The sequence below is a fragment of the Bradyrhizobium frederickii genome, assembly GCF_004570865.1.
Classification (GTDB): Bacteria; Pseudomonadota; Alphaproteobacteria; order Rhizobiales; family Xanthobacteraceae; genus Bradyrhizobium; species Bradyrhizobium frederickii.
This window is the reverse complement of sequence record NZ_SPQS01000036.1, coordinates 1-53,777: the sequence shown is the minus strand read 5'-3', so window position 1 is coordinate 53,777 and position 53,777 is coordinate 1. Positions and strand designations below refer to the sequence as shown.

General features: G+C 58.1%; 51 protein-coding genes and 3 pseudogenes. 40 read left to right on the top strand and 14 right to left on the bottom strand.

What is annotated here, in order from left to right; translation table 11 throughout:
* The 14 genes from sufB to E4K64_RS35770 form a co-directional block, all read left to right on the top strand.
* Window positions 1-815: Fe-S cluster assembly protein SufB (gene sufB, locus E4K64_RS35835; protein WP_135167444.1), on the top strand; the 815-nt coding region annotated here is incomplete at its 5' end.
* A 133-nt stretch (window positions 816-948) separates the two neighbouring features.
* On the top strand, window positions 949-1,701 hold the full coding sequence (gene sufC, locus E4K64_RS35830) for a Fe-S cluster assembly ATPase SufC (RefSeq protein WP_135167443.1): 753 nt from the start codon (window positions 949-951) through the stop codon (window positions 1,699-1,701).
* Window positions 1,702-1,718: 17 nt separating this feature from the next.
* Complete coding sequence (gene sufD, locus E4K64_RS35825) at window positions 1,719-3,041, top strand: Fe-S cluster assembly protein SufD (RefSeq protein ID WP_126261643.1); 1,323 nt, start codon at window positions 1,719-1,721, stop codon at window positions 3,039-3,041.
* Window positions 3,038-4,285, top strand: a complete 1,248-nt coding sequence (locus E4K64_RS35820; RefSeq protein ID WP_126261644.1) for a cysteine desulfurase — start codon at window positions 3,038-3,040, stop codon at window positions 4,283-4,285. Before sufD ends, E4K64_RS35820 begins: the two co-directional genes overlap by 4 nt.
* Before the next feature lie 465 nt (window positions 4,286-4,750).
* Window positions 4,751-6,253 carry a nitrogenase molybdenum-iron protein alpha chain gene (gene nifD, locus E4K64_RS35815; protein ID WP_126261677.1) on the top strand — a complete coding sequence of 501 codons (1,503 nt, stop codon included), beginning with the start codon at window positions 4,751-4,753 and terminating at the stop codon, window positions 6,251-6,253.
* A gap of 66 nt (window positions 6,254-6,319) precedes the next feature.
* On the top strand, window positions 6,320-7,876 hold the full coding sequence (gene nifK, locus E4K64_RS35810) for a nitrogenase molybdenum-iron protein subunit beta (protein ID WP_126261645.1): 1,557 nt from the start codon (window positions 6,320-6,322) through the stop codon (window positions 7,874-7,876).
* A gap of 96 nt (window positions 7,877-7,972) precedes the next feature.
* Window positions 7,973-9,619, top strand: a complete 1,647-nt coding sequence (gene nifE, locus E4K64_RS35805) for a nitrogenase iron-molybdenum cofactor biosynthesis protein NifE (RefSeq protein ID WP_126261646.1) — start codon at window positions 7,973-7,975, stop codon at window positions 9,617-9,619.
* 9 nt (window positions 9,620-9,628) lie between these two features.
* Window positions 9,629-11,038 carry a nitrogenase iron-molybdenum cofactor biosynthesis protein NifN gene (nifN, locus tag E4K64_RS35800; protein ID WP_126261647.1) on the top strand — a complete coding sequence of 470 codons (1,410 nt, stop codon included), beginning with the start codon at window positions 9,629-9,631 and terminating at the stop codon, window positions 11,036-11,038.
* Window positions 11,035-11,430 (top strand): nitrogen fixation protein NifX, encoded by a 396-nt coding sequence (gene nifX, locus E4K64_RS35795; protein WP_126261648.1) that lies wholly within the window; start codon window positions 11,035-11,037, stop codon window positions 11,428-11,430. Before nifN ends, nifX begins: the two co-directional genes overlap by 4 nt.
* 6 nt (window positions 11,431-11,436) lie before the next feature.
* On the top strand, window positions 11,437-11,913 hold the full coding sequence (locus E4K64_RS35790) for a NifX-associated nitrogen fixation protein (protein WP_126261649.1): 477 nt from the start codon (window positions 11,437-11,439) through the stop codon (window positions 11,911-11,913).
* Entirely contained in the window at window positions 11,910-12,110 is a 201-nt protein-coding gene (locus E4K64_RS35785) for a CCE_0567 family metalloprotein (protein ID WP_092218307.1), read from the top strand. Before E4K64_RS35790 ends, E4K64_RS35785 begins: the two co-directional genes overlap by 4 nt.
* A 12-nt stretch (window positions 12,111-12,122) precedes the next feature.
* Window positions 12,123-12,419: a ferredoxin III, nif-specific gene (fdxB, locus tag E4K64_RS35780; RefSeq protein ID WP_126261650.1), complete on the top strand. Its 297-nt coding sequence runs from the start codon at window positions 12,123-12,125 to the stop codon at window positions 12,417-12,419.
* A gap of 953 nt (window positions 12,420-13,372) precedes the next feature.
* Window positions 13,373-14,107 carry a host specificity protein gene (locus E4K64_RS35775; RefSeq protein ID WP_126261678.1) on the top strand — a complete coding sequence of 245 codons (735 nt, stop codon included), beginning with the start codon at window positions 13,373-13,375 and terminating at the stop codon, window positions 14,105-14,107.
* A gap of 490 nt (window positions 14,108-14,597) precedes the next feature.
* A complete protein-coding gene (locus E4K64_RS35770) occupies window positions 14,598-14,993 on the top strand; it encodes a Rieske (2Fe-2S) protein (protein ID WP_126261651.1) in 396 nt (131 codons plus the stop codon).
* 9 nt (window positions 14,994-15,002) lie between these two features.
* Here the strand turns inward: E4K64_RS35770 and E4K64_RS35765 are convergent, their stop codons facing one another.
* Window positions 15,003-15,593, bottom strand: coding sequence for a hypothetical protein (locus E4K64_RS35765; protein WP_126261652.1), 591 nt, complete (start codon window positions 15,591-15,593; stop codon window positions 15,003-15,005).
* 271 nt (window positions 15,594-15,864) lie between these two features.
* Here E4K64_RS35765 and E4K64_RS35760 point away from each other — a divergent pair, with 271 nt between their 5' ends.
* The 15 genes and pseudogenes from E4K64_RS35760 to E4K64_RS35690 all read left to right on the top strand — a co-directional run bounded on the left by E4K64_RS35760 (window position 15,865) and on the right by E4K64_RS35690 (window position 26,443).
* The gene (locus E4K64_RS35760) at window positions 15,865-16,185 is read left to right on the top strand and encodes an iron-sulfur cluster assembly accessory protein (protein WP_126261653.1); all 321 of its coding nucleotides are present in this window, start codon (window positions 15,865-15,867) and stop codon (window positions 16,183-16,185) included.
* Between the two features lie 39 nt (window positions 16,186-16,224).
* Window positions 16,225-16,509, top strand: coding sequence for a NifU family protein (locus tag E4K64_RS35755; protein ID WP_235884898.1), 285 nt, complete (start codon window positions 16,225-16,227; stop codon window positions 16,507-16,509).
* Between the two features lie 4 nt (window positions 16,510-16,513).
* On the top strand, window positions 16,514-17,686 hold the full coding sequence (gene nifS / locus E4K64_RS35750; protein ID WP_126261654.1) for a cysteine desulfurase NifS: 1,173 nt from the start codon (window positions 16,514-16,516) through the stop codon (window positions 17,684-17,686).
* 5 nt (window positions 17,687-17,691) lie between these two features.
* Window positions 17,692-17,916 (top strand): putative nitrogen fixation protein NifT, encoded by a 225-nt coding sequence (nifT, locus tag E4K64_RS35745; RefSeq protein WP_126261655.1) that lies wholly within the window; start codon window positions 17,692-17,694, stop codon window positions 17,914-17,916.
* Window positions 17,913-18,777, top strand: a pseudogene (locus E4K64_RS35740) (SIR2 family NAD-dependent protein deacylase). The gene nifT and the pseudogene E4K64_RS35740 overlap by 4 nt, the downstream one beginning before the upstream one ends.
* 400 nt (window positions 18,778-19,177) lie before the next feature.
* Complete coding sequence (gene nifB, locus E4K64_RS35735; RefSeq protein WP_126261679.1) at window positions 19,178-20,677, top strand: nitrogenase cofactor biosynthesis protein NifB; 1,500 nt, start codon at window positions 19,178-19,180, stop codon at window positions 20,675-20,677.
* Window positions 20,678-20,688: 11 nt separating this feature from the next.
* Entirely contained in the window at window positions 20,689-20,913 is a 225-nt protein-coding gene (locus E4K64_RS35730; RefSeq protein WP_126261656.1) for a 4Fe-4S binding protein, read from the top strand.
* Window positions 20,914-21,270: 357 nt separating this feature from the next.
* Window positions 21,271-21,585 carry a nitrogen fixation protein NifZ gene (locus E4K64_RS35725; RefSeq protein ID WP_126261657.1) on the top strand — a complete coding sequence of 105 codons (315 nt, stop codon included), beginning with the start codon at window positions 21,271-21,273 and terminating at the stop codon, window positions 21,583-21,585.
* Window positions 21,582-21,821, top strand: a complete 240-nt coding sequence (locus E4K64_RS35720) for a nitrogen fixation protein NifZ (protein WP_126261658.1) — start codon at window positions 21,582-21,584, stop codon at window positions 21,819-21,821. Before E4K64_RS35725 ends, E4K64_RS35720 begins: the two co-directional genes overlap by 4 nt.
* Before the next feature lie 15 nt (window positions 21,822-21,836).
* A complete protein-coding gene (locus tag E4K64_RS35715) occupies window positions 21,837-22,196 on the top strand; it encodes a DUF3024 domain-containing protein (protein WP_126261659.1) in 360 nt (119 codons plus the stop codon).
* Window positions 22,197-22,230: 34 nt separating this feature from the next.
* Complete coding sequence (locus E4K64_RS35710; protein WP_126261660.1) at window positions 22,231-22,500, top strand: DUF6129 family protein; 270 nt, start codon at window positions 22,231-22,233, stop codon at window positions 22,498-22,500.
* A gap of 41 nt (window positions 22,501-22,541) precedes the next feature.
* Window positions 22,542-23,696 carry a DegT/DnrJ/EryC1/StrS family aminotransferase gene (locus tag E4K64_RS35705; RefSeq protein WP_126261680.1) on the top strand — a complete coding sequence of 385 codons (1,155 nt, stop codon included), beginning with the start codon at window positions 22,542-22,544 and terminating at the stop codon, window positions 23,694-23,696.
* A 267-nt stretch (window positions 23,697-23,963) separates the two neighbouring features.
* Window positions 23,964-24,266 carry a hypothetical protein gene (locus E4K64_RS35700; protein WP_430642558.1) on the top strand — a complete coding sequence of 101 codons (303 nt, stop codon included), beginning with the start codon at window positions 23,964-23,966 and terminating at the stop codon, window positions 24,264-24,266.
* Window positions 24,263-24,736: a Rieske (2Fe-2S) protein gene (locus tag E4K64_RS35695; protein ID WP_126261661.1), complete on the top strand. Its 474-nt coding sequence runs from the start codon at window positions 24,263-24,265 to the stop codon at window positions 24,734-24,736. The genes E4K64_RS35700 and E4K64_RS35695 overlap by 4 nt, the downstream gene beginning before the upstream one ends.
* A 1,359-nt stretch (window positions 24,737-26,095) precedes the next feature.
* A complete protein-coding gene (locus E4K64_RS35690; RefSeq protein ID WP_126261662.1) occupies window positions 26,096-26,443 on the top strand; it encodes a (2Fe-2S) ferredoxin domain-containing protein in 348 nt (115 codons plus the stop codon).
* A 419-nt stretch (window positions 26,444-26,862) separates the two neighbouring features.
* Here E4K64_RS35690 and E4K64_RS35685 read toward each other — a convergent pair whose 3' ends face one another.
* The gene (locus E4K64_RS35685) at window positions 26,863-27,606 is read right to left on the bottom strand and encodes an OmpW/AlkL family protein (protein WP_164719082.1); all 744 of its coding nucleotides are present in this window, start codon (window positions 27,604-27,606) and stop codon (window positions 26,863-26,865) included.
* 447 nt (window positions 27,607-28,053) lie between these two features.
* A complete protein-coding gene (locus tag E4K64_RS35680) occupies window positions 28,054-28,467 on the bottom strand; it encodes an ArsC/Spx/MgsR family protein (protein WP_126261663.1) in 414 nt (137 codons plus the stop codon).
* 552 nt (window positions 28,468-29,019) lie between these two features.
* Between E4K64_RS35680 and nifH the strand changes: the two genes are divergently transcribed.
* The 7 genes from nifH to E4K64_RS35645 all read left to right on the top strand — a co-directional run bounded on the left by nifH (window position 29,020) and on the right by E4K64_RS35645 (window position 36,696).
* Complete coding sequence (gene nifH, locus E4K64_RS35675) at window positions 29,020-29,904, top strand: nitrogenase iron protein (RefSeq protein WP_126261664.1); 885 nt, start codon at window positions 29,020-29,022, stop codon at window positions 29,902-29,904.
* A gap of 148 nt (window positions 29,905-30,052) precedes the next feature.
* A complete protein-coding gene (locus E4K64_RS35670; protein ID WP_126261665.1) occupies window positions 30,053-30,856 on the top strand; it encodes a nitrogen fixation protein NifQ in 804 nt (267 codons plus the stop codon).
* 205 nt (window positions 30,857-31,061) lie between these two features.
* Window positions 31,062-32,252, top strand: a complete 1,191-nt coding sequence (gene nifV, locus E4K64_RS35665) for a homocitrate synthase (protein WP_430642557.1) — start codon at window positions 31,062-31,064, stop codon at window positions 32,250-32,252.
* Window positions 32,253-32,595: 343 nt separating this feature from the next.
* The gene (nifW, locus tag E4K64_RS35660; RefSeq protein WP_126261666.1) at window positions 32,596-32,937 is read left to right on the top strand and encodes a nitrogenase stabilizing/protective protein NifW; all 342 of its coding nucleotides are present in this window, start codon (window positions 32,596-32,598) and stop codon (window positions 32,935-32,937) included.
* A 993-nt stretch (window positions 32,938-33,930) separates the two neighbouring features.
* Entirely contained in the window at window positions 33,931-35,040 is a 1,110-nt protein-coding gene (locus tag E4K64_RS35655) for an electron transfer flavoprotein subunit alpha/FixB family protein (RefSeq protein ID WP_126261667.1), read from the top strand.
* A gap of 12 nt (window positions 35,041-35,052) precedes the next feature.
* Entirely contained in the window at window positions 35,053-36,360 is a 1,308-nt protein-coding gene (locus E4K64_RS35650) for an FAD-dependent oxidoreductase (protein WP_126261668.1), read from the top strand.
* Between the two features lie 39 nt (window positions 36,361-36,399).
* Window positions 36,400-36,696, top strand: coding sequence for a ferredoxin family protein (locus tag E4K64_RS35645; RefSeq protein ID WP_126261669.1), 297 nt, complete (start codon window positions 36,400-36,402; stop codon window positions 36,694-36,696).
* 230 nt (window positions 36,697-36,926) lie between these two features.
* Here E4K64_RS35645 and ahpD read toward each other — a convergent pair whose 3' ends face one another.
* Window positions 36,927-37,475 carry an alkylhydroperoxidase, AhpD family gene (gene ahpD, locus E4K64_RS35640; RefSeq protein WP_126261670.1) on the bottom strand — a complete coding sequence of 183 codons (549 nt, stop codon included), beginning with the start codon at window positions 37,473-37,475 and terminating at the stop codon, window positions 36,927-36,929.
* Between the two features lie 6 nt (window positions 37,476-37,481).
* The gene (locus E4K64_RS35635) at window positions 37,482-38,036 is read right to left on the bottom strand and encodes a peroxiredoxin (protein ID WP_126261684.1); all 555 of its coding nucleotides are present in this window, start codon (window positions 38,034-38,036) and stop codon (window positions 37,482-37,484) included.
* A 702-nt stretch (window positions 38,037-38,738) separates the two neighbouring features.
* Between E4K64_RS35635 and E4K64_RS41380 the strand changes: the two genes are divergently transcribed.
* The 3 genes from E4K64_RS41380 (at window position 38,739) to E4K64_RS41370 (ending at window position 40,879) form a co-directional block, all read left to right on the top strand.
* Window positions 38,739-39,026: a hypothetical protein gene (locus E4K64_RS41380; protein ID WP_235884897.1), complete on the top strand. Its 288-nt coding sequence runs from the start codon at window positions 38,739-38,741 to the stop codon at window positions 39,024-39,026.
* A 168-nt stretch (window positions 39,027-39,194) separates the two neighbouring features.
* The gene (locus tag E4K64_RS41375) at window positions 39,195-39,926 is read left to right on the top strand and encodes a hypothetical protein (protein ID WP_235884896.1); all 732 of its coding nucleotides are present in this window, start codon (window positions 39,195-39,197) and stop codon (window positions 39,924-39,926) included.
* A 509-nt stretch (window positions 39,927-40,435) separates the two neighbouring features.
* Complete coding sequence (locus E4K64_RS41370) at window positions 40,436-40,879, top strand: Ulp1 family isopeptidase (RefSeq protein WP_235884895.1); 444 nt, start codon at window positions 40,436-40,438, stop codon at window positions 40,877-40,879.
* Window positions 40,880-41,210: 331 nt separating this feature from the next.
* On the opposite strand, the gene E4K64_RS35625 is transcribed toward E4K64_RS41370, so the two are convergent.
* The 3 genes from E4K64_RS35625 to E4K64_RS35615 all read right to left on the bottom strand — a co-directional run bounded on the left by E4K64_RS35625 (window position 41,211) and on the right by E4K64_RS35615 (window position 44,984).
* Window positions 41,211-41,657, bottom strand: coding sequence for a DUF2478 domain-containing protein (locus E4K64_RS35625; protein ID WP_347338648.1), 447 nt, complete (start codon window positions 41,655-41,657; stop codon window positions 41,211-41,213).
* Window positions 41,658-41,711: 54 nt separating this feature from the next.
* The gene (gene modC / locus E4K64_RS35620; RefSeq protein ID WP_126261671.1) at window positions 41,712-42,836 is read right to left on the bottom strand and encodes a molybdenum ABC transporter ATP-binding protein; all 1,125 of its coding nucleotides are present in this window, start codon (window positions 42,834-42,836) and stop codon (window positions 41,712-41,714) included.
* Between the two features lie 1,140 nt (window positions 42,837-43,976).
* Window positions 43,977-44,984 (bottom strand): cytochrome-c peroxidase, encoded by a 1,008-nt coding sequence (locus tag E4K64_RS35615; protein WP_430642559.1) that lies wholly within the window; start codon window positions 44,982-44,984, stop codon window positions 43,977-43,979.
* A gap of 1,437 nt (window positions 44,985-46,421) precedes the next feature.
* Here E4K64_RS35615 and E4K64_RS35605 point away from each other — a divergent pair.
* Complete coding sequence (locus tag E4K64_RS35605; protein ID WP_126261672.1) at window positions 46,422-46,727, top strand: hypothetical protein; 306 nt, start codon at window positions 46,422-46,424, stop codon at window positions 46,725-46,727.
* Window positions 46,728-46,781: 54 nt separating this feature from the next.
* Here E4K64_RS35605 and E4K64_RS35600 read toward each other — a convergent pair whose 3' ends face one another.
* The 6 genes and pseudogenes from E4K64_RS35600 to E4K64_RS35575 form a co-directional block, all read right to left on the bottom strand.
* Window positions 46,782-47,081: a hypothetical protein gene (locus E4K64_RS35600; RefSeq protein ID WP_235884893.1), complete on the bottom strand. Its 300-nt coding sequence runs from the start codon at window positions 47,079-47,081 to the stop codon at window positions 46,782-46,784.
* Window positions 47,082-47,326: 245 nt separating this feature from the next.
* Entirely contained in the window at window positions 47,327-48,046 is a 720-nt protein-coding gene (locus E4K64_RS35595; protein ID WP_126261674.1) for a hypothetical protein, read from the bottom strand.
* A 58-nt stretch (window positions 48,047-48,104) separates the two neighbouring features.
* Entirely contained in the window at window positions 48,105-48,854 is a 750-nt protein-coding gene (locus tag E4K64_RS35590; RefSeq protein ID WP_126261675.1) for a P-loop NTPase family protein, read from the bottom strand.
* A gap of 1,442 nt (window positions 48,855-50,296) precedes the next feature.
* A complete protein-coding gene (locus E4K64_RS35585) occupies window positions 50,297-51,730 on the bottom strand; it encodes a M16 family metallopeptidase (protein ID WP_126261676.1) in 1,434 nt (477 codons plus the stop codon).
* Window positions 51,730-53,082: pseudogene (locus tag E4K64_RS35580) on the bottom strand (M16 family metallopeptidase). The gene E4K64_RS35585 and the pseudogene E4K64_RS35580 overlap by 1 nt, the downstream one beginning before the upstream one ends.
* 182 nt (window positions 53,083-53,264) lie before the next feature.
* A pseudogene (locus tag E4K64_RS35575) lies at window positions 53,265-53,777 on the bottom strand (transposase); the annotation flags it as partial.

The window sequence follows — 53,777 nt, the reverse complement described above, 5'->3', positions numbered from 1 at the left end:
GTATCAACGAGCGCAATACCGGCCAGTTCGAGCGCACGCTGATCATCGCCGACAAGGGCTCCTACGTCTCCTATCTCGAGGGCTGCACCGCGCCGCAGCGCGACGAGAACCAGCTGCACGCCGCCGTGGTCGAGCTCATCGCTCATGACGATGCCGAGATCAAATATTCGACGGTGCAGAACTGGTATCCCGGCAATTCGGAAGGCAAGGGCGGCATCTACAATTTCGTCACCAAGCGTGGCGATTGCCGCGGCAACAATTCCAAGATCTCCTGGACCCAGGTCGAGACGGGTTCGGCGATCACCTGGAAATATCCGAGCTGCATCCTGCGCGGCGACAATTCCCGCGGCGAGTTCTACTCGATCGCGATCTCGAACGGCTTCCAGCAGGTCGATTCCGGTACCAAGATGATTCACCTCGGCAAGAACACGTCGAGCCGGATCATCTCCAAGGGCATCGCCGCCGGCAGGTCGCAGAACACCTATCGCGGCCTCGTCACCGCGCATCGGAAAGCGACGGGCGCGCGCAACTTCACCGCCTGCGATTCGCTCTTGATCGGCGACAAATGCGGCGCGCACACCGTGCCGTACATCGAGGCCAAGAACTCCTCGGCGACGTTCGAGCACGAAGCGACCACCTCGAAGATTTCCGAGGACGTGCTGTTCTACTGCGTCCAGCGCGGCCTCAGCCAGGAAGAGGCGGTCGGCCTCGTCGTCAACGGCTTCGTCAAGGACGTGCTGCAGCAGCTGCCGATGGAGTTCGCGGTGGAAGCGCAGAAGCTGATCTCGATCTCGCTCGAAGGGTCGGTCGGCTAGCTCGGACCTCGTCCTGAGAGGCCGCGCAAGCGGCCGTCTCGAAGGATGGATACCGGAAAGATTGATGGCCTCAATCCTTCGAGACGCGCCTTTCGGCGCTCCTCAGGATGAGGAGATAGATGGAAGGAAAATGATGGCTTTGCTTGAAGTGAAAGACCTCAAGGTTCGTGTCGAGGAGCGTGAGATCCTCCACGGGCTGACGCTGACCGTGAACGAAGGCGAGGTGCATGCGATCATGGGGCCGAACGGCTCCGGCAAGTCGACGCTCTCGCACGTCATCGCCGGCAAGCCCGGCTACGAGGTCACCGACGGCCAGATCCTGTTTAGGGGCGAGGACCTCTTGGAGATGGAGCCGAACGAGCGCGCCGCCAAGGGCGTGTTCCTGGCGTTCCAGTACCCGGTCGAAATTCCCGGCGTCGCCACCATGAACTTCCTGCGCACGGCACTGAACGCCCAGCGCAAGGCGCGCGGCGAGGATGAATACTCGACGCCGGACTTCCTCAAGAAGGTCCGCGAGGTCTCGAAGTCGCTGAACATCCCGCAGGACATGCTCAAGCGCGGCGTCAATGTCGGCTTCTCCGGCGGCGAGAAGAAGCGCAACGAGGTGCTGCAGATGGCGCTGTTCGAGCCGAGCCTGTGCATCCTTGACGAGATGGATTCGGGCCTCGACATCGACGCGCTGCGCATCGCGGCGGACGGCGTCAACGCGCTGCGGTCGCCCAAGCGCGCGATGGTCGTCATCACCCATTATCAGCGGCTGCTCAACTACATCGTGCCTGACGTCGTGCACGTGATGTCGAAGGGCCGAGTCGTGAAGAGCGGCGGCAAGGAACTGGCGCTGGAGCTCGAGGCTTGTGGCTACGGCCAATTCGAAGACGCGGCCTGACGGCTCTAGGGACTCCGATGAAGCAGGTTTTGCCCAAAGCCGACCCCGAACGCGCAAGTGGCAATGTTTTCGCTGCGGCGCGTGGACGGCTGCCTGGTGCAGGCCTTGTTCCCCAAATCCGGGCGAGCGCATTTGAGGTCTACGAGCGTACCGGTCTTCCGCATCGGGGCATGGAGGACTGGAAATACACAGATCTGCGCGCACTGATCGGCGAGGTGCTGCCACTCGCTCCGCGACCGGATGCGGAGGCGCTAGTGCGCGCAAAGGTGTCGGCCGAGCAAGTGTCTGCCGATCAGGCGGTCAAACTGGTTTTGGTGGATGGCATATTCGTGCCGGAGCTATCCGATCTCGGCAGGCTGGAAAATGAACTTGTTGTGCGGTCGCTGCGAGAGGTTCTGGAGAATTCGGCCCCTGGCGACATGGCAGGTCTGGTGCTGTCGACGACGACCGATTCCATTATCTCGCTCAACGCCGCATTGGCAACAGATGGCCTGGTGATTACGGTCGCCGACGGCAACGCGGTGAAGCGTCCAATTCAAATCGTTCACGTCGCAACCGGCGCGTCCGTGTCCACCTTTACACGCTCGTATCTACAGCTTGGTAAAGGCGCGCATGCGGCCATCGTGGAAAGTTTCGTCTCGGCTGAACGCGCGAGCGGCTATCAAGCCAACGATGCGATAATCGCCCTAGTCGGTAACGAGGCGAGCCTTTCGTATATCCGCGTCGCAGCCGCTGCCTCTGACGCCGTGAATATCTCGTCGGCGATCATCGCAGTCGGCGCCAGGGCTAAGCTCGACCTCTTCAGCATGACCTGCAGCGGCTCCATCAGCCGCTATCAGGGATTCATCTCGCTGGCTGGCGAGGGAACCAAGGTCTCGGCGAATGGAGTTAATCTCATCAGGGGCGAGCTTCACGCCGACACAACGATGGTGGTCGACCATGCCGTGCCACATTGCACCAGTCGGGAGAAGTTCCGCGCGGTCATCGACGATCGAGGCCGCTCGGTATTTCAGGGCCGAATTGTCGTTCGTCCTGCCGCCCGGAAGACGGACGCCACCCTGACGACGCGAGCGTTGCTCTTGTCCGACCAGGCCGAGGCTGACAGTAAGCCGGAACTTGAAATCTTGGCTGACGACGTGACCTGCGGCCACGGAGCGACATCGGGTGCGCTGGACAACAGTCTCGTATTCTATCTGCGCGCTCGAGGGCTACCCGAGAAGGATGCGAAGTCGTTGCTGATTAAAGCGTTCCTTGGCGAGTCGATTGAGGAGATCACTTCCGAGAATCTGCGCGATTTTGTGACAGCTCAAGCTGAACACTGGCTGCAGGCGGGGCGATGAGCGCACATCCCGCCGTGAGCAATGGCAGTTACGACGTCAACCGTATACGTATGGACTTTCCCGCGCTCGCCATGACGGTGTACGGCAAGCCGCTTGTTTACCTCGATAACGCTGCATCCTCGCAAAAGCCAAACGCGGTGCTTGACCGTATGATGCAGGTGTACTCCAGCGAATACGCCAACGTTCATCGCGGCTTGCACTACCTCGCAAACGCGGCGACCGAGGCGTATGAAGGCGCCCGTACCAAGGTGGCGCGGTTTGTGAACGCGCGTACAAACGAAGAGATCATCTTCACTCGGAGCGCCACGGAGGCAATCAATCTGGTCGCGCAGACTTTTGGCCGTGAACGCGTTAACCCGGGTGATGAGATCGTGCTCTCCATGATGGAACACCATTCGAACATTGTGCCATGGCACCTTCTCAGGGAACGACTCGGTGCAGTGATCAAATGGGCGCCAGTGGATGATGACGGAAACTTCTTGCTCGATGAGTTTGAGCGACTGCTGACCCCGCGCACCAAGATGGTTGCAATCACACAAATGTCGAACGTGCTCGGCACAGTATTGCCGGTGAAAGACGTGGTGAGGATCGCGCATGCTCGTGGTATCCCGGTGCTGGTTGACGGCTCGCAAGCTTGCGTCCATCTGAGCGCCGACGTTTGCGACATTGATTGCGATTTCTACGTCATGACGGGCCACAAACTCTATGGTCCGACCGGGATCGGTGTGCTTTACGGCAAGTCTGAGCATCTGGCATCGATGCCGCCCTTCAATGGCGGCGGAGAGATGATCCGCGAGGTCTCGCGTTCCGGCGTCATTTATGGTGATCCGCCACACCGGTTCGAAGCAGGTACGCCGCCGATCGTCGAAGCCATTGGTTTAGGGGCAGCTATCGATTACATCAATTCAATAGGCAAGGTGCAGATCCGCAGGCACGAGAGCGTGCTGCTCGCTTACGCGCAGGAGAGGCTGGCGGAGATCAATTTCATGCGCTTGATCGGGAACCCGGCCGACAAGGGACCGATCATTTCTTTTGATATGAAGAGTGCGCATGCGCATGATATTGCCACCGTCATCGACCGCGCCGGTGTAGCGGTGCGGGCGGGGACCCATTGTGCGATGCCGCTGCTCAAGCGCTTCGGCGTGCTGGCAACGTGCCGTGCGTCCCTCGGACTTTACAATACACATCAGGAGATCGATGTGCTCGTGCGTGCGCTTATCAAGGCGCGGCAGCTGTTCTCGTGATTAGGCCAGCCTGCGATCTCCAGGTGGCAAGGCAGCTCGCATTGAGGCCTGGAGGATGAGGTCATGCACCTGACCACATAGCAGCAGGTAAGCACCTGTAGGTCGCAACAAGCATAGATAGGATTGATGGGCCTGTGTCGGCCAGCCGCCCTTGCGGCCGGTCTTCCAGTGCGGCGCCTTAGGCGAGGTCGATCGCAGCGTACTGCGATCGCGAACACGTTCGAGAATTGGGCGGGCAATTTCACGCATAGCCAGCCCTTGTTCAATTTCGAACAGGGCGGAGCCAAGAGTTCTCTGCCCCAAGCGTAATGTCGGGTTCGCAACACCAACCACCGTAACCGCAGGAGGCGCGCTAAGCGACTTTGATTGCTATGTTTTTGGCGCACATGATGCGCTGGCATGCTGGTTGCAAAAGTCTTGCCCAAGAAGCCGCCCTCGCAACAGCTAACTTTTGAAGGACATCAGATGAGTCTCGCCACGACCCAGAGCATCGCAGAAATCAGGGCTCGCAACAAAGAGCTGATCGAGGAGGTGCTGAAGGTCTATCCGGAGAAAACCGCGAAACGGCGTGCCAAGCACCTCAACGTTCACCAAGCCGGCAAGTCAGATTGCGGGGTGAAGTCCAACATCAAATCCATACCTGGCGTGATGACGATCAGGGGCTGCGCCTATGCAGGGTCAAAGGGAGTGGTCTGGGGACCGATCAAGGACATGGTCCATATCAGCCATGGCCCGGTAGGCTGCGGTCAATATTCGTGGGGCTCCCGACGCAATTATTACGTTGGCACGACGGGGATCGATAGCTTCGTGACCCTGCAGTTCACCTCCGACTTCCAGGAAAAGGATATCGTATTCGGTGGCGACAAAAAGCTGGTCAAAATTCTTGACGAAATCCAGGAGCTGTTTCCGCTCAACAACGGCATCACGATCCAATCGGAATGCCCGATCGGATTGATCGGTGACGACATCGAGGCCGTGTCGAGAGCGAAATCCAAGGAATACGGCGGCAAGACCATCGTGCCGGTCCGTTGTGAGGGCTTTCGGGGTGTGTCGCAATCACTAGGCCATCACATCGCCAACGATGCGGTGCGCGATTGGATTTTCGACCAGCTCGAGTCCGATGGCAAATCAAAGTTTGAGCCGACGCCGTACGATGTTGCGATCATCGGAGACTACAATATCGGCGGCGACGCCTGGTCATCGCGAATTCTGCTAGAGGAGATGGGCCTGCGGGTGATCGCGCAGTGGTCCGGCGACGGTTCACTAGCTGAGCTCGAGGCAACGCCGAAGGCAAAGCTCAACATTCTGCATTGCTACCGTTCTATGAACTACATCTCGCGTCACATGGAAGAGAAGTTCGGTATCCCCTGGTGCGAGTACAACTTCTTCGGACCTTCAAAGATCGCAGAGTCGCTGCGGAAGATTGCTGGCTATTTCGACGACAAGATCAAGGAAGGCGCCGAGCGGGTGATTGAAAAGTACCAACCGCTGGTGAGCGCTGTGATTGCAAAATATCGCCCGCGCCTGGAGGGCAAGACGGTGATGCTGTACGTCGGAGGGCTCCGTCCGCGTCATGTGATCGGCGCATACGAGGACCTCGGGATGGAAGTCATTGGTACGGGATACGAGTTCGGTCACAACGACGACTATCAGCGCACAGCTCAGCACTACGTAAAGGACAGCACGCTCATCTACGATGACGTTAATGGCTATGAGTTCGAGCGCTTCGTCGAAAAGCTCCAGCCTGACCTCGTCGGCTCGGGCATCAAGGAAAAATACGTTTTTCAAAAGATGGGTGTGCCGTTCCGGCAGATGCATTCCTGGGACTACTCGGGCCCATATCACGGCTACGACGGCTTTGCCATCTTTGCCCGCGACATGGACATGGCCATCAACTCGCCCGTCTGGAAGAAAACGAAGGCCCCCTGGAAGGAAGCTTCGAGGGCCAAGCTCCTGGCAGCAGAATAAACCAACTCATCTCGCTCTGCCGGAAAGCCAGGGCGACACCAATCTCGATAGTGAAGGATTTCAACAATGGCGCAGAGTGCCGAACACGTGCTCGATCATCTCGAACTGTTCCGAGGTCCAGAATACCAGGAGATGCTGGCCAAAAAGAAGATATTCGAGAATCCGCGCGATCCCGCCGAGGTTGAACGCATCAAGGAATGGACGAAGACGGCCGAATATCGCGAAAAGAACTTTGCGCGGGAGGCGCTAGCGGTAAATCCGGCCAAGGCATGCCAGCCACTTGGCGCCGTATTCGCCTCTGTTGGCTTTGAGGGCACGCTGCCCTTCGTCCACGGCTCGCAAGGCTGCGTTGCCTATTACCGCAGCCATCTGTCGCGGCACTTTAAGGAGCCTTCTTCCTGCGTCTCCTCGTCGATGACGGAAGATGCTGCCGTATTCGGCGGTCTGAACAACATGACCGACGGGCTCGCGAACAGCTACAACATGTACAAACCCAAGATGATTGCGGTCTCGACCACCTGCATGGCCGAGGTGATCGGCGATGACCTCAATGCCTTCATCAAAACGTCGAAAGAAAAAGGCTCGGTCCCGGCGGACTTCGACGTGCCATTCGCCCATACGCCGGCGTTCGTCGGGAGCCACGTCACCGGATATGACAATGCGCTCAAGGGCATTCTGGAGCATTTTTGGGACGGTAAGGCCGGAACAGCGCCGAAGCTGGAGCGCAAGCAGAACGGGGCGATCAACATCATTGGTGGGTTCGATGGCTATACCGTCGGGAACCTTCGCGAAATCAAGCGCATCTTGGCGTTGATGGGCATCCAGCACACGATTCTCGCTGATAATTCTGAAGTCTTCGATACTCCGACAGACGGCGAATTCCGGATGTATGACGGAGGCACGACGCTGGAAGATGCGGCCAACGCGGTTCACGCCAAGGCGACAATCTCCATGCAGCAGTGGTGCACCGAAAAAACGCTGCCATTCGTTGCTGATCATGGGCAGGACATCGTATCCTTCAACTACCCGGTGGGCTTATCCGCAACGGATGACTTTATCGTGGCGCTGTCACGCATCAGCGGCAAGGAGATTCCCGAGCAGCTCGCGCGAGAACGTGGCCGCTTGGTCGACGCCATCGCTGACTCCAGCGCGCATATCCATGGCAAGAAGTTCGCGATCTATGGTGATCCGGATCTTTGCTATGGGCTGGCTGCGTTTCTGCTCGAACTCGGCGCCGAACCGACCCATGTGCTGTCCACGAACGGCAGCAAGGCATGGCACGAAAAAATGCAGATGCTGCTTGCAAGCTCGCCATTCGGGCAGGGCTGCCAAGCCTATCCGGGCCGGGACCTCTGGCACATGCGCTCACTCCTGTTCACCGAGCCAGTCGATTTTCTGATTGGCAACACCTATGGCAAGTATCTGGAGCGCGATACTGGAACGCCACTGATCCGCATCGGCTTTCCAATTTTTGATCGGCATCACCATCACCGGTCCCCCCTATGGGGCTATCAGGGCGGCCTGAATGTGCTCGTGAAGATCCTGGACAAGGTCTTCGATGAGATGGACAAGAAGACAAACGTTCTTGGCGAAACTGACTACAGCTTCGACATCATTCGTTGATGAGCGACCGTGTCGCATGCCATCGCAATAACTCTGCGATGGCACAAGCACATGACCGTTGACCATGCAATTAGTTTGCGCTGAGAGGAAAAAGGGATGAGATCACTAGCGGCCACGGTCCAGAATATTTTTGACGAGCCGGGCTGCGCCAAGAACGGCATTAAGTCGGAGGCAGAACGCAAGAACGGCTGCACCAAACAACTGCAGCCGGGGAGCGCTGCGGGCGGCTGTGCTTTCGATGGCGCCAAGGTTGCGCTACAGCCGTTCACCGATGTCGCTCACTTGGTGCATGGTCCGATCGCGTGCGAAGGTAATTCCTGGGACAATCGCGGCGCGGCGTCGTCAGGCTCGAATCTGTGGCGCACCTCGTTCACAACCGATTTGAGCGAAACCGATATTGTATTCGGAGGCGAGAAGCGGCTCTGCAAAGCGATCAAGGAGATCATCGACAAGTGCGACCCGCCCGCGATCTTCGTTTATCAAACCTGCATCCCGGCGATGATTGGCGACGATATCAACGCAGTCTGTAAGGCCGCATCTCAAAGGTTCGCAAAGCCGGTGATCCCGATCAATTCCCCGGGCTTCGTCGGCTCGAAGAACCTCGGTAACAAGCTCGCCGGCGAGGCGTTGCTCGACTATGTGATCGGGACGCAAGAGCCAGACTACACCACCCCGTACGATATCAACCTGATCGGAGAATACAACCTTTCGGGAGAGCTCTGGCAAGTGAAGCCACTGCTAGACGAGCTTGGAATACGGATTCTCTCCTGCATCTCCGGCGATGGCAAGTATCGCGAAGTCGCTTCATCCCATCGCGCGCGGGCGGCGATGTTGGTGTGCTCAAAGTCCATGATCAACGTCGCACGCAAGATGGAGCAACGCTACGGGATTCCGTTCTTCGAGGGGGCGTTCTACGGTATTCAAGATTCGAGCGAATCGCTGCGTCAGCTTGCCCGCTTATTGGTTGAGCGCGGCGCGCCTGCAGATCTGCTCGGGCGCACTGAAGCGGTGATCGCGCGCGAGGAAGCGTGGGCCCGGGCTGCGATAGGGCCGTACAGGCCACGATTCGAAGGCAAGAAGGCTTTATTGATTACCGGCGGCGTCAAGTCATGGTCGATCGTTGCGGCACTCCAGGAAGCAGGGCTTGAGTTAGTCGGAACCAGCGTCAAAAAATCAACCAGGAAAGACAAGGAGCGCATCAAGGAGCTCATGGGGCAGGATGCCCACGTGATCGAGGACATTACGCCGCGCGAGATGTTTAAGATGTTAAAGGACGCAAAAGCGGACATCATGCTATCGGGCGGCAAGTCGCAGTTCGTCGCGCTGAAGGCGGCGATGCCATGGCTCGATATCAATCAGGAGCGTTGCCACGCCTATATGGGCTATGTCGGAATGGTCAAGCTGGTGGAGGAGATCGATAAGTCACTCTCGAGTCCGATGTGGGAGCAGCTACGTCGACCGGCACCATGGCAGGCATTGGCCAAGGCGATGGAGCAGATGCAATCGCCGGCGGCAGCGATCGCCTGCGATCCGGCGCTCGCCGAGACCGCGCGCCGCGCGAGGAAGATCTGCGTGTGTAACACGGTCGATCTGGGCACGATTGAGGATGCAATCTACGCGCACGGCCTGAGGAGCGTCGCAGCGGTGAGAGAGCATACCAATGCGGCCGGTGGCTGCTGCCGGAGGCGCATCGAAGGTATCTTGGTGTCCGATCCATCTGCCATGGTACAGGCGGCAGAATAAGGAGGCGTCATGGCCATCGTCACGGCGCCGACGAAAGCCTGCGCTGTCAACCCGCTGAAGATGAGTCAGCCGATCGGCGGCGCATTCGCCTTCATGGGGCTGCGCGGGGCGATGCCGCTTCTGCACGGCTCCCAGGGATGCACATCCTTCGGGCTCACGCTTTTCGTCCGGCATTTCAAAGAGGCAGTACCGCTGCAGACCACCGCGATGAGCGAGGTCGCGACCGTACTCGGCGGTTATGAGAATCTCGAGCAGGCTATACTGAACATCTACAACCGTACCAAGCCAAAAATCATCGGAATCTGCTCGACCGGTGTCACCGAGACCAACGGCGACGATGTGGATGCCTACCTCAAGCTAATCCGGAGCAAGCATCCCCAACTCGCAAAGTTGCCACTGGTGTATGTCTCGACGCCTGATTTCAAGGGCGCGTTCCAGGACGGCTGGGGGAAGGCTGTGGCACGCATTGTAGAGGTGCTGGTGGAAAGGCCCGGCGCCAATGGCCTGCGGGACCCATTGAAAGTGAATGTTCTGCCGGGTTGTCACCTCACGCCCGGCGACATTGATGAACTCCGTGTCATACTGGAAGATTTCGGGTTGTGCCCGTCCTTCCTCCCTGACGTAGCAGGATCGCTCGATGGACATATCCCCGATGAGTTTACGCCAACGACCATCGGCGGCATCGGCGTCGACGAAATTGCGGGCATGGGCCGCGCCGGATGGACGATTGCAATCGGGGCGCAGATGCAGCGTGCGGCAGAGGTCATGCAGGTCAAGACCGGCGTGCCTTTTCGTGTCTTCGAGCGGCTGTGTGGTCTCTGTCCAAACGACGAATTCATGACCTTCCTGAGCGAGATCAGCGGCCGCCCCATACCCTTGAAATATCGGCGCCAGCGCGGTCAGCTCGCCGATGCAATGCTGGACGCGCACTTCCATATTGGCGGTCGCAAAGTTGCTATCGGCGCTGAGCCAGACCTTCTGTTCGATATGTCCGGCATGCTGCACGACATGGGCGCTCAGGTGACAGCGGCCGTGACGACCACTCAGTCGGAGGTGATCGAGCGGATCAAGACCAAGGAAGTACTCATTGGCGATCTCGAGGATCTGGAAGGGCTTGCCAAAACACACCATTGCGACCTGCTGATCACGCATTCGCATGGCAGGCAAGCGGCGGCTCGCCTGAAATTGCCGTTCTATCGTACGGGTTTTCCTATGTTCGATCGACTTGGTGCGGGACACCAACTATCCGTGGGCTATCGTGGTACCCGCAATCTGATCTTCGAAATCGCCAACCTCGTGATCGCGCACCGCGAGGAGAACGATCAGCCTACGCCCGATAGATGGCGGACTGCGGCCGGTCTGCCACGATGCTCCGGGTATCGCAGCTCCGCCGGCGCGGCTGGGAGGTCGATTGCATGAAGGTCGCGTTTGCCACTCAGGACATGAGACGGGTGGATGCCCATTTTGGTTGGGCAAAGAATATCGCAATCTACGATGTCGCGCCTGGCGGGCACGTGTTTCTCAAAGCGATTGAGTTTGAGGGCGACCTTAAGGAAGACGGCAACGACGATAAATTGGCGCCGAAGATCGAGGCGATCAAGGATTGCGCGATTCTTTACGTCGCCGCCATCGGCGGTGCCGGGGCTGCGCGAGTGGTGGCCAACAAGATTCATCCTATCAAGGTGAACAAGCCAGAAAGCATTCTGGTGTTGCTCGAAAAACTCGAGCGCGTACTGAAGGGCACGCCACCTCCCTGGCTACGCAAGGCCATGGCAAAGGACCGACGGCGTACGTTCGAGTTCGACGAATGAGGTGATATGACCGCTAAAATAGAGCAGCAGGGCAGCGCCGTCGACGCGCCATTCCTCAAGGAGTTGATCAAGATTTGGCGTGCGCACGATACCAACGGAGCCTGGGACGGGAAAAGCGATCTTGACCTGCTCGAACCCTATATCCTGGACAAGCAGAAAAGGCGCGCATTGCCGATTATCGGTGATCCCGATCCCGATACACTGTGGCGGCTTAAGCTGTTCTTCGATGCGGTCGCGCTCTCGATCGAGAAGGAGACCGGCGGGATGATCCAGCCGATTCTGGATCTGCATCATGAAGGCTTCGGCCGCATGGTGCTCATCTCAGGTCGGCTGATCGCCGTGAACAAGCAGCTGCGCGACGTCCATCGCTTCGGATTTGATAATTTCGTAAAGCTCGCGCAGGAGGGCGACAAGTACGTCAGCGACGGAATCGACTTGACTCGGAAATTTCCGGACGTGGCAAACTATTGGGGATACTCATGAGCGATCGTGAAACATTGAAGGCGGAACTAAGGAAGGTGTCCGCCAAGGCGATACAGGCGAAGATGGATCTGCACGACCTTTCCGAAGAATTACCCATCAACTGGACCTCGATCATGCTGGTGGCGCAGAAGGCGTACGATGCCTATGCCGAACTTGAGCGCAAGGGCCTCGACTTGAAGGCGCTTGAAAAGACTTAAAAGGGGCAATGCATGTCGTTTCAAACACGAGACGGACGCGACTGGACGCCACAATACTTGATCTCGATCGATCCCAAGAAGTGCATCGGCTGTGGCCGCTGTTTCAAGGTTTGCGGCCGTGATGTCATGACGTTGAAAGGAATCAGCGAGGATGGCGAATTTGTCAACCTCGATGACGACGACGATGAGATCGAAAAGAAGGTCATGGTTCTGAATGATCAAGGCGCCTGCATTGGCTGCGGTGCATGCGCCAGGGTTTGCCCCGCGAACTGCCAGACTCACGCGTCAGCCGTACCTGAAGCGGCGTGAGCGAACACACTCGTCCTGTCGCGGCAGGCGAGATATAGGTGAGGAAAGGTGCAATTGCGATCAGGTGAACTCATGGTGAGAACGGCGCGCCAGAAGGATCTCGATTGGTTGGGGGCCGGCTATATTATGCCGATACAACAGCCGTTGCTCACAAACCACTCCTCTCCAAGGTCTGCCTATTCGTAGAAGGCGAGCCGCGCCTCACGCAGCGCTAAGTAGATCGAAGTGCCTGTCATGATGGATTCCTGAGAGCATAGTTCAAGGCAGGTAGCCACTTACGTTGGACGATTTGAGCCGAGGGGATACTGTGCATGTCTGCTTGCGATCAGGAGAAGCTTACGTGTCTGCCGCGCCGCCGATCGTGGACAATGATGTCTGCCTAGATGGTCGAATCTGAGAACGTGAAGTGCCGTAAACACCTTAGTTGGTCTTTTGCGCACGCCCGGTGACGGACGACATTTTCGCTGCCCAGTACACAGTCGTTGCAACAGAGCATCGAGAGCACATCGCAAATCAGACACGGAACACTTGGCACGCAGGTCTCTAATTGTCGTTGCGCGGGTACCTGGTCGGGCCTGCTACCCATCTGCTGATAGGGAATCTGCGAGTCATCATCATTAGACGTCGGTCTCTTTGACGGATCGGCAGCCGGCGATCTTACGTGCGATTCTACCCACAGATCGCGGCTTGTCGCAGCGAATTTGTAACTCACGCGCAGAGGTAGTCACGCCGAAGCGCAGGGTGTTTTGGTCAGGTTGTGGTCAGCTAGGAATCCTATCCTAGCAACAGAGCTTGCGCGGCACGAGCTCAGTTGCGTGCAACTTTGCCGATAGGAGAGCGCTCTCATGTATGGCAGAAGCGTTGGCTCATCCAGCCAGTTTACAACCGGTAACCAAACTGACGATTCGTCAGAAGCGGGAGATAGTCCCCGGTTTGCGGAAACACTTGCAGGAATGGAGCGAGGTGGGTCGTCATCCGAACCAGCGGCGTCATACTCTCTCGTTTCCGAACCGCCCATTAGAGAGATCGACCGAGACTCCTTTTTGCGCGGAGTTGAGAGATTCTTGCGCAATGATATCAGGCGCATCGCCGAGAATCCAGAAGAGTACTCGGACTTCGTCTCCCAGAAGGCTGAGCGCGCAGCAACGGTTGCTGGAAGTTACGCCAACACGTACGACGATCCAAATAAACCAGCACGATTTTACAGCTACCGGTTGGGCGACGAAATTGTCGGGCTTCTAAGAGCAGGAGGCCCGGCTCGGATTAAAGGAGACCATTTTCAGCAGCAGTTTGGGCGCAACGATATCACGTCCGTCGTAGATCTTAGGGTGACTCATCCGCTTGTCGAGAACGCTGGCGATATCTTGTTAGAACATCAACTGCGACAGGACGGGGACCAGCCACTGATCTTGTCGCGGCCGGCCCTTGCAGGCATGGAACCTCGTCTAGCGGATATGGGTTTTGTTCCCGTAGGTCGTAACTACTGGGTGCTTGATCCCCACCAGCGCGACGATGTGTGGGCGAAGAACGAGAACGATGAGTGGCAGCGGGTAGGCAAGCCTACGAAGTATCTTTCCAAAGATGGGGGCAGTGATGTCGGTCCTCAGAGAAGCTACGAAACGGACTCATCGGACGATGACCCTTCATTTTACTTGGAGCGCGCTCTTACGGAGATGCACATGGAGTAAATCCGCTGCAATAGCAACAGCGGCCCTGAAATGACGGACATTTAACCGTTCTGTTCCGGGCTCAACGGTCTTGCTTCAAAGGGGGCGCACGCTCGCTGCGTCGTCCCCGCCGGCTGAAACGTTCGTTCAACCTTTCTCCGAAAGCGCTTACGAAGCTGCGGTGGGATGCGATCCGAGGGGCGTAACGGGCGGGCCTACGGAGTGGCCATCAACGAGCAGCAACGACCAGCCTTCGCAAGCAGCTCTCTGGCAAATGGTGCAGAGGGCCTGGACCCGAAAGCTGCAGCTGTATGGCCATCATGGAAACGGCAGCAAGGCCCAAATTGTCGAACTGACTGGTCTGAATTATGCGTCGGGTAATTGGGTGAGCCAGCAATGGCTGGCTTGCGCGTTGGATTACCACAGACACTATCAGCCCGGCACTTGTACGGTTCTTGCAGGTTGCTTGCACAGCGACGATGAAAATCGTCTTGCGATGAATGGGCGATAAATGAGGCCAAGTCCTATCTACGTGATCTGCAGGTTTAATGACATCCCGAGCCGCCAGGCCATGGGATTCCGCCTTATGGTCGTCGATGACCACGGCAATCATCGGCCGTGGTCCATCATTGTGGTGCGCTGGGGCAAAAAGGTGCTTGGCTACGTCAATAGATGCCCGCACAACGGCGTCAATTTGGACTGGCAGCGGAACGAATTCCTCGATCCATACGGTATCCGGCTGATGTGCGGCAAGCATGGTTCGACCTTCGAACTCGGCACCGGCCGGTGCGTCGAAGGTCCATGTCAAGGTAGGGTACTCACGCCGATCGCGTTGGCAGTTCTGGACGGTGATATCTGCGTTGTCGGCGTGCATCTTGTCGAAGACGATGCATCGGCCAACAACTGAAGACCGCGCTCAGACCGGCCGGTTCTCGTTGCGGTCTTTCACGGGCTCCATCCACTTTAGCCCCTCGTCGTACGAGATCTCCTCATAGGATAGGTCGAGATCCTTTGCGGCATCGAGGAGGTAATCAAGCTTGCCGGCCGGATCGAGTTTCTTGATGTCGTCCTTGTTGAGCCCGACCAGGTCCATCATCTCCTTCCAAACCGTGGATTCATCGCACGGTAGGACGTGGAAGCTAATATCACCGAACTTGACTCGGTACTTCGCCAGTAAATCAATGTTGTTGCAAAACATGAAGTAGCTGCCAGTTGGGCTTAAGGCGCCGTCAAGGACGGTCACGACGTCAGCAAGATAGGCGAAGGAATGCAGGTAGCCGGCCAGCACCGGAATAGTGCGTTCACCGTCCTGCGCGATCGTCAACACCTGCTCAATCGAGTAGTCTGGCGGCCGTTTCTCGTCCGCGACCTGCGTCTGGAATTTTAGTGCCACGTCGCCGCGAAAGCCGAACCGGCCCGGCTTGGCAGTCCCGCCTTTGAGTACGGCATTGAGCAGGCGGCCCTCCTTCTCAAGTCTGCCGAGTGCGGTGTTCTCGATTGCAGTCATTAAACTCTTCCTCGATCTAAACTGTTCACCGACGCCTTGGCCGGTGCCAGATGCGATGCAAATTGCTTGCCGTCGCATGTGTAGCGGCCTTCGCCGTAGCTTAGAAGAAAACGCGTCAGTGGCTGCTATCGCCTCAAGGAGCCTTGTCGGGAACCCAACACCGGTTTCAACGCCAACAGGCACGATCCAAAAAGGTGAGCATCATCAAGCGTCTGCGCGCTGGCACGTGACTTGCCCCTAACAGCTAGATCCAAGATGATGAGGGAAAGCCGTGATCAACCTGACGCACAGCGCAGTGAACGCAATCAAGAGCGCGATTTCATCGTCGACGCACCCGACCGGCGGTCTGCGCGTCATGATCGAAGCGGGCGGCTGCAATGGATTCAAATACAAGATGGGTCTGGTCGAAGAACCGAATCCTGACGACGCCGTGATCGAATGCGATGGGCTGAAGGTGTTCGTTGATAACAAGAGCCGTGAGCATCTGATCGGGACGACCATCGATTTCGTGATGGCACTGGAGAGTTCTGGCTTTACCTTTCACAACCCGAACACCACCGCGAACTGCTCATGCGGAAAATCGTTCGGCTGATGAACCAAATCGTTCAGCTGATGAGGAGGACATCGAAGCATGCCGGCCGAACCGGAACAACTGAGGCAATCGCCGCCCATTACGACAGACCGAGAGCGTCGCATCCGCGGCGCCATCGAAGCAATCGGACCCAATCTGCAACGCGGTGGAGGTGACTGTCACCTGATCGAGATGGATGGCAGCAGGATCATGGTCAGGCTGTCCGCTACCCGCACGTTCCGTAAGCTTTCGAGCGTTACGCTGAAAGGCATTCAGGCGCGCGGCTTGTTGGTAAAATCGACGAATTGGTCCGCCTGGTCCCCGTCGCGGCTGCAGGCGAGGTAGCGGATTGAGCGAAAATCGAATGCTGATTTACCTCGATAATAATGCAACGACTCGGACCGATCCATCCGTGGTGCAAGCCATGTTGCCGTTCTTCACCGAGCAATTCGGCAATGCCTCGTCCACGCATGCCTTTGGCAGCGAGGTCGCAGTCGCTGTGAGGCAGGCACGGCGTAGCTTGCGTATCCTACTAGGGAATGCATACGATAATGAAATCGTTTTCACCTCGGGAGGGACCGAAGCCAATAATGCCGCAATCCTCTCTGCGCTTGCGATGCAGAAAGATCGCGACGAAATCGTCACCACCTCGGTAGAGCACTCCGCCGTTCTTGCGCTAACCGAGCAATTGGCGACAAGAGGGGTCAAGACGCACATCGTCGCCGTAGATTCCCGGGGCCGGCTCGACATCGAGGCGTTTCGCGGCGCACTCGGGCCACGCACAGCGATTGCCTCGGTTATGTGGGCCAACAACGAGACCGGAACGATGTTTCCGGTGGAGTTTCTGGCCGGGCTGGCCCGCGAGGCCGGCGCGCTGTTTCACACTGATGCGGTCCAGGCCATCGGTAAGGTGTGCGTGAACCTGAAGGACAGTGCGATCGACATGCTGTCGCTATCCGGGCACAAACTGCACGGCCCCAAGGGGATCGGCGCGCTTTATTTGCGCAAAGGGACAAAATTCCGGCCGCTGATCTGCGGCGGATCACAGGAACGAGGGCGCCGAGGCGGGACTGAGAATATTCCCGGCATTGTCGGCCTGGGAAAAGCCGCCGAGCTTGCGGCGGAGCGGCTTGACCCCGAACGCGGTCGCATTGGCGCTTTGCGCGACCGTCTTGAGCAGGGAATCTTGAAGAACGGCGGGTGCGTTGTGCTCGGCGACAGCGGCAATCGGTTGGCGAACACGGCCAATATTGCCTTCGACCATCTCGAAGGCGAAGCCATCGCCCACCATCTCGATCGGGCGGGCATCGCTGTGTCGCTCGGATCAGCCTGCAACTCCGGCTCCATTCAGCCATCGCATGTTCTGCGTGCCATGCAGGTGCCGCAGTGGCGAATGCACGGCGCGGTGCGCTTTTCTCTGTCGCGTGAAACCTCCGTTGCGGAGATCGATGAGGTCGTGTGCGCAGTGTCCGACATCGTGGCTCGCCTGCGCGCCACCTCCCCCATCGCAGTCAGGGAGTAGACCTCGTGAAAATCATGATCCGCCGGTCTCCGGACGCGGGCCTGTCGATCTACGTGCCCAAAAAGGATCTCGAAGAGCCAATCGTTGAATCCGAGTACGAGACGCTATGGGGCGGCTGGATCAAATTAGCTAATGGCTGGGTGCTCGATTTGCCTGAGATGCCGAGCGGCACAGCGTTACCGATCACAATTAACGCTAAAAAACGGGGCGAGAGCGGGGACGATCCGTGAAGGCGCCCCCACAGATCGACTTTGTCGATGGTGCCGATGCAAAGGCGAGGCTAGTTGACATCGCTGCCGGGCTGAGGGCCGCGAGCGTCATTCCCTATCTCGGTCCTGGCCTCGTCGAATTGTGCAGATCCGATATGCCGACCACGCAAGAGGCGTTGGCCAGCTTCTTCGCGAGCAAGGTTACGCCGCCGCGCCGGGCTAGGGGCAATGCGTGGGCCTCGGCGCAGCATATCGAGATCAGCAAACACCGGTCAGCCGTGACGACATTGATGACGCAGGCCTTCGCTCGCCCAGTCGAGCCGACGCGGTTGCACCATCATCTTGCGTCCCTGTCCCTGCCCGTCATAGTCGACGCGTGGTATGATGCCGCCATGCGCGCGGCGCTGGGTGAGCGCGATGGATGGGGCGAAGTGCAGGGTATCACCCGCATCGGCAATGGTGAGAATCGATGGTATCGCTTTTACGATTCACTTGGCCAGGGAGGTCGACAGTGCCGTGGCCGGCAGCTGGGCGACGGTGTTGTACAAGCCGCATGGTAGCGTGCAGCCGGCCAACAACTCCCTTATCTCCGACGCTGACTATGTCGAGGCGTTGACCGAAATCGACATTCCGACACCAATTCCGGACATCATCAAGAAAAGGCGAACCGGCCAGACCTTTCTCTTCATCGGCTGCCGCTTCAACGACCAGCTCTTGCGTAGCTATGCCCGGCAGATCATAAAGCGCTCGGCCGACACCCACTATGCGATCGTGGATCCGGACGCGCTCTCTCGCAACGAGCTTCGCTTTCTACTCGAGCAAGGCCTTACACCGCTTGTGATTGGGGTCCCTTGCGCGGTTGAGATACTGATCACCCATTAGCGTCCTTGTGAAGCCCGAATCCCCCAGCTCGTATCGGGCTATTTGCGATAGCCGTAACGCGAGAAGACCCGGTCAGATGGAGCCGGGTTCCGGCGAGCTCGGCGCGAGAATGAATGCGCAAGCCATGGAGCGCTGCGTGAGAATGACGACGTATCTGTCGCACTGACAACAAGCGTATCATTGTATGTTCTTGCATGAGCCGGCGCACATCGGTTCCGCTAACTCGTTGGCGTCTGGCAGCAATTTCATCGTCCCCGTCATGGCATGCGAGTTGCTAAGAGCTTCTTGAGGCTCGCTCACGGATGATCCTGGGAAGCCGATGATGCCTGCAGGGAAAATGAAAATGAACGCGGTCGTCGGACGCGGAAAATATGTCAAAGCGGCAGTGGATGGCGGCAAGATGAAGCCCGCCGCCGAGTATAAGGGCTGCCGCGCTTCGGCCAACACCGGTCAGGCGAGCTGCGGCTCGCAGGCGGGGCAAGGCGATCTGCCGATCGAAATCTGGGAAAAGGTTAAGAACCATCCCTGCTACAGCGAAGAAGCGCATCATCATTACGCCCGCATGCATGTCGCGGTCGCGCCTGCCTGCAACATCCAGTGCAATTACTGCAACCGAAAATACGACTGCGCCAATGAATCGCGTCCGGGTGTGGTGAGCGAGAAGCTCACGCCCGAGCAGGCGGTAAGAAAAGTGCTCGCCGTCGCGACCACTATTCCGCAGATGACGGTCCTTGGCATCGCTGGTCCCGGCGACCCTCTGGCCAATCCAGCAAAGACGTTCAAGACCTTCGAGCTGGTCGCCAAGGCGGCTCCGGATATCAAGCTGTGTTTGTCAACCAACGGACTGGCTCTGCCGGACCATATTGATACCATCGCCAGGTCCAAAATTGACCACGTCACCATCACCATCAACATGGTCGATCCCGAAATCGGCGCGATGATCTATCCGTGGATCTTCTTTAACCACAAGCGCTACACCGGCATCGACGCGGCAAGGATACTCACCGATCGCCAGCTGCAAGGCCTCGAGATGCTTGGCGAACGGGGCATCCTGTGCAAAGTCAACTCGGTGATGATCCCAAACATCAACGACCGCCACTTGGTCGAGGTCAACAAGGCGGTGAAGTCGCGCGGTGCCTTCCTTCACAATATCATGCCACTGATCTCCGCGCCCGAGCACGGCACGGTATTTGGCCTCAACGGTCAGCGCGGACCGACCGCGTGGGAATTAAAGGCGCTGCAAGATGCTTGTGAAGGGGAGACAAAAATGATGCGGCATTGCCGCCAGTGCCGCGCCGATGCGGTCGGTCTACTCGGGGAGGATCGCAGCGCAGAGTTCACCACCGATCAGGTCATGAAAATGGACGTCCAATATGACTTAGAGATGCGCAAGGCATATCAGAGCAGGGTAGAGCGTGAGCGTGCCGCCAGAGTCGCGGCCGGCCAAAAGGAGTTTGCCGAATGTGCCGGAGAGATGAGCGCGATCACTCTTCTAGTGGCCGTGGCGACCAAGGGCTCGGGGTTGATCAACGAGCACTTTGGGCATGCAAAGGAATTCCAGGTTTACGAACTTTCTACATCCGCCGCCAAATTCGTCGGCCACCGCCGCGTGGACGTTTACTGCCAGGGCGGTTATGGCGAGGAGGACAGGCTTTCCGCCATCATGGGTGGCATCCATGACTGCCATGCGGTCTTCGTGTCCAAGATCGGCGGCTGCCCGAAAAGCAAACTGATCAAGGCGGGGATCGAGCCGGTCGATCAATTCGCCCATGAGTTCATTGAGAAGTCGGCGATCGCCTGGTTCAAATCCTATCTGGACAAGGTGAAACGCGGGGAGATCCAGCACGTGCAGCGCGGCGACGCCGCGATCCGGCAAGGATCTCGGATCTCTGCAGCGTAAAGGGGGAATATGTGCCATTCAAAATTGTCGCCTCGCAGTGTACGAGCTGCTCAGCCTGCGAACCCTTATGCCCGAACGATGCCATCTCAGAAAGGGGGGGGAGCTTCGTCATTGAAGCGGTGAAATGCACTGAATGTGTTGGCCATTTCGACGAGCCGCAATGTGTCGCCGCCTGTCCGGTCGACAACACCTGTGTGGTTGACACATCCTTGCCTCGTTACCAGGCGCCAGCTTAAAGCGTGAGGCCCATGAGGTGGCGTGCCAAGAGCTGGTTCAAAAAGCGTCATTAGCTACGTGCTGCGGGTTGGCGGCGGCGCAGGCGCCGATCTTCGGTCCTCCATCGCGGACGAGAACTGCGCTGGATTGCCGTGCGTTCGTGCTGTAACTGGTCGGCAGCACGGCCCTGGCGGGCTTTCATTCCGCGCGGTGGTGCAAAGCCGGTTCGCGATGCCGAGAGTGGCCTTCTCGGCAGCGCTGCTATCGTCGATGTGACTGACGATGCCGCGCAAGGATGAAGTGAATGCAGAATCTCGCCTGAGGGGGCCGAGGCGGCTCCCCGCACCTCTAAAGGAACGATGCATGAGAGGCGATACATGAACAGCCTCGTTCGCGACAGCGACGTCGTCGAGCTCAATCAGCCGCCTGTCTACAGCTTTGGCCAAAAGGTGCGAGCCAATCGCACCATCCGCAATGATGGCACCTATCGCGGCAAGGAGATTGGCGACGTTTTAGTCAAGAAGGGAGAGGTGGGTTACGTCGTATCGATCGGCACGTTCCTGCAGCAATTCTACATCTACGGCGTCGAGTATCCGGAAAGCGGCTACCGTGTTGGCATGAAGCGCAAGGAACTGGAGCCGGTGGACGCCTACGAGGAGATCGATGATCTGCCATTGCCGGAGGAGTCGTGACGCAGCCCGGCTTTCCGAAATATCGACGTGGCCAGCGGATCAAGACCGCAGTCGACCTCATCAACGACCACTCATTTCCCGATACGGAGCCCGAAGGAGTCTTGCTCGCCGCCGGAGCGACCGGTGAGATCATCAACGTCGCGATCCATACCGAAGCGAACGTGCCGATCTACATTGTCGATTTTGGTGAGCAGCTGCTCATCGGCTGTCTTGAAGAAGAAATCACAGTGCTTTGAATGGAGGCTTTCGCCATGAATGCTGCGCTGATGAGAAAGATAAAGGCCGGGCTGGTGCCTCACCCGAACGAACTCGATCGCAAACGGATCGAGCGCGGCTTGAGCTCACGCAGGCGCTATCTCTACGTCTCGCCGAACGTGACGCCGGTGAGGGGCGGCTACCTCATCGAGAGCCCATGTTGCTCGCGCAACATCACCAAGGATGGCGCTCTCATCGATGTCGCGCTGGTTCTTTATGATGCCGTGTGCGGGATCTGGAAGCTGTTTCGCAAGAACCACGCGCGCGGAATCTGGGAATTTTACAGCCTTTACCATCGGTTGACTTCTGCAATCGACGAATTGAATGCGGATCCGGAGCGTCTGTTTTGGCAATGATGCCCCGCCTTTCACGAGCCACAGAGGAGCCACGATGGCGCTCACCGCGGAGGAATTGATCGAAATCGAGCGGCTGCTTGCAGCCGATGGCGCCGAGATGGGTTCGTTTGTCGAGCTGCAGCGCCGCTTTCCGCAACTTGCTTGGGTGCGCTGTGATGCGTCGGATGTGGCGGACCAGCCGTTCCGGCAGTTTCCGCGTTTCGACCTTCATCTGATCGATGGATCGGATCACTGCGTGCAGATTACAGCCGATCCGACGCGGGCGACCGGCATCGTCTTGGCCAAAAGGAATGTTGGGCGGTGAGCACTGAACTGGTAGAGTATCGGCTTGATGGCGCGTACACTCTGGAGGAGAATGCATCATTCATTCCACTGTCCGATCCCGATATCACCTTTGCCGAGCTCTCTGCCGTGGAAACGCTGCTGTGTTCGCCGCAGATCTCCAACGGGCAGATTACTGAGGCGTTTGAGCACGCTTTCGCCGCCTATCTTGGTCGCAAATATGCTGTTGCGGTCTCGAGTGGTACCATAGGGCTCCTCCTTGCGCTGAGGGCGCTCGGCATTGGTCCCGGGCACGAGGTTATCGCCTCGCCCTACTCCTTTCGTGAGACCGCGCATGCCATCAGTCTCGCAGGCGCACGAGCGGTATTTGCAGATATCGACTATTGGTCGGGAGCATTAGTCCCAGCGAAGGCCGAAGAGCGCATCACGGCCAATACGCGGGCGATTGTCGCCGGCAATCCCAACGGTCATCCAGCGCCATGGTCGGAGCTGCGCGCGGTCGCCCAGCGCCATCAGCTGCTGCTTTTGGAGGATTCCACCGAGGCGATCGGATCGAGCTACAAGGGTGAGCTTGTCGGCCGGTTTGGCGACATCGCGGTGTTCGACTTTGCTCAGCCGCTGGCCCTAACCTGTGGTGAAGGCGCAATGGTTGTGACCGATGATATCGACATCGCGCTCGGCTTGCGTCGCCATCGCGCCCATCGCCTGGACGAGCGCTCTTCCGTTGTTGTCGGTAGCACGGCGCCTTATCAGGCCGGCATGAGCGATCTCACGGCTACCTTGGGCCTAGCGCAGCTCAAGCGTCTCGACGAAATCCTGGAGCGGCGTCGGTTCGTCGAGCAGCTTTATAACGCGCATATGCAATCATTTGAGGGCATCAAGCCGCCTTATGTTGGCCCCGATGTGGTCGAGGTAAACTGGTTGCTTTATCTCGTTCATCTGGGGACGCGCTTCACGCGATCGGGGCGCGACGCCATTATCGATGATCTGCGCGGCGCGCAGGTTGAATCCACCGCCTATAGCCAACCGCTGCACTTGCAACAACACTACTTCGACTTCGGCTATCGGCGTGGCGATTTCCTGGTTGCGGAAAAAATCGCAGATCGCGCTCTTGCGCTTCCGTTCCACACCCATCTCACGAACAAGCAGATCGAGTTTATCGTGGAGACCATGAAAGATGCGTCGATAAACGTGGGAGCGGGTGCCGCGATTTACTAAGATGATCGTCATCCACGACACGGAAGAATGTGGGTTGAATGGCGGTGAGCGTGGTATTTCTCATCGCGAGAGATGAGCAACGGACCGAGGATACGTCCTTTGTGGCAGCGTTGTCGGATAGCATGGCGGGAGCGCGCCGGATGCCGCTGGAGGTATGCACTTGTCTTAGAGCAGCAAGAGAAATGCTCCAAGCGAGCGCGAAGAAGCCCTTCTCGATATCAGAGAAGCGGCGCGTCCAAGGCGTGGCGTGAGAGCCTACGCGCCAAGGTGCCCAAAACTAAGCACATCACAGTCGAGATTCTCGGTGTCCGTTCAGGATCTTTAGAGTTATCAAAACAGGTGATCGGTATGAACTCGCAACAAGTCATCATCCACGTCCGCTTCGCTCCGAACGGAAGGGTGATCCAAATCAGCGAGCGTCCGGCGAAGCTCACGCCGAACCAGTGGTTTGACGTCCTCAACGCCCGTGCCAGCTCGGCTTATCGGGCGCTCGCTCGTGGCCGTGGGAGTTTTCAGCTGAGCCGGACTGCGATCGAAGCCTTCAAGCAGGAAACGGCGAGGCCGGGATGAGCGAACCTGTAATCGGCAACCTGATGAGCGGTCACGTCGAGGTTTTTGTCGTCTGTCCGGCCGATGCCATCGAGCGGAGTGGGGCCATGAGCTTTAGCCTGTCGCGGATTGACGATAGGGGCGAGAGCCGGCCGTTTCCGATTATTGTGGTGCGCACCTTCGGCAATGACTATTTTGGTTACGTGAATCGTTGTCCGCATCAGAGCGTCTGGCTGAATATCGGCTCTGGTACGTTTTTCTCGGCGGACCGCTCCTTTCTTAGATGCGGCCGGCACGGTGCAAGATTCGAGATCGACACTGGGATGTGCATCGACGGCCCCTGCGACGGACAATCGCTTGAGCCGGTAGCGCTCGCCGTGATCGAAGGTGACGTCTGCCTGTGCGGCGTCAAGCTGCTCGAGGACGATCGGTTTGGTGACCCCTTCGGGGACAGCGACGAAACCATGGATGTCACGATCCATCCGGACTAACGGGCCTATCGCTTTATTGTGCTCAAGCTGCCTTAGGGCGCTTTGCCCTCGAATGAGGGCCATTGTACGCGTGAGCGTTGGTAGATGCGTGTCACAGCTTGTGATGATACAAACGGGCACCTCGTCGGATTGCGGCCTTGCACTCCGCGACCTGCGCAGCACCACAAGCTGCTCTTGCGCTGGCTCGTCAAATCGAGCCGGCAGCGGGACATGCCTCCTACCGCCGTGGATATGTTTGAGGGGAAATGCCCCCGGCGGCTGGAAGTTCGCCGAGGGCATCGTCTGGGCGTGGAGAATGGCGGGACCCAGACTGACAGGATCGTTTGGGGATGAGGAATGACGATCCTGTGTCAGAAGGCCGGCCGGTGCAGCTGGCGTTATTGCCGGCGCTGCAACTGCCATGCCAAACCTCGGCTTGTGCGACGCTCTTAGCGAATGGCGCCACCATCGTCAGTAAGGGCCGGTTAGAGCAAATGCATTCATGGGAACGTGCTCGTTGTTCCGCATTTCCGGCTGCAAGCGTGCGTCTTGACGCGTATCGTGTGAAGCGTGATCCCCATCTGGGACCGCTGTGTTGCGTTTTAGCGTTGCTGCCGACGGGATGCGACCGGCTTGGTCTGCAGCCTCAAAGGTGGCTCGGCGTTCATCCCTGCCTCGTTGGGCTCTCGCGACAGGCGCTATCTGTTGAGCAAACGATGGATGGGCAGCGGCGGAGCGCAGCGTCCAGATTCAGGGCGAAAAAGATGCTGTAGGCTCGCGCCGGTCAATGCGGCCAGGCGATCACCCATGGTAGAACACGGCGCTCGATCCGCCGCACGATCTTCGAGCTCCTCGCTAGGCGGCCCGAGGGTCATGAAGATCGCTGCTCATTCCAAGATACGATAGCGCAAGAGCTGGGCCAAATAACCGAGCGTCTCGGTTGTTCTGCGTACGAACTGCAGAAGGTTGAACGGGAGGTCAAAGGCTATGCGAGGTTTGTCGTGTCCAAAACAGAGGCGAACGACATTGTCGTAACCTTCGCAACAATTGTGAGTCGCGCAAAGCAAGGGATCGTTGCGGAAGCGAACGTTACGCATCTGGTGTGCAACTTGCTTTGGAGAAGTTGGATGTGAGCAAGCGGGAGCAGAAAGATCGTGATGAGGGCAGAAGAGGTTGGAGTTGATCAAGGAGGCTGCTCTGGACGCGAAGATATCTATCGCTGATCGTCGGCGACGACCATCACTATGGCGCCCGCTCATTTTACCTGCTTTGGCGAGCGCGTGTGGGAATCATTAGCATTAATTGGTCGATGCGGCGTTTAATGATGTACTCGCATCTTGTCTCTTCTCAGATGAAGCCCATTGATCACAGGATAGGCGCATGAACTCAGAAACCGAATTCGAGCTTCCTCAACTTTATAGACATCATGTCTTTGCCTGCAACACGCAGCGTCCGCCAACTCATCCGCACGGCAGCTGTGGCGCCTCTGGCGCACAGGCCCTATGGGATCGAATGGCCAAGGCGATCGAAGCGCAAGGCCTCAACGATATTGGCTTCACGATGGCAGGCTGCCTTGGCTTTTGTAACTCTGGTCCCTTGATGGTCGTCTATCCCGATGGAGTGTGGTATCGCGCGTCCACGCCTGAGGATGTCGACGAAATCGTAAACTCCCACCTCGCGCAAGGCAAACGTGTCGACCGCCTTGTGATGGTGTTAAAGCGAACCTAGAGGGCTCGATTAGCGGCCCCTTGCCAAGGCTAGCAAGCATCGACGGCTTGTGCGGCGATGAGCTGGCCGCTCGGAGGTCAGATCGTCTGAGATAGAGCGTAGCCATCACGCCCCGGATTTGAGAACAGAAAGTCATTGACGTTTTCGCGGCGTGCCGCCTTTCTTCTCCGGCCCAATCGGCAAATGGCGGCCTTTGCAACGCGCGTGCTGGGTCGATCTGTTTGTGTACCGTCACCGCTTGCCACGCGACCCGGAGTTCACAGCGAGAGCAGTGCTGGGCTCCCCGCGTCTCGCGAGATGACGCGTACTTGACGCGTCATCTCGCTCTGTTTGCACTGCGGTGAGGTTAGGGACGCGCTCGATGAGCTCGCCGCGTCCGGTTTGATCAAACGGATCCCCTTTCTGATCCTGTTCTAGCGTCAGAACTTGTAAGTAACGCCGCCGCTGACGAGCCATGGGTCGATGTTGGCGCGACCGGTGACGGCAATCGCATTGTTTACGGTGGCGGAGTACTCCGGCCGCAGCCATAGCTTCTTCACGTCAAAGTTGAGGCCCCAGTGCCGATCAAGCATGTAATCGAAGCCGAATTGGACCGCTGCGCCGAATTGGTTGCTGATGCGCAAATCCGTAACGGCAAGACCAGCGAGCGACGTATTGGCTGCCGATTGGTTGAAGAATGCGGTGTAGTTGATGCCCGCGCCGATATAGGGCTTGAGCGCGCCGAAATCGGTGAAGTGATATTGCAGGGTCAGTGTTGGCGGCAACAGCCAGGCTTTGCCGATATCGAGGCCAGTGAGCGCGCCATTGCCGCTGATGTGATGGCTAGTTACGCCGAGAATGAGTTCGGCGGCAACGTTTCTCGTGAAGAAATAGGTGATGTCGAGCTCGGGTATGACTTGATCGCTGATCGAAAGCCCAGAACTTGGCGAGGACAGCGAGGGCACCCCGGCGACGCTGACTGAGCTGCCTTCGGTGTCCGGCAAAACGCCAAGTACGCGCAGGCGGATCATCCATGGATTGAAGGGTTCGATCGGGGGCGCTTGATAGTAGATCGGCGCCCGGCCCAGATCTGCAGCCTGTACCGGGAGGCTGACCAACGAGGTTGCTAGCGCGAGGAGTGACGCCCTCGTCAGAACTGTCCTTGTTCTCATCGAATTCTCCATTCCAAAGTCCGCGCGAAGAGCCGCGCGATATCTCTGTCACACACCGGGAAGGACGGAGGATTTGATGCCGATCAAAATGGAAGCGGGCAGAGCGCAATTATGCCGCTAAGTTGCATAAGGATCACTGCCGCGCAGGGTGGAGATCTGTTCTGATCCTTATTCAATTCAACAGAGGCGGGTCTGTTCAAGAAGCCGCATCTCGGATTGTTGCTCTGATCCAATCCAGGCCGCGGACATCATGCGCGACAAAGGCGGCACCTGCCACCGCCTCTCACAAGAGCGAGAAGCGTCGCGATCGAGCGCAATATAGACGATGCCCCTTACGGGCAGCCACTCGCGCGGGCCGCCTCAGCGAAGGTCCCGTCGCTTATTGCCCGTGAAGGAAGCCGGAAGTGGGAAACGTCATCCTTACTTGTTTGATCGACTGGGGGCCGCTCCTTCGTTTCCTCAGGCCTGCGCACAACGCCTGGGGTTTGCTTTGTGCAAACACCCCTCGAGATCATCTTGCGTCTTGCGGCCAAGCAGCGACAGCACGGGCTCATGATCGAGCCCGGCACATCGTGCCCCGTCTACGTCGATCAGCGGTCGTCGTATCAGGAGCGGATCGCCCACCATCAATGCGAGTGCGCTTGCCGCGTCGATAGTATCGGGATTGATTTCGCCTGACTTGATACGTGCCGCAGCTCGGTTGAACCAGGAGCCGACGGGCATATTGCCGAAGAAGCTACGTAATTCCTCCGCATCCCATGGCTCCTTCAAGATGTCTTGGGCGATCACGTCGTGGCCGGCGGACTTCAGCGCTTGAATCTGACGCGCGTTAGTGGCGCAGCCGGGTTTCTGATAGAAGATGATTGTCGCCACGATATACCTCTGTAGGCGCGCTGAGCTGAACGATTGGCACGGCGCGGCTGCTTCGGGAGCCTCTTCAATTTCTTGCCGATCATCTCCAAAGTCAGCGCACCAAGCGCCGTACCATGTATGCAACCTCGCCGCTGGTGCGCCAGATTGCGGGCCAACCGGCATATTCACTGTCGTCGAATCGGAGCAAGTTCCGTTCCACACGTGAGGGCATCGGAACTGATGGCGCAAATCGGCTTTTCGCGTTGATCGTTGTGGTCGTTGTTAGTTTTCTGACAGCCGCGCACATCCTGTTAGATCCAAAACAGCCAGGGCCTTACTCACCGGCTAGTTGGTTTTCAGAAACGTAATCAGAAGCCTAAGGAGCGCGGTCAAGCGTTGGCACGGCGGTTGCAAATAAGCGGCAGCAACACTGACTGAGGGCTGAGTGCACGCCGACGCGTAAGACGAGCGATGCGCTCCTTCCCTTGAACCCGTGTGCCCCCGTTTCTGAGAGAGAAACAAGCTCGCGCGCAAGAAGCGCAACTTTTGGCAAATCGGTTGATGGAGAACAACATGTCTTCACTGAGACAAATCGCGTTCTACGGGAAGGGCGGCATCGGCAAGTCGACCACTTCGCAGAACACGCTGGCGGCGCTGGCCGAGATGGGTCAAAAAATCCTGATTGTAGGGTGCGACCCGAAAGCGGACTCGACCCGCCTGATTCTGCACGCTAAGGCGCAAGACACGATTTTGAGCCTTGCAGCGAGCGCCGGCAGCGTGGAGGACCTCGAGCTCGAGGACGTAATGAAGGTCGGCTACAAGGACATTCGCTGCGTGGAGTCCGGTGGTCCTGAGCCGGGTGTCGGCTGCGCCGGCCGCGGCGTCATTACCTCGATCAATTTCCTGGAGGAGAACGGCGCCTACGAAAACATTGACTATGTCTCATACGACGTGCTCGGCGACGTCGTTTGCGGTGGTTTTGCGATGCCGATCCGCGAGAACAAGGCGCAGGAAATCTATATCGTGATGTCCGGTGAAATGATGGCGATGTATGCCGCGAACAACATTTCCAAGGGAATCCTGAAATACGCAAACTCTGGCGGCGTGCGGCTGGGCGGTCTGATCTGCAATGAGCGGCAGACGGACAAGGAGTTGGAACTGGCGGAAGCGTTGGCCAAGAAGCTAGGCACTCAGCTGATCTACTTCGTGCCGCGCGACAACGTGGTGCAGCACGCCGAGTTACGCCGCATGACGGTGCTCGAATATGCACCCGATTCCAAGCAGGCCGATCACTATCGCAATCTTGCGACCAAGGTTCACCAAAATGGCGGCAAAGGCATCATCCCGACTCCAATCTCCATGGACGAGCTCGAGGACATGCTGATGGAGCATGGCATTATGAAGCCCGTGGACGAATCCATCATCGGCAAGACCGCCGCCGAACTCGCGGCCTCGTAAAGGCCGCGAGTCGCGGCCTAGCGAAGGTGCGCGACGAATGCCGGTCTCCCTCACCGACGCATCCCGGGAGGCCGGCATTCTGACGATCGATCTTGACCAAAACCAGGATGCGGCAGGGAAAACCTGACTGCTGTGGAACCCTCAAAATATGTTCGAAGCGCAATACCTTCCGTTCATGGCTGCTTGTGCCGTTGATGCCAACAGCCAGATACACAGGGGAATTGCAACCTACCGTCTGCTCACCGGTGTGCCTCCTGCAGATGCCGATATTGCCATTGACAGCAATTTCGATCGCCATGTCCTGGCGTCTATCTTGGCGGCTGCCACAATGGATGGTGGCTCCCTTCCCGAGAAGACCGGCTTGTCCGGCCTTGAACTGGCGGCCTTGCTGGAGCAGTACTTTCCCTCGCTTGAGATCAAGCTGGCGGGGCAGCTCTCGGTTTTTAAGTGCGAAGGGGACGAAGAGATCGCAATGCTGCGCGATCTCTTGCTCAAGCAACGCTCGACGGAACGGGATATCGGTCACTGGCTGGCTGCGATGATAGCGCGGCGCGCCATTGAGCCAGGCCATCTTTGGGAAGCTCTCGGCTTGCGCAATCGCGGCGAACTCTCCCGGCTGCTGAGCCGCCATTTCGCGCCGCTCGCCTCGCGCAATGTCAACAATATGCGCTGGAAGCGCTTCTTCTACCGCATGCTTTGTGAGAATGAAGGCCTCGCGATGTGCACGACACCCGTGTGCAACCAATGTGACGACTTCAACATCTGCTTCGGCGAAGAAAGCGGTGAGAGCCGGATGGCCGAGCGGCGGCGCGATTTTCTGTTGCAGGCGGCTCGGCCGGTCGTTGCCGGCGGCTGGCCATCTGAACCGCCACAAGGGTCCGCGATCGCATCATCATCGGGGAAAGCCTCGCAGGATTCGGTAAGCCGCGCGGAAGGTCGAGGGCGCGGCTGATGCCGTTTCGAGCGAGTGACCATGTGTCCAAGGCGGCGGCGGGCTCAAGTGCTCCGCAACAATTCTCACATCCTGGCGGGCCGCAACTGCATTAAAGTTCGAACACGGCGGGGCAGTAGGCAAGGCGTCCGCTTCATAGGCCTGTCGCATTTACGACAATCCATTTGCTGGAGCTTAGGTAGGTCAAACAATGAGGAGCTCTCGCGTGATTGCCGCTAGCACCGCCGCAAAATCGTCTTGGTCCGACCAGGTGCGCGCCAAGCCCACCGTGCTCAACGACACGACATTACGCGACGGCGAGCAGGCACCTGGCGTTGCGTTCACCACAGAGGAAAAGCTAGCGATCGCGCAGGCGCTGGCGCGGGCCGGAGTCACGGAGATCGAGGCCGGAACGCCGGCGATAGGCAACGAGGAGATCGCCGCCATTCGCGCCATTGTCGAAGCAGATCTTCCGCTGACCACCATAGGCTGGTGCCGGATGCGAGAATCGGATGTCGACGCGGCGATCGAAGCAAAGGTGTCCATGATCAATATGTCGATCCCGACCTCCGATGTCCAGATCGCAGCCAAGCTAGGTGGTCATCGCGACCTGGCGCTGGAACGGGTGAAGCGATTGGTAGGCTATGCCTGTGCGCGCGGACTTGAGGTCGCCGTCGGTGGTGAGGACGCCTCCCGCGCCGACATCGATTTTCTCATCAGACTGATGGCAACTGCAAAAGCCGCGGGCGCGCGTCGCTTTCGTATTGCAGATACGCTCAGTGTGCTCGATCCCGACGCAACCTACGTGCTGGTCAGGAATTTGCGTGCGACCACCGATCTCGAACTCGAATTTCACGGTCACGATGATCTCGGACTCGCAACCGCCAACACGCTCTCCGCTATCAAGGCCGGCGTGAGCCACGCCTCAGTGACCGTCATCGGGTTGGGCGAGCGGGCCGGAAATGCCCCGCTCGAGGAAATCGCGGTTGCACTCAAGCAGCTCTACGGGCGCGAGACTGGCATCATACTCCCGGAGCTCGGGAACGTCGCCGCGGTGGTAGCAGGCGCGGCCGCACGTGCGATTCCTGTGAACAAGGCCATCGTCGGAGAGCATGTATTTACGCACGAATCCGGCATTCATGTCGATGGCCTTTTAAAGGATCAACGCACCTATCAATCGCTTGATCCCGTTTTGTTTGGCCGCTGCAACCGCTTTGTGATCGGCAAGCATTCCGGACTTGGGGCGATCACCGCGTTACTCGATGAACTGCAGCTCGTCGCCAGCGCCGATGAAGCCAGACAGATTCTGTCGCAAGTCCGCAAATATGCCATTGAGCACAAGCGGCCGGTCGAGCGCGAAACCGTGGCGGCGATCTGGCGCGACGTGTGCGGATGCCTGGCAACCCACCCCGCGTGAAAAGCCGTGTCCAGCAGCGTTTGCGTAAACAGACGCGCCGCAAGGATGGCGTCCGATATTGCTGATGGGTCCGAACGGCGTCCAGCTTTCGCACGTAAGATCCCCTGGCGCGATCTCACCTCCAGATCTTACTTCCCGTTCCGCCATACATGCTGTGATCTCCTACCCAATGGCGAGCCGCCCCGCACTGCCAATCGGCGTCTTCTCGCGCTGAGTTCCGGTCCGGCGACCGTCCTGACTAGCGTCAGCCTCGATCGTGGTCTGGCCATTGATCCCGCCAGCAGTCAACAGGCGCCACCCCATCTCATTTACCGTCCAGAGCTAATCCGAAGGAGAATTTTCCATGATCAACTCATCCCCGGCAGCCGGTATCCTCGATCGGCTCAGCAAGGCCTCATCGGCGGAGGATTTTTTTTCGCTACTTGGCGTCGATTACGATCCTAAAATCGTGAATGTCGCGCGCCTTCACATCTTAAAGCGCATGGGACAATACTTTGCAAAAGAGCAATTTGCAGGTGCCGCAGAGCCGGAAATCAGAGCTCGGTGCAAGGCGATGCTGGAGCGGGCCTATGCCGATTTCGTGGCATCGTCACCAATCGACCAGCGAGTGTTCAAGGTTTTGAAGGAGGCGGCCGCAGATCCTAAGAAGGCGGCGGCCTTTGTCCCATTGAGCGAGCTGAAGTGATCTAGCGTTCCACTGCAAGGTGTGCCCGACGGGGCACCGTGGCAACCCGATGTGCGGCCTTCGTCTTTATTCGGGTCAACTCTCTGCAGCTATCACCCGAGCGGCGGCTGTCGTATTCCCGACCCATGTCTGGACTGGTCGTGTCCACGGTACCAGCGGATATTTCAAGTGTCTGCCAAACCATTACTTTCGACTGACTTTCACTGTTTTTTTGCAACTGGTACGACACTTGCTGTTGTCCTGCCGATCCGATCATCGATGCCGACAGATGGTAGTCGTCCGAGATGAGATTGAAGGAAGACTTATGATGCTGCTTTTAGTGCCTGCCAAGCCCTGCGCCATCATCTCGTGGCCTACGATCGCGCCAGGTCCGTTCGAAACGGCCTTTGACACGATCAAGGCTCCGTATGGACGGTGAGATGGTGGTCAATGGATAAGTCGCCCGTTCGCGCTACACCTGGAGAGGGTATGCCCAGCGTCGTCCGGATCAAGTCGGCCCCGGATTCCGCTCAGATTTGTATCCATCTCATGGCGGATAGCAACATGCGTCAGGAAGAGGGCCAACGTCGGCCCATACGGGCTGTCGGCGCTGGAGGCTCGGCATGGATCGCGTGACAGGTGCGTTGCCAGGATCGCGCTCGTCGTCACAGTCAATGTGGACCTGGTGGGCCGAAAGTGAGGCGCAGGTATTGCGCAGCGAACGGACTCGCCAACTCAGGCATGGAAGCGACCGGTCACAACCACCGCGGCGCCCTGGCCGCTGCGGTGGCGCTCGTCGAACCTGGCGCGCAAGCGTCCAGTGTGGAAGACCGCTCCAAATCCGGCCGGACCGGTACGTCTATCGCGACGACGCCTCTTGTTGTGCGGTCGGTCGGACCAAGCAGACGGGGCAGAGCAGCCGGCCCCTCGCTGACCAAAAGTGATCTTCAGTTATCGAAGCTAAAAAGCAAACCTGTGGCGCGGGCGCGCCTATCTTTGAGGGGAATTTAGAGTATGAACAATGTCACCAGAACGGCCATGCCGGCGGCGGCCGGTCGCGCAGGGGCCAAAAAAGAACTGCCGGAGCACTTTAAGGCCTACAAGCACGTCTGGGTCTTCGTTGAGCTGGAGCGCGGCCGGGTGCATCCGGTCTCCTGGGAGCTCATGGGGGCGGGCCGCAGGCTCGCCGACAGGCTAAAGGTGAATCTTGCTGCTGTCGTTATCGGTCCGGAGGGGCAGCACACACGTAACGCCGCGCTTGACGCATTTTGCTATGGCGCCGATATGGCCTATCTCGTGAGCGACAATGTTTTGTCGGATTACCGCAACGAATCCTACACCAAAGCGCTAACCGAACTCGTCAACACCTACAAGCCCGAGATCCTACTGCTGGGGGCGACGACGCTCGGTCGCGATCTCGCAGGTTCTGTGGCGACGACGCTGTCGACGGGGCTCACAGCCGACTGCACCGCGCTGGACGTCGACGCCGATGGTTCGCTGGCGGCGACGCGTCCGACCTTTGGCGGCTCGCTGCTCTGCACGATCTATACCTTGAATTATCGTCCGCAGATGGCAACCGTCCGCCCGCGGGTCATGCCGATGCCTGAGCGCGTCGTACGCGATGCCGCTCGTATCATCGTCCATCCGCTCGGTCTTGTGGAAGATGACATTGTCACAAAGGTATTGTCGTTCCTACCAGACCGCGATGCAGAAACCTCCAATCTGGCCTATGCCGATGTCGTGGTTGCGGGCGGCCTGGGACTGGGATCGCCTGAGAACTTTCGGTTGGTGCGCGAGCTCGCAACTCTGCTTGGCGCTGAATATGGCTGCTCGCGTCCTCTCGTGCAAAAAGGGTGGGTTACGTCTGACCGGCAAATCGGCCAGACGGGCAAAACCATCCGGCCGAAGCTCTATATTGCCGCCGGCATTTCCGGCGCGATCCAGCACCGGGTTGGCGTGGAGGGTGCGGATCTGATCGTCGCCGTCAATACTGACAAGAACGCTCCGATCTTTGACTTCGCCCATCTCGCGATCGTCAGTGACGCCATTCAATTGCTACCGGCGCTGACGGCCGCATTTCGCGCTCGGCTTTTGCCGAATTCGCGCGCCCGGATCGCTGTCTAGAAGGAGATGATAATGATTGAAGAGAGATTCGATGCGATCGTGGTCGGAGCCGGTATGGCCGGCAATGCGGCGGCATTGACCATGGCCAAACGCGGCATGAAGGTGCTGCAGCTCGAGCGCGGCGAATATCCCGGATCGAAGAATGTGCAGGGCGCCATCCTCTATGCCGACATGATGGAAAAGCTGGTCCCCGAGTTTCGAGAGGAGGCGCCGCTCGAACGTCACCTGATTGAGCAGCGGTTCTGGATGATGGACGATCGCTCCCATGTTGGCATGCATTACCGTTCAGACGACTTCAACGAGGAACGGCCGAACCGGTACACGATTATACGCGCCCAGTTTGACAAATGGTTCTCTTCCAAGGTGCGGGAGGCTGGCGCGACCTTGCTGTGCGAGACGACCGTCACCGAGCTCGTACGGGACGAGCGTGAAAGGATCGTCGGTGTTCGTACAGATCGTCGAGACGGCGAAATACATGCCGATGTCGTCGTGCTGGCCGAGGGGGTCAATGGCCTGCTCGGGACGCGCGCGGGCCTACGCGCGCGGCCGAGACCCGATAACGTTGCGCTCGCGGTGAAAGAGATGCACTTCTTGCCCCGCGAGACTATCGAGGCGCGCTTCAATCTCAGGGGCGATGAAGGCGTCGTGATCGAGGCGGTCGGTACCATTTCCCGCGGCATGACCGGAATGGGTTTCATCTATGCCAACAAAGAGTGCATTTCGCTCGGCATCGGTTGTCTCGTCGCCGACTTCCAGCGCACGAGCCAGACGCCCTACGGCCTGCTCGATCAATTCAAGAGTCATCCTTCCGTGGCGCCCCTGATAGCAGGGTCCGAAGTCAAGGAGTATTCGGCCCATCTCATTCCTGAAGGCGGGTACAAGTCGATCCCGCAGCTTTATGGGGAAGGCTGGGTCGTAGTGGGCGATGCGGCCCAACTCAACAATGCCATTCATCGCGAGGGTTCCAATCTCGCGATGACTTCCGGCCGCATCGCCGCCGAAGCGATAGGTCTCGTGAAATCGCGCGGCGAGCCGATGAGTGCAGCAAATCTGTCTATCTACAAGAAGATGCTAGACGATTCCTTCGTCATCAAAGATCTAAAGAAGTACAAGGATTTGCCGCCCCTAATGCATACCCAGTCACAAAACTTCTTTCTCACCTATCCGCAGCTCATCTCCAAGGCGATGCAAAACTTCGTGCGCGTCGATGGTACGCCCAAGGCTGAGAAGGAGAAGGCGACCCTGAAATCCTTTGTCAAGGCGCGGTCATGGGCAGGTCTGTTCGGTGATGCTTGTCGTTTTGCTCGGGCCTGGCGCTGACCGCGACAGTTGTGAAGCCCAACAATGGAAGGTCAAAGCATGAATGTCGAATCCCCAGTCCGCGTCGAAGACAAGCTGTATCATAATCGCTATCTTGTCGACATCGGTCACCCTCACGTCAAGGTCCGTGCGCACACGACGCCATCGCCGCAGCTCCTTGCACTTTTGAAAGCCTGCCCCGCGCGATGCTACGAGCTAAACGACAACGGCCAGGTCGAGATAACAGTTGACGGCTGCATCGAGTGCGGTACCTGCCGCGTGATCGCCGAGCCCACCGGCGACATCGAATGGAGCCATCCGCGCGGTGGATATGGAGTGCAGTTTAAGTTTGGCTGATAGTGGAACAGGGCCGTGGTGCGACCGAGTTAGGCGATAGGGCTTCTCCGCATCATTGGCGCATTCCGCGTCACTTGCGCGGCGCCTGGACTTCGAGCAAGACACTCTTCGGGGGGGCGCTGCACAAGCCATAGTGTGCAGATGTGCCGCTCGTTCGGGAGCCGCGAAGGACTGGTTGTGACCTCACTGAGTGGCGCCACAACGCGGTCGATCGGATGGTAGAGGAAGGATCAGCGCCTCGCCTGAGAGGGGGCGGGCCCAGCGGCCTCGATTGCGATTGCCACTGACTGCATGATCGCGGCAAAGCGCACGGCGGTCTGGATCGCTTCGGAATTGACGCCCGCGGCTCTCAGTGTCTTCTCATGGGCATCGATGCAGGCACCGCAGCCGTTTATGGCGGAGACCGCAAGCGACCACAGCTCGAAATCGGACTTCTCCACGCCGGGATTGCCGATCACGTTCATACGCAGCCGTGGCGGCATCGTCTTGTATTCCGGGTTGGCGACAAGGTGAGCGAAGCGGTAATAAACGTTGTTCATTGCCATGAGGCTGGCTGCGGCTTTCGCTGCGGCAATCGCCACAGATGTCATCACAGCGGACGCAGCCGATTCCATTACGGCAATCAGGGCTGCATTGCGAGTGGCAATCGCGCTCGCCAGCAGCAGCCCGTATTTTCGTTGTGGCGAAAGCGTCTCATCGGCCACCAAGGAGGTCAAGTTAAGCCTGACATCCTTCGCGAAATCGGGAATCTGGTCGGTTAGTTGTTCGATCGACGACATGCTGCCTCAAGCAACCTTCAAGGTTTCTCCGCCGATTTCGCGGTTGCAGGGACAGAGCTCGTCGGTTTGCAGCGCGTCCAGAACGCGGAGCGTGTCCTTAGGACTGCGCCCGACACTGAGATTGGTCGCATAGACGTGCTGGATCGTATTTTGCGGGTCAACAATAAAGGTGTAACGATAGGCAACCCCTTCTGGTGAACGCACGCCAAGACCGTCGACGAGCGTTCCCTTTGTGTCGGCAAACTGCCAGATTGGAAGTTTGTGCAGGTCGAGATGTGAGCGCCGCCAAGCGAGCTTGCAGAACTCATTGTCAGTCGAACCACCCAGTACAACCGCATCGCGATCGGCGAATTCCTTGGAAAGCCGGGCAAACTCAGCGATCTCTGTCGGGCAGACGAAGGTAAAATCCTTCGGATAGAAGAAGATGATCTTCCACTTTCCTGGAAAGCTCGCTTCGGTCAGCGTCTCGAATGCACTCTGTCCTCCTTCTTCCTGCGCTTGAAAACCGGGCTTCACGCCTGTGATTTCGAACCGCGGCAACTGACTTCCAATTCCGAGCATGCTGTCCTCACAAAGTCGCTTTCTGTAGAAGGTGGCTTCACTGTTGAAGCAAGCTATGTGCCATCCGTTCTCAGGAGTGGAGTCCAGCGGCTTTGATACAGACATGCCCGGGCGCTTGGAGGGCCGATCTGAGAAAAATCTGTAGCCAAGCGCTTTCTTGCCAAGGTTCATGAAAGCAGTCGTGCTTTGCGCGACCGCCTGAGATGTTCGCGCTGCAAGCGTCTGGTCAAAGACCGTTCTGCGTCCCTTAAAGCAAACCGCCTCATCTCGCCATCAATGTGATGAACGACTGTCGGCCTGCCGAGATCTAATGGAAATACGGAACCTGACGAAGCGCGAGGTTCGTAGCATCTGGCGCAAACAAGAGCGGCTGTATCGCCGGCGACAACAGATTGCGCCAGTAAGGCCAGATGCTCGCGGCTGCCAAACAAGGTGCGAGTAATCAGAGGCTACGGCGCTTCGCGCATTGAGGCGCTTCAAGCGGCGCGAGATCACCAGGCTCGATGGTTTGCCGGACTCTAAAAGGTTTGAAAGCCAACCAGGCTCGCCTTTGGCGGCGATTTGGGGCTTGAACTCTACGTAGCGTCAGGTTGTACAGTCTGGATGATACATGCGGCGATCACTCTGAAGCTCCATAATCAGAAGGAGAGACCTGAATGTCTCAAGATCTTAGGTGCGTTAGCCGCCTATAAAGATGAATTCATGAAGATGGCCAGCGCCAACAGCAGGAACTATGTGGGGGGAGCATTGGAAACACTTCAGAATTTCCGGGCTGGAAATGCCATTCTGGCCCCAGCTTTTGTGAATACGCGAGAGCAACCGATGCATCCCCAGGACGAGCGGATGATCCGCCAGTTCATGGAAAACGTCAAAGACTACAGAATTACTCCCGATGGTATCAGAAGCCGCGGGACGGGAAAGGTCCCGGCTGCTACGATCAAGTCCAATGTGCAGGCACTCAACACGTTTGCTCGTTGGCTCCGAGAATAAAGGACCATTGGCTCTTCGGGCGTTCAATGAACCAAGCTCGCTTGCCGCGGACATCGACGAGTACGTTGAAGCTGGCGGCGATGATCGCGACCGCCTCAGCGCGGCACTGTCTCATCTGCGCAGGATCGGGGCTGACGGGCTCCAAGCTGTCGGCGCCGGGGCCGACTGATGGGACGCGAAACATTGTCGGCTCATCCGGAGGACATCTCCACGATCGATGACTTTTTGACCGACGCTTTGTCCAAGCTTGGATCTGACGCGACCAAGAAGGAGAAAGCCGCCGTTTCGACGATGGTTTCCCGACTACGCTCTTTTAGTGATTGGCTTCAAAGGGAGGGCAGGCCGAGCATCATGGACCGAATCGGCGGCAACACTGCGCAGAAATCGTCATTGACCGCAGATTATACGGCGTTCAGTAAAGCCACAAAGCGGACGGCTCCACTCGATCCGTTTAGAGAATACCTAGGTCTCGAGCCCCAACAAGGATTTCGCCCTTACGACGACGACGCCCGCCTCATCGAGGGCCTCGCCAACGAAGAGCTGAGCAAGCTTGACCCGAGTTCCCAGCACAGGAGAAAAACCATTCAAGGTACGGCCTCGGCGCAACGCAAGTTCAGTGGCTGGCTCCGCACAGAGGGTAGGGAGAGCATCGCGAGCCGAATCCACGGCAACAATAAGCAGCAACGCTCGCTGGATGCAGACTACCGGGCTTACGGCGAAGCCAAAGGGAAATCTGGCGTGACTCTCAAGAAGCTCAGGCAGTATGTGCAAGTACTCGAGGCAAACAGAGCGCTGGGTGTACCCGCTCCTCAGCAAAGAGCAGGCTCGGACTCAACCTCCATCCCGACCTGGATGCGAGATTTGCCGACGCCGCGTCCGAAAGTGAGTGGCCGCCGATAGTAGGCGCGTTTGGTCAGGTCGGCTTGCAGGAGCCGGCTGGGTCGAGCTCGACTTGGTCCCCACAACTGCCGACCTATTTCGACTTTCCAACGCCGAAGGGGGAGCCAGCTCGGTCCTCAGACATCTATCGGGGTCTCGGTTCTTTGGTTGACCTGCCGTCCACACCGCAGGAGGTGCGTGACGATGCCCAGTCAGGGCCGGTGCAGAGCCATGCCGGCAGACCTCCGTTCTTCATCGGGCCATCAGCGTACCTCAAGAGCTGGAGGATATCGGATATCTCGTCGGCGAGGATTGGCAGCATGGCTCACAGCCGGTGCCGGATTTCCTGCTCGATGTACTTGACAATAAAATGCTGTTGCCAAGTTCGCGAATGGCTCCCCAGCCGGTCTCCATCAACGGGGCGACCTACTCCATCACGTTGGGTCCGCGAGGACGCCGCGACGCTCAGCTGATCCATCATGCTGGCCCATTCTCGGCTCCTAAGGCCAGGGTCGGCGGTTCGGCTGCGAGTGCCTCTGCCGGCGACCGCAGCGGACGACGCGCTATCCGCATTCCATCAGATTGTCGATGATCCCAATGGTAACGACACAGCCGACTTTCTGTTCTTGCCGGTGAATGACGCCAGCACCATGGGTCCCGATGACCGCGGGTCCCATTGGTCGTTGCTGCTGGTGGACCGCCGCGATCGCAACAATCCAGTCGCCTACCACTATGACTCCGCCCGGGGACGCAATGACAGACCCGCAGCAATGCTCGCAGCGCATGTGGGAGCCGAAGACAACCTGCAAAACGCCCCGATACGCCAGCAGAGGAACGGCTACGATTGTGGTGTCTTTGTGCTCGACGGTACGCGGGCGCTGGCCAGGCGGTTGGCGGGCAGACGTCAGCCAGACCTGAACCTAAGCAATCTCGTCCTCGACCGGCAGGCACTGCAGAACCGACTGAGGGGTTGATATCGGCGGAAAGGGCAGCTGGTTGAACTCTCGCCATAGAAGGTCCGCAATCGGCACGTTCGCAAGGCATCGCGGTGGCGCAGAGCGTGGGAGCGGACGCAAGAGCTAAGGCTGTTTTCGGAGGCGGAAGAGCCTGATGGGCGATTTCGGAGACGACGTGGTCGACTGTCTCCTGTCGTCATCAAGCGATCCGGTATCATCGTCCCCAAATAACCGCAGCTGGTCTGAAGGCCCCGCTGCGCGCCCGTCTCGTTGAGATCTCGCGCCACCATTGCTCCAAGGATTGACGATCACAAGGCAGCAGCGTGCCAACGCCCGCGGTGAAGGTTCGTCAGTCGGCAAGGCATTTTCTCGGAACGGCTATCAGGACTGGTACGCCTTGGGTGATCGCGTCAACGAAATCGGCGCGCAGGCCCCGGCCAGCGGCTTCTTGTTTGGCGAATTTGTTGATCACGAGAAGATCTATATTGTTGCGAAGTGCCCGGGAAACGACAGCTGCGGCCTCAGCAAGCCCATTTGTGTCGAGATTACAGGACATAGCTCCGCTGCCGAGTGGCTGGGAAATCGAGATCTCTTGTCCTGTCGCAACATCGATTGCGAGCATGACGTGCGTGCCATTTGCGCACCTCGCGTGTCGCTGCACGATACCGCCGATGCGTACGCCTTGCTGCGCGATGTCCTGCGCGAAATCGGCGAGTAGCCTATCAACATCGTCTTTTGGACGGTAGAGAATAGCCCCCACACTATTCGGATCTATCTCATCCATATTATCGATCACGGCCGGGTCCCTGTTGATGTGTTTCTCGTATCGGGACATAGCTGTCGAACGCTCTCATGCGGATCGTGGCAGGCGTTGCAAGCACCGCTCGGCAGCCGCGAGCGGAACGGCGCGCGCGATCTCCGCAAAAACGTTCGCTCCATTGCTGAGCCGTAGCGCATCAAACGAGCGGCGCGTGATGCGCGCCAAAAGCGGCGCGCCAGAACGGCAAGTTTCAAGAGCCAGAACCAAGGTGACCTCCGCCTCGTCGAACGGCAGAAAGGCTTTGATGCGTGCCGGAAATACATTGAGGATAGAGCTTGCACGTGGGGGCTCGCACGCGATGCTGACATCGCCGGCTGCGATGCGCAGCCGCAGCTGCGCGCCCGGTCTAAGCGGCACTCCAGGTATCAGAAGGCGCGCCCCGTTGAGGCGGAGCATGATCAGCCCGTAGCGCCCATCATAGCCGCCGACCAAGGTATCAAGACAGACTGCCGCTTCGCCGCGCCCGGCAAGCGCCGGATCGGTCTGAACGATGTTGAGCGGCCCGGCCGCAGTCACGACGCCATCTTTCATCATGACAAGATGATCGGCAAAACGCTCGATATCAGCGTAATCTTGGGTGATGTAGATCATCGGCAATGGGAGGGTTTCCCGTATGCGCTCGAGAAATGGCAGGATCTCGCATTTGGCGGCGCGGTCTAGCACAATGAGTGGATCGTCCAGCAAAAGTAGCTGAGGCTGGCCCAACAGCGCGCTGCCAAGGGCAAGTCGCTGTCGCTCGGCCGCCGAAAGATGTGATGGCGAACGCTCGAGCAGCGGCGACAAGGCGAGCAATTCGACCACCCCATCAAAATCGATTAGTGTTGGTGTCGATGTTGACGCCTTGTATAGGAGGGTGCGCCGTACAGACCAATGAGAAAGAGGAATTGGTGGTCGGAATACATATGCGACGGGACGCAGATGAGGCGGTCGAAACTTTGTCTCATCCTGCCAAATCTCTCCATCGACCGCACAAAATCCAGTCGGCACATGCTGCACGCCAGCGATGCAGCGCGCGAGTGTGGTCTTGCCGCACCCGGGCGGACCAAAAATTGCTGTGACGCCTTTGGCCGGCAGGATGAATTGCGCATCTAACGGAATGTTCGCGAGAGAGCCGTTGAACGCAACCTCAATATAGCCCGTTCTTGCTTCTCTCATGAACCTGCGCCTGTGCTGTATCTTCCCATCCAAGTCACGAGCACAGCTGCAATAGAGATGATCGCCGTGCCTTAGATAATCCGGCCGGTGCCGCTCCAGCACGGCGTCTCTGCTCGCCTGAGGGCATAAGCTGCGGCGGTGGACTGCAGATCTGTGTTAAGATCAGAGGCTTCCTGAGCATCTCCGCGCCGCGAGGATCGTGACAGTCGGACGCTGCCCAGTGCGCTTGCCAATGAGAGGCAAAGCGCCTCTCCCTTAGCGCGAGGTTTTCAGCCTGCTTCGCCGGCCCGGAGGCTTTTGCTGAATGTCCAAATTGCGCGGCTCGAGAGGTTTGGCGGTAAAGATGCCGGCTCAGGCCAGAGCTGAATACTGGCTCGGGGCCCGAAATCCGCATCAAGGATCCCACGGCTTTGCGAGCCGATTTGAAGTTTGCGCCGGGAGCTACGGTCATGGCTTCTGCATTCTCGGGTGCGACCAGCATCAAAGCCAGATCGATCAGGATGAATCGGATAAATCTCATTGAAACTCCGGCTCCCCGCGCCCCTTCTTTGGCGGCGACTGATTGATCCCTACCCAGCAATCCGCGTGCCGTTTCAAGGAATATCTGCGCGTCTTGCGGCAAGGGAGGTTTTGTATCGGTCTCCACCCGACATCTTAAGTCGTCACATCTTATTGTAGGACTGTGGACGCTCGCGTCACCATGCGCACATGTAGGAGCTACCACGTGGAAGCTGAGGATGATCCATCGCCTTTTGGATTGGGGATGGTGCTTTGGCGAACATGCGGCCGTAAAACTCGTCAATGAGGGACAAGTGGATGCCATCCGATGGCGCACGTTCCGATCTGTGCGGAGGAGAAGGTCGGCGGCCGGGCGCTTGGAAAAAGGGCTGATGTGAGATGATATGCGGTGCCCGCGAGCTACGGCAGAACGTCTCCTAGCAGCACGGGTTGCCGACGTATTTCAGGGCGCGCGGGCCTTCGTTGCCTCGCGAGTCGACGCAGGATTGAGCTGCCCAAGACGGATGACTTGACCGGCGCCTAAGGAACTCTGGCGTCGGCGACGAACGGGTTGGGGCTTGAGGTCCGCAATTTGAGCCTGCTGAATGCTCCAGCTTGGATCGCCTACGCTATCGTGAAGGCCTATTTGTCTAAGGAGGACGTTGGCGTTGCAATGGTGCGCGTGGGCAGTATCGGGTACTCGATCTTCGGCAGCTGCCCGGTGAGCGAATTCAGAAAGGCGACAATCTCGTCAGTTTCTTCATCGCTGAGCTTTGCTCTAAGCTGAACCTCACTCATGACGCCGACCGCTTGCTTAAGACTCCAAACTTGACCAGAATGAAAGTAGGGCGGACGCAATGCGATGTTGCGCAATGGCGCCGAGCGGAAAACATACTCGTCGCCGGGATCCTTAGTGACGGCAAAACGACCCTTGTCTTCCTTTGGAAGCAGGCTTTCGGCTGGCCCTTTAATGACGCCGAAGCGAAAATAATCCTGTCCACCGACGTTAATTCCGTTGTGGCAAGAGGAACATCCCTTTTCGATGAATAGCTTTAGCCCGGTTTTCTGCTGATCGCTGAGAGCATATTCATCGCCCTCGAGGTACTGATCGAAGGGGGCGGCGGGAGTAATCAAGATTGCCTCGAAAGCCTCGATGGCCTTGGCGAAATTTTCAAACGTAACGGGCGCCACTTCGTTTGGAAAAGCCTTACTGAACATAACGACATAATCGGTCATTGAATTCAATGTTTTGAGCACGTGATCGGGCGTCGCATTCATTTCGACGCTGGCCTGGACAGGGCCTGCGGCTTGCGCCTTAAGATCCGCCGCTCGACCATCCCAGAACTGCGCCACGTTGAAGACCGCGTTATAGACTGTTGGCGCACGACGTGACCCCAGCTGCCAACGATGACCAATCGACCTCCGGCCGGCATCTACCCTGCCCGTCCCAAGGTTATGACACGTATTGCAGCTAATAACGCCGCTCGCCGATAGCCTCGAATCGAAAAATAAGGATTTGTCAAGTGTGATCTTTTCATGGGTGATAGGATTGTCCTTCACCGCTGGAGCGACTGAGGGAATTGGCTTGAAAATCCGCTTGGCGACGCGCATCAAATCCTCATTGGCGCCTGCTGCGGGGGAAACCAGAATGGCTGAGGCCACAACACTTAACCTACCGGCCCTGGAAAGCTCGCGTACCGCTTCCTCATGTGATGTCTCGCTTTTCTCCTAGATCGTGGAATCGCAAACATAGCGCTCGGTCCGCGTCCGCCCGCAGAACGACGTGCAGCAGTCAGCGAATGGTGTCTTCCGTATGCTGGGCTAGGCTGCACCCAGGCCGACGCTCCGCCGGTGCTATAGCAACCAGCGTGCCAGGGGGCTCAAGGTCGAAGCCTACTGAGCTGGTTTCAAGCAATTGCGTACTGTGAATTGCAGCAAGCGGCTTGAGGCTGTCGAATCAACGGTACGTGACCCGTGCGACGAATCATCATCCAGCCACAGGAATCCTGGCCTGTCGGTCCACGCCTCCGTGCTTCTCGGAAACTCACCCGTACGGCACTCTTTGACTCTGCAGGTCAGCTGGCTGGGACCGCGAACAAAGCGAGCTGCGCCGGCGCAGCTTGTCGCTGCTCGGCTCGATGCGTGCGCTTTGAGCTTCAACCCCCACCCCGCGGTGCAGTCGGTCAGGCGTGCAGTTGTCAGGAGTTCGTCCTACTGCCACCAAATGTGGGTATGCCCGTCTCAGCACGTATTCACACGTGCCGGACGCTCAAAGTCCTTGAATCGACCGTGGCGTCAGGTTGTAGGCATTACGAAGTAGAACGCCACCGGGGAGACAGCATCGCCACACATGCGCTAAACGGCCAATCTTTGCCGTACCTCCGTCTTCGCAATGAGCGTGTTGCGCGTGGCGGGACGATGGAGGCCTTAATCATTGCGGCTGCCCCGCAACAGGCGCGATCATGGCTGCCGACGCGCCGTATCCGGCAAACAGATGACGCTCGCGGGGCAAAGAATAATAGTGAAGGATATGCGACTTAAGACAGGTTTGGTGAATAAAGAGCAACGAATGAGCTGGATTTGCAATGCGCATTGCTGTGCATCCGCCCTCGCTGTGATCGTGATCGCGATCGCGGCCACGTGGTGCACAGAACAAGCTCGTGCGCGAGATCGTGGGGCCGAGCAAGTCTTAATGTCATGCAGACTAGACGTGATGCGCTTCTGTGACCGCTTTAGAGGGCCTAGCGATGTGGAGGTAGCCATCTTTTGCCTTAGGGACAATTTCAAGAATTTACGCGGCGAATGCCGCCGCATCATGCCAATTGCGGCGGAGAGAAAAGAAGGACCAAGACGGCGTCTCAATAGGCTTCCGGTCGTCCTCCATCGAGAGTGAGGCGTCCGAGTGGCAGTTGCAGAAATTGAGCGACAGTGAGGTGTTCAGACCTGCGGGCCAGAGTTTGGCCGAAAGTCGATCGGGCTGAAGCATCAGCCTGCCGCGCCGCAGTTCATCTATCCGGGGGCTGAGCTCCGTGAATCGATTGGCCCCGATCAGCGATCGATGTGCGCCCACGCGTGCTACGAGATTGCATGCGCTCTGAACTTCAATTTCGTACTGAAGCAGTTGCGCTCTTCAGCGCTGCAGCGATCCGCCGACTTTGGGCCCGCCGTGAGATTGCCATCGACTTGGTCGTAGCTGGTCGGAAGGACAATCTGTGTAACTGCGGTGGTTACGGCAGGACATCTGCAGGAATTCGTGCTGCCCATCAATCTATGGCGTTGTGGTCGGCAACGAAGTATTTTCCGGCAGGCTATAACTGGCAAAAGATCGCCGGAACGTTAGCGTTGGAGGTTGTTCCGTCGTGGTCTTCTTCAGGTGTCTCAGCTGGAGAATAGCCCGTTTTCGACTGCCGGGCTAAAGACACAGATAGAGCCAGGAAACCTCTTTTGTTATCCGCCCATCGACTTCCCGAAGGAACTGCTTGATGCCATTGCGGCGTTGTCGATGGGCGCTTCAGGGGAATCAGTTTGCCCGATCGTGATGCTCTTGGCCGAATACCGTTTCGGGCTCAAGGTCAAAGGAAACGCCGTCGCCAAGAGCCATTCAAAGGCAGAAAGTTGTTCAACCAGACGATTCTCGACGGCCTTGCGCTCCGCGCCAGGTAGGTCCGTTTTAAGGAGTCGACGGCACCGCCAGATTTCGCTCCGCAGGGATCTGATCTCACTTAATGCATCATCAATTGGAGTCATCACAGATGCTTCGTCCCTGGAGTATCAAGCATAGCGCTGGTCATCGAGCGGCCATTCCTTCGCTCCGCATTCCTGCCGAATAATTGCATCCGAAGACTCGCGACTTTCCCGCCCGTTCGTTCGGTGAGCAAAGATACGCAGTCCACTGAAGGGTCGTAAATCGAAATTCATGCGTTCGAGACCCTTGAGAGCGCCATCGAAGCGACCCATAGACCTGACGCATAGATGGCAGGCAGATCGGAATCTCAAGTAGCCCTTGTGCAACGTAGGCTGTCGATATCCGTGCCCCGAGATCGATAGACCTTTCGCAACATCACACTCGAATCCAGATCGCGAAACATGCTGTAGTTCCGTCGGATCCATTGATGCAGCTCGGTGGACCAGTCATTCTCGTTGCGTAGATATCCAGTGAAGGAAAAGCCAAGCCGGTCTATATATCTCTTGAGGAACAGCGGAAGCGCGGGAATCCGAAGCACCCGCTCGCCGTCCATCGCTTCAGGTAATTCGCCACGAAGCACGAATTCATTGTGGACGGTGACCAGCGACGCCGCCGGAATTCGCCGCCGCAGCATTTCATAACCGCGAAAGGAGATGCGGTCAGCGCCTGCGATGAAGAGAATGATGGGGGCGACATAGCAGCGCGCCGTCTCCTTCATGAAGCCGATCTCTTCGCACATCCTGAAGAATTCGTCGAAGGCGTGAAAGCCGAGATCGATTACCTTGGCGACCCGGTCGTGGATGATAAGAGGGTCCATCAGCTGCATCTTGCCATAAGTGTCGATCACATCCGCGGTCTCCGTGATGTTAGGGAGGTAGTCGAGCAACGACGGCTCTTTCAAGTTGACATCAAACGACAGTGCTGTGCCGTTTTTCAGCAGCAAGAACTCGCTCATGGCCCGAGCGATGAGAGTTTTACCGACCTGCGGGCTAGGAGAGCAAATGATGTAGATGGGGGTCGCTAACATAGCCAGCAGATCAATTTCGTTTCGTACGTGGGCCCGACCTGAGCTCGCCGAAATGCGACTACTTCTCGCCGGGCCGGGTAGCGGACTTGGCGCCGGCCAATTCCGTCAAGTTGATGCGATCAAATTCGCTCCAGACATTTGCCAGCCAATGCCGGACATAACCGCGCAGCACGAAGGAGTTGTTCGCGGGTTCATCGTTCCGCCCCTTGTTCGCGACGAAGTCTACGAATGGGACGGATGCAACTTCCACCTGCTCATAAGCCATCTCGTTGAGCTTCGGTATGACCAACTCAGTCGCATGTTTGATGCGGTGAAAATAGGAATTATAGGTCGCTTGATCCCACTGGAAGAATTGAGTGTCGTTGATGAAGTTCTTGACTAGGTAGTACTTTGCGCCGTTCATGAAGGTCGCGGTCTCCGCGATTTCGTCTAACGAAGCGATGGATGATCCCAGGATATGGAATACGGCGAATGTTATCTGGCCAGACCGCGCTGAGTCCAGAAATCCGATGTCGCGCAAGGAAGCCAGCGCAGAGGACAGTAAGCCTGCGCGAGCATCAATGACAGTGACGGACAGCCCTGAGTTCAGGGTATCGAAGATCTTCATCTGGTCCGCTGTCGCCGTCATGTCAACGATCTCGGTGATCTCGGGATAAAAGCGCTTCAGCGTTCCCCGCGGCGACTCCGTGTCGAATGCGCGTGTTTGCACGTTGTTGACGCTGAAGTAGTCCAGTAGCGTTCGTGATACGGTGGTTTTGCCGACCCCTCCCTTGTCCGCACCTACCACAATTACAACTGGCTTCACCATGGAAATCTCCTGAGACACTCGCTATTGCCGCGCGCAAACTGCGCAACCGACGCGTCTCTGCTTTGGATGCGAACATGGCAGAAAGAAGGGGCAATGAACCTTCGGATGAGAGAGATCTGCAACCGATGAACATTTCAACATCAAGCGAGTGACGGCCTTGGATTGCAATGACGATGCAAGCCGATAATGGTGAGTAAATCACTCGTGGTGGTGATCTAGGTGAGGTTTGTAAGCGGCTGGAATGCGTGCCGCCAAGAACCAATGGCCTGCCTGTGGTGATCGTTGCGTTGCCATAAGTTATCTATCGACGCGCTATCTAGATTGGCATAAAGCGACCGAATCTTACGTAGCGTTAGATTGCGAGCTCGGGGAAGAAAAGGTGGTGTGCTACGCGGTACGACTATGGCTTGGTAAATCATCAAAGGTCCGCTGGAACAGATCGTCGTCTTTTCGGCAGACAATGACCCTGAACGAGCGAGCTCTCACTCTGCTAAAGAGATCGAGATGTGCGAGCGCTGAAACGGGCTGCTGACGCAAATAGCAAGCACACATCTGTTCGCGTCGAGCCGAGATTATCGTCTCATGGAGAACGAGATCGAAGGCTGAGCGGGCACGCCCGACGGCGCAACATCGGTGGCAAGCGAGATCGAGGACGCTGCGTCAAAAGAAGGCCGGCGTCGAGCGAATAGGACCGGCGATCCTCCCCTCGGGCGCTGCGGGAAGCTGCGCGGAATGAACGATGGCCTGGCGCGTGTGCGCTCTCGCTGGGCCGCTTCCTGGGGGCGTCGGACGGTGTACGTTACCGTTTTGAAGCGCCCACTCTGATCACCCTTTCAGTTTACTCGGGCAAGCCCGCCTGAAAGGGAATGCGAGGTGCGCGTCCACTTCTCGTTTCTTCTGGTCGGTGGCGCTTTATATAGTTGGTCTGCATATTCGGCCTCGGCGTAAAGCTACACCACGCTTGCCTTCATATGGGGCAACCACCGGAGTCTGCCAGACATTCCCTAGGTTTGCGCTGGAGGGGCATCGATGCCGCTGGCGCCACGGTACAGCCCTGCCGGCTTAACGCAGCTCGAGCGCAGGCCGAAGGCGATCGAAAGTAGCGATCCTCTGGCGCTGCGAAGAGCTCCGATGCGGCCATCGCTGATAGCCTGGAAATGGAGAATTGGGACAAGCCATTTGGTAAGGGGTTATTTCCACGCCTGAGCTATTGCCCAATGGCAGGACGACAGTGCCTCAACTTACTGTTCGCCGGGGCTATTTTCTATCTTGCATTTGGTTGCCCTGAAGACTTCAACCCGGACTACTTATTTGGCAACGCGATTGAGCAAAAACCGTGCTCGAGCGGCCGCATGGTAGCTGTCCGCGAGCTAAAGGCGGGTGGCTAGGCGCACTCTGTGCGGAGCAGCCAGGTGCTTGCTAAGCGCCTGGCTGCCAGAAAGTCAATTCGGTGGCGCCATCGGAGCGGCATTTAGCTGCCGGGCCCCTGGCGGAAGTATGGTCGCCGATGGCACGGTGGTCGGCTGCGTTGCGTCATTTGGAGAGCGGCCAACGATAATCGTGAGCAGACCATCGCCCCACAGCCGCCGCGCTGCTCTCTTGGCGTCTGCCAACGTCACCCCATCGACCACGGCGTTGTGCTTTTCGAAATAGTCGATGGGCAGCTTGTCAAGCTGCTGCTGCTGCAGCGTCCGCGCAAGCTTTGATGATGTGTTGAGAGCCAGCATTTGCGAGCCCTTCAGGTAGGACTTTGCATCATCGAGTTCCTGCTGAGTCGGTCCTTTCTCAGCGATGTGGCGGACCTGCTTCTCGATTTCTTCGACCGTTTCGTCGGCACGATCGGCGCAAGTGCCGCTATTGCCGAGAAACATGGCTGAATGATCCAGCCAGACCAGGTTCTCACGAACGGAGTAGGCTAGTCCGCGCTTCTCGCGGACTTCGCGGAACAAACGCGACGTCAGGCCGGCGCCGCCGAGGATGCGGTTGACCACATAGGTGGCCATGAAATCGGGCTCGGTGCGACGGACGGCTGGACCGCCAAAAGTTACAACTGTCTGCGGAACGTCGAGCGGAAAAAAGACCCGCTGCGGCGGCTTTGCTGCGATGACGTCGGAAACCGGCGTCGCTTCCGCTTTGGTCGGCAGGCTGCCAAAGGTTTTGTCGAGCAGCTTGCAGAGGACCTCTGGATCGACGTCGCCGACCACCGCGAGCTTGAGCGTGTCTTTTGCGAGCACGCGTCGGACATAGCCCTTGAGATCCGCGACTTCGACCTTCGGCACGCTTTCCAGCGAGCCCCCGACTGGGCGAGCATAAGGATGATTGATAAAGGCGACCTCGAGGAACTTGCGATGGGCCAGAGACGAAGGATCGGTCGAGTCGTGCCGAAGGCTCGCAAGCACAGTGGCACGGATCCGTTCGACATCGGCCGCGTCGAAACGGGGCGAGGTTAGCGCCATCCGTAAAAGGTCGAAGGCGTCGTCTGCGTTGTCCTCGAGCGTGCGCAAGGAACCGCGGAAGTGATCATGGGTCGAGTGAAAATGCAGATCAATGGCACGATGCTCGAGCCGCTCATGAAAGGTCTTGAAGTCAAGCTCGGCGGAACCCTCCTTGAGCAGGCCAGCAACCATGTGGCTTACGCCAGGTTTTTGTTCGGGGTCCTGAGTCGCGCCGCCGGTGAAGGCAAATTCCATCGCGATCAACGGGACAGTGGAATCCTGCACGAACCAGGCTTCTATACCGCAAGACGAAACCAGGCGCCTGATCCTGGTCCGGGCATGCGTCCTTGTGGCGGCAAGCGAATTGGGCGAAGCGAGCGTGGCGATTGAGAGCGAGCTTGCCCCAAGGAGGACCTCACGTCGTGTGCAAGGATGGATCATTAGAGCTTCTCCCCGTGTTTTACGGTGGACTCTTTGATGAGATAGCCGGTCACCGCTCGTTTCTTGTCGAACCATTTCCGCGCGGCCCCCTGCACCTGCTGGGCACCGACCGCGCGGATGCCATCCGGCCAGCCCCGAATATCGTCGATGGATAGTCCCGTTGTGAGGCCGCGGCCATACCAGCGTGCGAGCATCTCCTGATTGTCCTGGGCGTAGGTTACCCGCGCGATCAGCCGCGTCTTGACCCTCTCGAGATCTGCGGTGCTCGCGGGATTACCCGCAATGTCGGCTATTACCTCGTCGATGGAGCGCTCGATCTGGCTGAGTTTGACGCCGGGTTTTGGTACGGCAGAAGCCGCGAATAGCGAGGGATCGAGCGCGGCCGAGTGGTAACTCGCTCCGGCAGTGACCGCGAGCTGCTTTTCGACCACCAGCGAGCGATAGAGGTATGAGTTGACACCGCCGCCCATCAACTGCTCGAGCACGTCAAGCACTGGACCCTCGCCGGCGGCCGCGGTGTGAGCCGATGGTACGAGATAATAGCGGTGCAGGGCTGGCTGCTCGACGCGGGCATCGGCCAACGTCACTGTGCGCGGCGCGGCCGACGTCGGCTCCTACGGCCGAAGGCGTTCCAGGGGAATTGATGCTTGCGTGGGGATGGCGCCAAATGTCTCCGTCACCACCGAGCGGATTTTCTTAGGGGCGACGTCGCCAGCGACGATCAGGATCGCGTTGTTCGGTGCATGAATGCGCTTGTAGAAAGTAAGCGCATCCTCTCGGGTAAGCTTTTCGATTTCGTGGCGCCACCCGATAATCGGGCGTCCATAGGGGTGGTTGAGGTAAAGCGCCGCCATCATCTGCTCGGCGAGACGTTCACGCGGATTGTTGGCGACGCTCATATTGAATTCCTCCAGCACGACGTCGCGCTCGGAAAGCACGTCCTCATCTTTGAGGATGAGACCGGTCATGCGGTCGGCTTCAAATTCCATCATCTTGCCGAGGTGCTCGCGCGGCACGTGCTGGAAGTAGCTGGTGTAGTCGAGCCCGGTGAAGGCGTTCTGATTGCCGCCGGCGCGCAGGACGGCCTTGGAGAATTCATTCGCTGGATGTTTGGAGGTGCCCTTGAACATCAGGTGTTCGAGGAAATGCGCAAGCCCCGATTTGCCAGGCGGCTCGTCGGCGGAACCGACCTTATACCAGATCATCTGAGTCACAACGGGTGTGCGATGATCCGGGATCACGACCACCTGGAGGCCGTTCTGAAGCGTGAAGCTAGCTGGTCGATCCGATCTGACCGTGTCGGCAAAGACGCCCTCCCCTTTAGGAAGATATAAGTCAGTGCTATCATCCATTCTGTGCTCGACCGCCAGCGCGGTAGGCGTCGTCGTGCCAGAGGCATTAGTGGCGGTACCTCCTGCCTTGGCGGTGACCGAAATCAGATTCTTCATGGTATCGCCTTTCATTCCATGCTGATCAACGTTCATGGCAGACAAATCCGACAAAGCGCGGAGCCGCTAGTAGCCCTGCACAGTGATTATGACTCTTTGGAAGAGTTGGGATAGGCGCGGCCCATTTTGGCTCGGGCCGTGTCCGTGTTGAACATCCATTTGATGCGGGAGCGTGCGGCATTCCTCTGCCGTTCCCAGGCGGCGATTTCGCGGCGCAGTCGCTTGGGGTCGTCGATCCTGCGATCGAGGCACTGTCCGCGCAAGACGCCGATTTCGATCTCGACCATGTTGAGCCAGCTTACGTGCTTGGGGGTGTAGTGGAACTCAAGCCGGCGCAGTATCCGTCTGGCTTCGGCAGGCGGGAACGCCTGATACAGGCGCCGGCGGAGTGGGTCGATAGATTGTTTTGGACGACCCGGATGGTCTCGGCGTCGGGATAATGGACGTCGACGAGTTCGCGCATGCATCGGGCGTAGTCTTCTGCCGCACGGTGCTCGGTGACTTTGACCTTGCGCCAGGGGCGATGCACGTCGAGCAGGACGAAGAGGTTGACGGTGCCATTGCGCCGATACTCGTAATCGTAACGTTCGAGCCGGCCG

Coding starts and splice junctions, on each gene's coding strand:
- E4K64_RS35710 (WP_126261660.1), top strand. CDS start 22,231: ATGGCGCTCACCGCGGAGGAATTGATCGAAATCGAGCGGCTGCTTGCA.
- E4K64_RS35605 (WP_126261672.1), top strand. CDS start 46,422: ATGCGCTCTGAACTTCAATTTCGTACTGAAGCAGTTGCGCTCTTCAGC.
- nifB (WP_126261679.1), top strand. CDS start 19,178: ATGAAGCCCGCCGCCGAGTATAAGGGCTGCCGCGCTTCGGCCAACACC.
- fdxB (WP_126261650.1), top strand. CDS start 12,123: ATGTCGTTTCAAACACGAGACGGACGCGACTGGACGCCACAATACTTG.
- E4K64_RS35695 (WP_126261661.1), top strand. CDS start 24,263: ATGAGCGAACCTGTAATCGGCAACCTGATGAGCGGTCACGTCGAGGTT.
- E4K64_RS35600 (WP_235884893.1), bottom strand. CDS start 47,081: ATGACTCCAATTGATGATGCATTAAGTGAGATCAGATCCCTGCGGAGC.
- E4K64_RS35715 (WP_126261659.1), top strand. CDS start 21,837: ATGAATGCTGCGCTGATGAGAAAGATAAAGGCCGGGCTGGTGCCTCAC.
- E4K64_RS35820 (WP_126261644.1), top strand. CDS start 3,038: ATGAGCGCACATCCCGCCGTGAGCAATGGCAGTTACGACGTCAACCGT.
- E4K64_RS35725 (WP_126261657.1), top strand. CDS start 21,271: ATGAACAGCCTCGTTCGCGACAGCGACGTCGTCGAGCTCAATCAGCCG.
- E4K64_RS35655 (WP_126261667.1), top strand. CDS start 33,931: ATGAACAATGTCACCAGAACGGCCATGCCGGCGGCGGCCGGTCGCGCA.
- E4K64_RS41380 (WP_235884897.1), top strand. CDS start 38,739: ATGAAGATGGCCAGCGCCAACAGCAGGAACTATGTGGGGGGAGCATTG.
- nifX (WP_126261648.1), top strand. CDS start 11,035: ATGAAGGTCGCGTTTGCCACTCAGGACATGAGACGGGTGGATGCCCAT.
- E4K64_RS35635 (WP_126261684.1), bottom strand. CDS start 38,036: ATGCTCGGAATTGGAAGTCAGTTGCCGCGGTTCGAAATCACAGGCGTG.
- E4K64_RS35685 (WP_164719082.1), bottom strand. CDS start 27,606: ATGGAGAATTCGATGAGAACAAGGACAGTTCTGACGAGGGCGTCACTC.
- E4K64_RS35595 (WP_126261674.1), bottom strand. CDS start 48,046: ATGTTAGCGACCCCCATCTACATCATTTGCTCTCCTAGCCCGCAGGTC.
- sufD (WP_126261643.1), top strand. CDS start 1,719: ATGAAGCAGGTTTTGCCCAAAGCCGACCCCGAACGCGCAAGTGGCAAT.
- E4K64_RS35690 (WP_126261662.1), top strand. CDS start 26,096: ATGAACTCAGAAACCGAATTCGAGCTTCCTCAACTTTATAGACATCAT.
- E4K64_RS35790 (WP_126261649.1), top strand. CDS start 11,437: ATGACCGCTAAAATAGAGCAGCAGGGCAGCGCCGTCGACGCGCCATTC.
- nifE (WP_126261646.1), top strand. CDS start 7,973: ATGAGATCACTAGCGGCCACGGTCCAGAATATTTTTGACGAGCCGGGC.
- E4K64_RS35755 (WP_235884898.1), top strand. CDS start 16,225: ATGCCGGCCGAACCGGAACAACTGAGGCAATCGCCGCCCATTACGACA.
- E4K64_RS35590 (WP_126261675.1), bottom strand. CDS start 48,854: ATGGTGAAGCCAGTTGTAATTGTGGTAGGTGCGGACAAGGGAGGGGTC.
- E4K64_RS35645 (WP_126261669.1), top strand. CDS start 36,400: ATGAATGTCGAATCCCCAGTCCGCGTCGAAGACAAGCTGTATCATAAT.
- E4K64_RS35770 (WP_126261651.1), top strand. CDS start 14,598: ATGAGGCCAAGTCCTATCTACGTGATCTGCAGGTTTAATGACATCCCG.
- nifW (WP_126261666.1), top strand. CDS start 32,596: ATGATCAACTCATCCCCGGCAGCCGGTATCCTCGATCGGCTCAGCAAG.
- E4K64_RS35650 (WP_126261668.1), top strand. CDS start 35,053: ATGATTGAAGAGAGATTCGATGCGATCGTGGTCGGAGCCGGTATGGCC.
- nifD (WP_126261677.1), top strand. CDS start 4,751: ATGAGTCTCGCCACGACCCAGAGCATCGCAGAAATCAGGGCTCGCAAC.
- E4K64_RS35785 (WP_092218307.1), top strand. CDS start 11,910: ATGAGCGATCGTGAAACATTGAAGGCGGAACTAAGGAAGGTGTCCGCC.
- sufC (WP_135167443.1), top strand. CDS start 949: ATGGCTTTGCTTGAAGTGAAAGACCTCAAGGTTCGTGTCGAGGAGCGT.
- E4K64_RS35670 (WP_126261665.1), top strand. CDS start 30,053: ATGTTCGAAGCGCAATACCTTCCGTTCATGGCTGCTTGTGCCGTTGAT.
- E4K64_RS35585 (WP_126261676.1), bottom strand. CDS start 51,730: ATGATCCATCCTTGCACACGACGTGAGGTCCTCCTTGGGGCAAGCTCG.
- E4K64_RS41375 (WP_235884896.1), top strand. CDS start 39,195: ATGGGACGCGAAACATTGTCGGCTCATCCGGAGGACATCTCCACGATC.
- nifH (WP_126261664.1), top strand. CDS start 29,020: ATGTCTTCACTGAGACAAATCGCGTTCTACGGGAAGGGCGGCATCGGC.
- E4K64_RS35765 (WP_126261652.1), bottom strand. CDS start 15,593: ATGACTGCAATCGAGAACACCGCACTCGGCAGACTTGAGAAGGAGGGC.
- nifN (WP_126261647.1), top strand. CDS start 9,629: ATGGCCATCGTCACGGCGCCGACGAAAGCCTGCGCTGTCAACCCGCTG.
- E4K64_RS35775 (WP_126261678.1), top strand. CDS start 13,373: ATGGAGCGAGGTGGGTCGTCATCCGAACCAGCGGCGTCATACTCTCTC.
- ahpD (WP_126261670.1), bottom strand. CDS start 37,475: ATGTCGTCGATCGAACAACTAACCGACCAGATTCCCGATTTCGCGAAG.
- nifK (WP_126261645.1), top strand. CDS start 6,320: ATGGCGCAGAGTGCCGAACACGTGCTCGATCATCTCGAACTGTTCCGA.
- modC (WP_126261671.1), bottom strand. CDS start 42,836: ATGAGAGAAGCAAGAACGGGCTATATTGAGGTTGCGTTCAACGGCTCT.